We start from the raw sequence: 57,671 nt of genomic DNA on the forward strand, positions 1-57,671 counted from the left end.
ATCGTTAACGACTTCCCTAACCTTAAGGTTGTTCTTGAACATATTACGACAGCCGATGCAGCTCAGTTTGTTAAAAATGCCAACGACAACGTAGCAGCAACAATTACCGCACACCATTTGATGTATAACCGCAACCATATGCTTGTTGGCGGTATCAAGCCACACTTCTACTGCCTACCAATTCTAAAACGCAGTACGCATCAACAAGCATTAGTAGAAGCGGCAACTAGCGGAAGTAAGAAGTTCTTCTTAGGTACTGACTCTGCACCACACGCTAAAGGCAAAAAAGAAGCCGCTTGTGGCTGTGCTGGCTCATACACTGCTCACGCAGCAATAGAGTTATACGCAGAAGTATTCGAGCAAGAAGGCAAGCTAGAGAATTTAGAGGCATTCGCAAGCCACAATGGCCCAGACTTCTATGGACTACCACGTAACACAGATACTATCACGCTAGAGAAATCTGAATGGAACGTGCCAGAAACCATGCCATTCGGTAATGACATTGTTGTACCTATCCGTGGCGGTGAAACGGTCAACTGGCAAGTGAAGTAATTTTTACTGATGTACTTATCGTCAAGGCTCCCATTCTCAATGGGAGCCTTTTTTATTGATTAGGGAACATTACCGAATGGGCAGCGACGTCATCCAAAAATGAATCGCAACTGGCAAAATTAAAGCTTGAATGAACAAGATAAAACTAATATTGCGGCATTCTACTCGCACCAAAATCGGTGACAGTGCAAACAGAAGCAAACAGATTGCCGTTAGAGTGTAGTTATCCAAATAGAGCCACAACACTAAATATCCACTTAACAAAGCGAGCGCAATGTTGGAGAATGCAAGCTTGCGAGCTAAGGCGAGAATAAACATCACGCCAATGATTAAAAAGAGTGTCGTCATTTATTTTTGGAAATGATAATTATTACCATTTAATTCTAGCGCTCTAAGACAAACTGTGCAACCTATTGATTTAAATCTATGACTAAAACTATTGCTATCGCCACTCCTTGTAAAGCCGCCTGTAAAAGCGAAGGTGGCATTTGTTCTGGTTGCTTTCGTACTATGGACGAGTTGTCTGCATGGCGTTTAATGGAAGAAGAAGAACGCGATGACAAAATGGAGCAATTAGCAGGTTCTATAACCACACACATTTGCCCCAAATGTGAAGAAGCCGCCTATTGTGACATCTCGGCGGGCCACGATACCTGTTGGTGTTTTGAACTGGACAAGCGCGATACGTCTTCCATCGAACAATCCGATCTGTGTTTGTGCCGAAAATGCCTCTCAACCCTACCTATTGAATAACCCCCCAAACGGAGTACTCAACTTCGCACCGTCAATGTTGCATTATTGTTAATTCAAAAATAGAGTAAATGCAAAACTCAATAAGGGATAACAATATGGAATCGTTGCTTAAGGACTACTCTGTCGTTACGGAGATCCCTGTCGCTTGGGGCGAAATGGATGCACTTAATCACGTCAATAACGCAGTGTATTTTCGATACTTTGAAACCGCGCGACTCGACTACTTCAGTCACATTAACCTAATGGAAGACATGGCAGTCACGAATATAGGCCCAGTACTTGGGGAAACCTATTGCCGCTATAAACTGCCTGTCACCTACCCCGATACATTACTTGTCGGCTCTCGAATTACTGAGGTACAAGAAGACCGCTTTAAGATGGAATATCAAGTGGTCAGCAAGAAGATTGGCAAAGTCACCACGACGGGGACAGCCACGATCGTCATGTTTGATTTCACCACCAATCGAAAAGCTCTAATTTCCGAGAAACTCATGTCAGCGATTGAACAAGCAAACCACGATTAGACGCTATCACACAATATCTATTGGACCGCTGGAACAGCGGTCCCAAAATGATTTGTCACAATCTTCACATCCTGCTCATTGCACGTTAAACCCTGCAAAGCTATCCTTGCAGCACAAACAATATCGAGAATGGAAACCATGAAAAACCCGTTTCACTACCCTATCGGTACCCCAGGCCAAAAATGGACTGCGGAAGATGTTACCCAATGGCGCGAATCAACTTCCGTTAAGCGTCTATACCGTGAAGATGTACTGCCAAAGATTGAAGCGTTAAAAGATACGTTTAACGTTGAGCAATATGGTGCGCTTTCCTACGATGTCGAGCGATTCCCGCTATTCGTGTTAAAAACTAAATCTTGGAATTCGCAAAAGCCGACGATTCTTGTGACGGGAGGCGTTCATGGCTACGAGACGTCTGGTGTTCACGGTGCATTGCAATTCGCCAAAGAAAATGCCTCTGACTATGAATCTCTGTTTAACTTAGTGATTGCCCCCTGTGTCAGTCCTTGGGGCTATGAAACGATCAATCGTTGGAACCCGAATGCTGTTGACCCTAATCGCTCTTTTTATCAAGATTCACCAGCAGAAGAGTCGGCAAATCTAATGGCTATGGTCGCGTCGTTAGATACTAAGGTGTGGGCACATATCGATTTACATGAAACAACGGATACCGATGAAAGTGAGTTTCGTCCAGCATTAGCGGCTCGCGATGGTCTCGACTATATCGAAGACAGCATTCCTGACGGTTTCTATCTTGTTGGTAATACAGAGAACCCTGCTGAAGAGTTTCAGGCAGCGATCATCAAACACGTAGAAAAAGTCACCCATATTGCCCCACCAGACCAAAACGGCAACATCATCGGCTCTGAAGTAGTGCAACATGGTGTTATCAATTACCCGCTGAAAAAGCTCAGCCTCTGCACAGGCATGACCGATTGTGAATACTCCACCACGACTGAAGTCTATCCAGATAGTCCAAAAGTCACCTCACAAGAGTGTAACGATGCTCAGGTCGCATCGATCGTTGGCGCTCTAACTTACCTAAAAGCGCAAATGGTATTTGATGGTACTCGTTAGAACTTTTGACACCATAGTAAACGAAACGACACCCTAGAAAAATTGCTATTGTGCTGTAGCACCCTGTCACAGGCGTCAGCACAATACTTATCATTTTTTACCTTCAAAGGTACGACATTTCCTACCGGGATAAATCATAAGTCAAGGCATGCAGCAAATCTAGGTCATTCCACTTTTGGTTGTAAAATTAGCTGTTGCGTCACTTGATCGATCTTAAACTGATAGTGGCTTAAAAAGTTCATACCCAGTAACCCAGGTCCAGATCGTTTTGAACGCATTACACCGAATTCAAAGGGGCTATGTGTTTGGGAGCCGATGCGCATTGTCGGGCTGTGATAAAAATCGATAACGGCCATCCCATTGGCCGTGCTGACTTCGCGGTATTCTAGAAAAATTACCGAACCAAAGAGAATATCAAATTGAGCTTCTGTTAACGCACTAATAGTGGCCCCAGTATCAATCATAAGTTCCAAAGGTTTATCAGCGAAGAATGCTGTCACGATATAATGTTCACCACGTTTTTCTAGGGGAATTTGTTCAATAGTTGGCGACACTTGAGACGATTGTTTGAGCCTTTCACGCAGTGCTAATATTGTCGGGTGTTTGCTTTGTTCTAGCGTCAGCTGATTGAGCAAAAAGTCGGCGTCAATCGTGTTATTTAGGGCTAAGTACGCTTCAATGATGTGAATATAAATATCAATGTTATCAGATAGCTGGTTTAACCAGCGGTTTCCCAAATCAATAGTTCTTTGGTAATTTCCGCTTTTCGAGTGATAAGAAAGCTCCTCATTTATAGTCTCTAAAAGAAAGGGATACGGCTTCTCTTTGCCACTCAGATTTAACATGAGTTGGATAGCATCAGCTCGCTCATTCAGGGCAAGATAAATTTGTATCTCAAGCCGTAGCGCGTCGTTATTGGTAGGTTGAAGAGTCAAGAATTCTTGAACCGAAACTAATAGCTTTCTGAGCAGGGTTTCATCCATTTCCTCTGTCCTCTGACTCATCAGCGATAAGGTCGTTTCGTGAATGGATTGGTCCTGAAAACGATTGTTGGGGATAGACTCCTCTATAAACTCAGTCTTATATTTACTGGCGTCTAATCCGCTTACCGAGACTGTTTCTTCATTATCGAGTGTCTTTTGTCCTATCACTAAGTGTTGCAGTTCACCCTCAGAGGTGCTCAACGAAGGTGGGGTCTGAAAATCAAAGTGTTGATCAAGCCATTCGCCTACGTAGTGTAGACCAAAGGCCACATTAAGCGCCAAGGACCCAACCAATGAAAAGGTCAGAAATATCCTCATTGTGTTAGACATCTCAATTATCACTTATTATGGCTGTTTAAAGTTCTAGCTACAAAATTATGACTAATAATTCAACAAGTCAACGACTCAGTGTTCCGTAACGGTCCAAATCAGGCTAAGCTAGTCAGCGCCCATCCATTCTAATAATGAAACGTTCTCAAGGAAGTCCAATTCGTATGACATATCGCAGTATCATAAGTGTCATCGCTACTTTATCGTACTCACTCACTGCAGTGGTAGCGCAAGGAGCGACGCCAACTAACGTCAAGTCGCGTATTGACCGACAAGAAACGCCAGACAGAATTCGTGAGTCTATGGTTCTGCCTTATCTATTTAGTACCGAGACCATGGGGCTGAATGTCGGTGTTGGCGGCATGATTAAAGGTATTCACCAAGACCAAATGACGATCGGTGGCACTGTCTTTGGCGGTGAAACTAGCTATGCATTAGCCGCGGGTGTCTGGAACTATATGATTCCAGGGACCGAGCGCGTATTCTTGAGCGCCTATGGAATGTTCGGGTACTATCCGAAGCAACGCGCCTACACCTCAGGGAACACTTTCTACACCCCGCCACGCCCTGGCAGTAACGACTCTTCTAATCTGGACTACCTAGAAGCTGATGGCGCTTCCAACTGGTTTGATATCAAAATGGAGTACGTGTTACCGATTGGCGCCACAAAAGACCAAGGACTTGTCGACTATAAAATCCGCAATGGCCTACTGATTTCAGAGCCTTCTGGCGGTAAAGAATGGAATCCCTTGACTAGCGGTTCAACCATCTTTGTGGCTCGTCAGTTCAATCGTTACCAATCTTTTGAATTCCAACAAGGTGATGTCGACGGTGCCATTCATGCTATGGAGTTTGGCATTCTTTACGACAATACCGACTTTGCCCCTAACCCTTCTTATGGCAGTCGGCAATACATTGCAACTTCTCACGATTGGGGTTGGTTCGAATCTAAAAAACAATGGTCATTTAATGAGCTTGATATGAGCAAATATTTTTCGCTCGGCAAGTCAGATTGGGCATCACAACGAATCATCGCCATGAACTTCTGGACGGGTTACTCTCCAACGTGGGAAGTGACAGATAATGCTAATGGAACGCAATCTATAAATGGTAATGCGCCCTACAATGAAGGCGCCACATTAGGTGGCTTCACACGTATGCGGGGCTATGACAATAATCGCTTCCATGACAAAGCCGTGATTTATGGCTCTGCAGAATACCGCTATACCTTGGCCTACAACCCTATCAAAGATATCTCTTGGTTGAATTTCTTAAGAGTGGATTGGATTCAGCTCGTCGGCTTTGTTGAGGTCGGTCGTGTGGGCTCTGCCTACACTGCCAAAGAACTGCTCACCGATCTTAAGTACGATGGTGGAGCCTCAGTGCGAGCACTTATGGCTGGGCTTGTGGTGCGCGCCGATATCGCAAAGTCGCCAGAAAGCACTAACTTCTGGATCATGGTTGATCACCCATTCTAAATGCCTCATTGCCCCGATAGCCAACATTACAGTTGGCTATCGATCCAATGAATAAATGTCCTGAGCTTTGGTCTTTCTTCATGCCCCTTTATACACACTACATCGTAGGTTTGACTTGTACTCATTGAAGGATACGGACAAACCAACTCTCCTCTCTCGATATAGTCTTTGACGAAGTAATATCGTCCCATCGCAAGGCCTAGTGAGTTCAACGCGCCCGTTAGATCCAATCCTCGGTGACCAACGCAATAAAAATGCTTAAAAATATTCAGATCATAGTCATGATATTTGATCCAACGCTCCCAGACATTTGACCCTAGTGCATGGATAAGATTAACGTCTCTTAGTCCATCTAAGCCCCGCTCAAAAAGCTTAAATCGCTGAGCATAGTCAGGCGAGCATATAGGAACATAGCGCTCACCAAACAGAGGTTTAACAAAACAGTCCTTTGGCTTCTCATCGCCATAATAAAACGCAATATCCACTTGGTCGTTCTCGAAGTTCTGTTGCTCTTCATGGACAAGAATATTTACATTAAAGTTAGGATAGCGTTGATTAAAATCTTTGAGTCTTGGCACTAACCAGGAAGAGGCGAAATTGGGGGAACTAGCAATCGTTATCTCTCCACTCATGTCCGTCGATTTGATTTCTTCGATCTCACCAAAAATAGAGTGCAATGATTTTGAAAGCGTTTGATGAAACCGCTCTCCTTCCTCGGTAAGCCCTAGTTTCCTTGTACCTCGCGTGAATAAATTAAACCCTAACGACTTCTCAAGTACCTTAATTCGATGGCTCACAGCACCTTGAGTCAAGTGTAATTCCTTTGCTGCAAGAGTAAAACTAAGCAACTTCGCCGCCACATGAAAGGTATGTAGGTTTCTTAATAAGGTTTGCTCATTCGCCATATCACGCCTCAACTTATTAAAATTTTTAATCCATAGTACCCGAAAATTAGTTTGTTCGCACCGATAAATAAGTTTCAAATAGCACACAGAAAGCGAATAAATTCCCTGTGGTTGCGAGCACTACAGGGCAAAAGTTCAGTGGGTAATAAACACAAAGAGGTTTGAATGAACATACTCGGCTACATGCAAAAAGTAGGTAAGGCATTAATGGTTCCCGTGGCCACTCTGCCTGCCGCAGCGATTTTAATGGGGGTTGGCTATTGGTTAGATCCAACCGGGTGGGGTGCAGACAGCACCCTTGCTGCGTTTTTAATTAAGTCCGGCGGTGCAATCATTGACAATATGGCGGTGTTATTTGCCGTCGGCGTAGCATTTGGCCTAAGCAAAGACAAGAATGGCTCCGCTGCGTTATCTGGTTTTATCTGTTTTTTAGTCCTGACGACTCTCCTTTCACCAGAAACGGTTCAGCAATTAAAAGGCATTAGTGCAGACGAAGTACCTGCCGCCTTTGGCAAAATCTCTAACCAGTTTGTTGGTATTATTGTCGGTATCGTTTCTGCTGAAATCTACAATCGCTACTCAGGTGTCACGCTACCTAAAGCATTAGCATTCTTCAGTGGCAAGCGCCTCGTTCCTATTCTGACCTCTATTGCGGGTATGTTGTTAGCCTTCGTACTGCTTTATGTCTGGCCTGTAGTGTATGACGCTCTTATCGTGTTCGGCGTTAAACTTCAATCCATGGGGGCAATTGGCGCAGGTCTGTTTGGCTTCTTTAACCGATTAATGCTAACTGTTGGCATGCACCACGCGTTGTACCCTGTTTTCTGGTTTGATGTCGTTGGCATTAATGACATTCCTAATTTCTTAGGCGGTGCTCAGTCTATTGCTAACGGAACGGCTACGGTTGGTGTGACTGGCATGTATCAAGCGGGCTTCTTCCCAATCATGATGTTTGGTCTACCAGGGGCGGCGTTGGCGATTTACCACTGTGCAGATAAAAAGAACAAATCAGCCGTGTTCTCTATCATGCTTGCTGCTGCGATGGCCTCTTTCTTTACAGGAATTACTGAGCCACTAGAGTTTAGCTTTATGTTCCTAGCTCCAGGTTTGTACTTACTTCACGCCGTGCTGACTGGTATTTCACTATATATTGCTGCAAGTATGCAGTGGATCGCAGGATTTGGTTTCTCCGCTGGTTTTGTCGACCTAGTCCTGTCTAGTCAAAACCCGCTTGCTGTTCAGTGGTATATGCTTATTGTGCAGGGCTTAGTTTTCTTCGCCATTTACTACTGCGTGTTCCGTTTCGCTATTTTGAAATTCAACTTAAAAACGCCAGGTCGTGGTGAAGACATGGCTCCAGAGCAAGAAACAGCGGTAGGCGGTGATCAAGGTATCGAAGGCTTAACTCACCAGTATATTGAAGCCCTAGGTGGTAGTGACAATATTACTGAAGTAGACAATTGTATTACTCGCCTACGCCTATCAGTAAAAGACTCTGGCATTGTAGACAAAGAAAAACTCAAACAACTTGGTGCCGCAGGTGTTGTTCCAGTTGGTAAGAACGGTATTCAAGTCATCATAGGACTAGGAAAGGTCGACAAAGTCGCCGAACAGATGAAAGTCGCTTTAGCGCAATGATAACGGACTCGTGATGTAAACCCTTTCTCAATTTGTTGAATCACCCTCAACAGAGAAAAATCGGCGGTATCACCTTACCGCCTCCCCCTCGAAGTGCAGAGTCGCTTAGTCACCTACTTTGCACTTCTTTTCATTCTCATAAGTCACTAATTTATATGACAAATATCTTTTGATTGCTAAGTTTTATAAAATCCATATCATTTCTATAAAAGCCGCCACAAAGCTAAGTCCGAAACAATACATTACGCAAATTAGGCTAGAGTCCTCTAAACGAAACCTTAGCAAGCTGAGCGTTACTGACGCAGCCTACGAAGCTGGGTATGACAATATTTCCCACTACATACGACTGTTTAAAAACACTTATGGACTGACTCCTAAGCAATATCAACGCTCATTAACTCATGGCAATCATTAGACCGTGCCGCCTAGTCCCTTTGGCGTATTAGCACAAAGGGAAGATTATCTACTGATTCAATACACCAATAACTCGTCATCACTGTACGAATCATATCGCAGGTTTGTTTTTGTTTTCTTTTACTGGAAAATAGACTCGTTTGAGTTTGCCAAAAATCTTACCTATATCTTCAATAATCACATACAAGCAAGGTACAGCGATAAGTGTCACGACCGTGGCGTACATCACAGCAAAGCCTAAAGCGACTGCCATAGGCTTCACGAACGCAGCCTGAAGACTGGTCTCAAACATAATAGGTAACACCCCAAAGAATGTGGTGATAGAAGTGAGCGTAATCGCCCTAAACCTTGCACAGCCAGCTTCAACCACAGCTTGCTTGGCACAATCACACCGCGATTTTATTTGGTTGACGTAATCGGTCATGACCAAAGAGTCATTAATGACAACCCCCGCTGCGGCAATCAAACCAAATGTGGACATCATACTCATATCAAGGCCGTAGAAGTAGTGTCCCCATATCGCTCCCGTTAAGCTAAACGGAATAACAGACATAATGATAAACGGCTGAGCATAACTCTTTAATGGCAAAGCCAATAGAATGTAAACCGTTATCATCCCTGCGATAAAGAACACGATCTGCTCGGCTTTTTGTTTTTGCTGCTCCTCAATAGTGCCACCTAGCTCGGTTTTCACTTCAGGGAATTGAGTGCGCAGTTCTGGAAGCACATTGTCTTCTATATTCTTAACCGCTCTATCGGGCTCAATCACCGCTTCGTCAATAGAACCATAGATATAAACGGTTCTAAACCCGTTCTCACGTCGTATCTGATTGATGCCCGGCTTACTGGTGATGTTGACCACATCGCCTAACATCACTTTTTTGCCTGACGGGGTGTGAATCAAGGCATAGCGCAATGACGAGAATGCTTCACGCGTCAGTTTAGGGTAGCGAACCATGACTCTTACTTCTTCTGTGTTCCGAAGTACCCGCTGCGCTTCTCCACCATAAAAGCTGCCGCCAACTTGTGACGCTACATTTGCTAAATCTAGCCCGAGATCGTAAGCCACAGGTTTGAGCGAAAGTTGCACTTCGCGGCTGCCCGTATCCATCGAAGAACTGATATCAAACAGCCCCGTCTGAAGCTGAAGCTTTGAAATAAGCTCACGCCCAGCGGCATTCAGCACTTCCATATCAGGGCCATACAGCAAATAACCAAACTCATCGCCCTCTTCGCCGCCAGTCACATTGTCGTTAATGACAATAGACTTCAAACCAACGATCGTCGGCATTTTCTCACGCCAACGACGAGAGAGCTCAAACGCGTCAACCGGGCGCACCTTTTCATCAACAAGAGGAAGGATGATCATGCCCTCGGTGCGACTGGTGTTAATCGTCATCATGTCGCGAATAACAGGCTGCCCGTACTCTTGCTCTATCTCCTTGTCGACCTCACTCACCACTTTTTCAAGAGTAAGCAAAGCATCAATCGTTTGTTCATCGGATGCATTACTGTTCATCTCAATTTTGATCATTGGGAAATCAGACGGAACTTTAGGGCTAGGGATCATACGAACGTGACCTGATGTGAGCATTGCCGCACTGATAACCAAAACGGCGATAAAGCCAGCCATCACTGACCAACGCCACTCCACACACCACGACACGGTGCGCTTGTATGGCCCATGAACAAAGCGGAAAAATGAGCGATTGAAACGGGCGCGATAACTGTTCTCTTTAACTGGGGTAAATTTGGTATGAGACAAATGGGCTGGCAGGATGAGCTTTGACTCGATCAAGCTGAAAATCAAACAGAAAATAACAACAATTGAGAGGCCATAGAAAAACGCTTTCTCTGGCCCTGTCGAGAATAAGAACGGAACAAACACGGCAATAGTTGTTAGCACTCCGAAGGTAGCCGGAGTTGCGACACGCTGAGCTCCGCGCACGACATTAGTGACGCCTCCCCCTTCTTTCTCAACCTCGGTGTAGACGCTTTCTCCTATGACGATGGCATCATCCACCACAATACCGAGCACCATGATAAACGCGAACAGTGTGATGATATTGATGCTGACATCGAACAGCGGCATCAGCATCACGGCTCCCAAGAAACAGACAGGTAAACCCACCATCACCCACATCGCTAAGCGGAATCGTAAGAAGATGGTCAGCAATACCGCCACCAGTACCGCCCCCTGTAACAGGTTTTTAAGCATCATATCCAAACGCGCATTCAAGTAATACGTCATATCCATTAGAGTATGAAGTTTGATGCCGTGTGGTAGCGTCTGATTTCTTGCGTCGATAAAGCGTTTTACCGTCTCTGCAACAGGCACCATATTTTGAGTTTTGGTTGCCTTTACCGTTAAATAAATGCCATTCTCGCCCGAGAATTTAAAATAGTGTTGACCTTCGGTAAACTCGTCTTTGATTTTGGCAATATCACCTAATAATACCTTGGAGCCATTCGCGCCAACTTTGACGGGTATCTGTCGAAACTCAAAGCCGTTGTAATATTGGTTTTCGATACGAATCGACACTAAACCCGTGTTCGTTCTCACTTGCCCTGCAGAGAAGTTAGCCGAGTACTTCTGAATCGCTGCGACCACATCATCAAGAGTCAGGTCGTACGTTCTTAGCTCATCAGGGTGAACTTCAATACCGATTTCATCGGGTGGAGAACTGACTTCAACGAGAGAAACATCACTCAGCTGTAACAGCTCTTTCTCTACCTGTTTAGCAATGGTCTTTAACTCAGATAACGATGTATTGCCCGACAAAACCATGCCGATAACGTCCTGCTTAAATTCAATCTGAGTGACCTTGATCGGTTCCATCGCTTTGGGAAAACTCGCTATCGCATCGACCCGCTGTTTTACCTTATCCAGCACTTTCATGAGATTGGCCTTAGTGTCAATCTCCAAGGTCACCACACCACCACCTCGGTAAGCGTCTGTCACCGCCTTTTTTATCTCAGTCACATCTTTGAGCGACTCTTCCACTTTGATAAGAATCGTCTCTTCGATTTCTTGGGCAGAAACCCCAGGGTAAGAAGCGGTAACGCTGATATAGTTGATTTCAAAGTTTGGGAACATCTGACGCTGAATCAGAAAGTAGCTCACCGTTCCCATAATCAAAATGAAGGCCATGAGTAGGTTGGCAGCGACCGAGTTGTTGGCAAAAAGGGCGATAATGCCGCGCTGAGTGGACTTACTCACTGGCTGCTCCTTGGTTTACCAACACCTCTGAACGGTCATTTGATCGTACCACCGACATCCCAATTTGCGGAAATTCAGGTACGGTTAATACCAACTCATCGCCATCTTTTACACCCGAATCAATGTAGAAATTAGCCTGCTCTTCACGCAAAACATGGACCGTCTTAGGAACGAGCTTGTCTTCTTGATCGATAATCCACACTCGGTCGTCGGTGACCAACTCCTGCGGCACTTTAAACAGGTTAGGGATCTGTTTACCATTAAAAACCACTTCGACATATGAACCAAAAGGTAGTGGTTTAGCATCCGTTTTCAGCGCATAAGGATCGTCAATTCGAATCACCAGGTTAGCCATTCTGGTCGCGCTGTCTACCACCCCTAGATCACGCATAATCACCCCATCTCGAACCGAATTCGTTCGTCCCTTAGAGATAACATCGGCTTTGACTCCAACAATATTGTCTGGTAAGAACGGCGCGTCAAAGCCGGCAATAGGCACCATCACTTCCGCCGACTCGATATTGTTCAACTCTGCAACTTGCGCCCCCGAGGTAATATACTGACCAACACCGATACTTCTAGAGACCACCAACGCGTCATAAGGCGCTTCAACCTCGCAGTTGGCAAGATCACGATTGGCTCTACGCAACGCAGCCTGCGCCGATTTAACGCTGGCCTCGGCACTTAGCACTTGGGGAATACGCAGGTAGAGATCAGAGACTTGAGTGTCTTTAATTTTCTTTGCCTGCCTTTCGGCAACTTTCGCTTTAGCACGCTCTTCGATGAGCGTCGCTTGCGCTTGAGCAAGTTGGGCTTGGGCTTGCAGTACCGCTGCTTGATAATTATCTTTTTCGATGGTGAAGAGAATTTCACCACGCTTTACCACCCCACCAGCTACAAAGTTTGGATGCCAACTGGTGACTTCACCGGAAACTTGTGTCGATAGCGCAGTGCGCTCAAGGGGAACAACCTCACCAAAACTTGAGATTTGTACTTGATGGTTTTCGGCTTGCAGGATTTGGGTTTTAACTCTAGGAATGGTGTCGACTTGTTTTTGGTCGTCAATTTCCGGAGCGGTTTGCTCCACTAGCATGAAGCCACCCGCGGCCACACCTAATATCGCGAATGGTAGAATCCATTTAATACTGCGCTTGAACATAGCTTCCCTTGATTTCTATTCTTCTGCTTTGATTATTGTACGTAATTTCAGCTAGAGAAACTGTAAGGAAACCTCATCTTTTTCTGTGTTTGTGTGAAGAGCAGCAATAAAAACAAGAAGGTATGCATCGCCGCATACCCTCCACACTAGATTCATAGGAGGGAGTTATGAGTGCGACAGCGAATCACATTTAGCCGCGCAAATAAAATCGTTTTTATGCAGTCCTTTAATTGAGTGACTCCACCACGTCAGAGTGACTTTCCCCCACTCCAACAGAATGGCGGGGTGATGAAACTCATCTTCTGCTAACTCGGCAATCTTATTAGCAAAGGCCCAAGCCAGCTTAAAATTCTTGAAAGTAAACTGTTTTTCCAACTGAGGAATGCCATCTCTCTCTATGATGCTCCAACCACTCAACTCTGAGAGTAATTGTTGCTGCTCTTCCTTCGTTAATGCCAGTGCATCGCTACTACACGCTTCACAGCGCAGTTCATTAAGCATGGGTCTTATCCTTTGGTTCAAATAGTGGTGGCAACAATCCAGCGTTCATCGCTCGATTAACGTATTCGGTGAGATCATCCGATCGTAGTTGGTAAAGTTGATCAATATCATCCAGCACAAAGTAGGTTGGCTGCATGATATCGATACGGTACGGAGTTCTTAACACGGTATCCAAGTCGAAAGATTGGCGCAGTGGTCGTTCATCATCTAACGCATAGAGGGTTTCTCCCGGTGAGGAGAGGATTCCACCACCGTAAATTTTGGTTTGCCCGTTTTGCTCCAGCAAACCAAACTCAACCGTAAACCAGTACAGTCGAGCTAGATATACTCGCTGCTTAGCGTCAGCTTCACTGCCTAACTTGCCGTAGATTCGAGTAAATTCGGCAAACTTCGGATTGGTTAGCATGGCACAATGGCCAAATATCTCATGAAAGAAATCCGGCTCTTGCAAGTAGTCAAACTCTTCTCTCGAACGCAAAAACGTGGCAACAGGAAATTTGCGATCGGCCAATAGCGCAAAGAATCGATCAAAATCAATCAGCGCAGGCACCGGTTCTACTTGCCATCCCGTTTCTCTCTGTAATACTCGATTGATTTCGGGTAGCTGAGGTACACGATCAAGTGGCAGATCCAGCAAATCTAAACCGCGCAAATACTCCTTACACGCTCTCGCTTTGACTAAGTCGAGCTGCCGAACAACCAAGTCATGCCAAATCTGATCTTCCTCGCTACTCCACGCCACAAAACCGAGCTCATCGATAGGCTTTGATACGTACTTAGTCATCTTGTCACCATTAACAAATCCGTTACATTAAGCCTATGTGCGGAGAATTTTACTGACAATGATTGCATCGGACTCCAACTTGCACCGCCGTGTAACAATTTATTTACATTTGCGTAAATTCTTCGGACTAATCAATGTATTGTTTTCAGCTGCCATAATTTGACGTATTGAAAATTCACACCAAAACTTAATCACATTCATCGCAGTAAGCACAAAGGAAGCGCATGCCAAATCACGACACGGATCACACTCCACTCTGGTCACCTTCTATCGAACGAATCGAGATTTCTCATCTCAAAGCCTTTATGAAAGTACTAGAACAACAAGAACTCAGCTTTGGTGATTACGCTCAGTTGCATCAGTGGTCCATAAGCCAATCAGAATCCTTTTGGAGCGAAGTCTGGGATTACTGTGGTGTAGTTGGAGACAAACGTGCGCCGATTTGCCTGTTAGGCGAGCCAAAATGGAATGAAGCGCTCGCTGCGCGCGATACGCTGTGGTTTCCCAATTCAACGTTGAACTATGCGGAAAATCTTCTAGCTCATGGCATCCATCACCCGTCTGAAATTGCCATTCAGTTTCACAATGAACATCATCAGTCATCTGGCATCACTTGGCAGCAACTACTTGAACAAGTTTCTGTTGTCCAGCAATGGCTAATTGAATCAGGTATTGGCGAAGGCGATGTGGTGGCCGGCTATCTACCACATATTCCTCACACCGTTATCGCCATGCTTGCTACAACTAGCTTGGGTGCGATTTGGACGTCTACTTCGCCAGATTTTGGCGTCGACAGTGTCATCGAACGGTTTGGGCAAGTAGAACCTAAAATCCTATTCTGCTGTGACGGGTATCGTTTCAATGGCAAAGCTTTCGGAATGATTGAGAAAAACCAAAGCCTTGTTGATGCTATTCCATCGATTACTCAATGTTGCCTGATTCGTTATGCCGAGCACAACAATGGTCAAATGGAAAACGCGATAGATTGGCACGCCTTGGCACATCGCTTTTCTCCTGTGCCTCTCACTTTCCATCGCGTTAGATTTAACGCTCCATTGTTCATTCTTTACTCTTCAGGGACCACTGGTAAGCCTAAATGCATCGTGCATTCTGTCGGTGGCACCACTATTAATCACTTGAAAGAACATCAACTTCATTGTGATATCAAACCCGGAGATCGCGTATTCTATTACACCACTTGTGGCTGGATGATGTGGAACTGGCAAGTCTCGGCTCTGGCTTCTGGTGCAACCTTAGTGATCTTTGATGGCAGTCCTGTCTATCCAAAAATACACTCTCTTTGGCAGTTAGCCGTCGATGCCAAGATCACTTTGTTCGGCACCTCTGCAAAATACTTAGAGACACTACAAAAACTTCATTATCGCCCTAAAGAGCACTACGATTTAGCCAATCTAAAAACGTTATGCTCAACAGGCTCCGTACTTTACCCACAGCAGTTTGACTATGTCTACGATGCCATAAAGTCAGACCTTCATTTGGCCTCCATCTCGGGTGGCACAGACATATGCGGCTGTTTCGTTCTGGGTAACCCACTCTCCCCTGTATTTAAGGGTGAATGTCAAGCTCCGGGGCTGGGGCTTGATGTTCAGGTATTCAACGAGCAAGGAAGACCTGTGATGGAGGAGCGCGGTGAACTGGTTTGCATTAATAGCTTTCCCAATCAACCTGTCGGATTTTGGAATGATTCAGGCAAGCGCTATCATGACGCCTATTGGAGTACATTTTTCGGTGTTTGGAATCACGGTGATGATGTAAAGCAGAGCCACACAGGCGGTTTGACGTTCTTTGGGCGTAGTGACGCCACGCTTAATCCTGGTGGCGTACGAATTGGTACGGCTGAAATCTATCAGCAAGTGAATCAACTTGAGCAAATTGCCGATTCGATCGCCGTTGGAAGAAACCAAGGTGGTAGTGAAACAGTCGTGCTGTTTGTGCAGCTCAAAGAGGCCGAAATATTGGACGACAACCTGAAACAGCAGATAAAACAACGTTTAAAAACACATTGTTCCCCTCGTCACGTTCCATCTGAAATCTACGCTATTAGTGAAATACCACGCACAAAATCGGGCAAGTTGGTGGAACTAGCGGTAAAACAAACCCTACATGGTCAAACCGTGAAAAACAAAGGGGCAATCGCCAATCCTTGGGTCTTAGATGAAGTCCAATCTCACACTCAAATCTAACCTGTTGTACTCAGCCCATGGAGAATAAAAATTAACTGAATATGAATTGCCTTCTCATCAAAGGTTAAGCGCGCCCGCGTCATAATCCAATCATCAACAAACACCTAATGAACAAAGGGACTGGATTATGAAACCACTAAGCATTGTTATTATCACTCTGAACGAAGAGAAAAGAATCGCTCGTCTACTCAGTGATTTGAGCTGTCAAACCAACCAAAACTTCGAAGTGATTGTCGTTGATTCCAACAGTGCTGACCGCACTTGTGAAGTGGCCGAAAAATATCGTCCAGCCCTTCCTGAACTGACTATTCACACCATGGAAACACGTGGCGTCAGCCTTGGCCGTAATACCGGCGCTAAGTTAGCCAAGTATGAACGGCTGCTGTTTCTTGATGCCGATGTCCGTTTAGACAAAAACTTTCTAGAGAATGCGATGACCAAGCTGGAGCAAGAGAAGCTGGAAGTTGCAGGTATTTACATGGGTTCGCGTAAGCTTGCACCTGCCTACAAAGCCGGTTATGGACTCTTCAACGCTGGGTTATTTACCACACAGTTCTTTTTTCCAACCGCGGTTGGTGCGTGTATTTTCTCAACCAAACGTGCTCATGACGAAATCGGAGGGTTTGATGAAAGTATCGTGCTTTGCGAAGACTGCAACTACGTAAAAAAAGCCGCTAAGACATGGCGCTTTCGATTTTTGCCACTGAGTTTCCAGTTTGACCCACGTCGTCTTGAGCAAGATGGATTCTTTAAGATGGGATTCACGTACTTAAAAGCCAATGTTCGCCGATTCTTCTTTGGTGAAATGCGTAACAACGAAATGGAATACAAATTCGGTCACTACCAGCAGCAGTAACCAATCACTCTTATCCCATCAAAACGACAACACTAAGGACGTAAGGAATCGTTATGTTTGAGACATTGGGACTGTTTCTCGGCTCTTTCTTTGACGCGGTCATTGGCCCTAACCACGTGGTTCCGGGGGAACCGTTTATGATTGCTGCCGGATATCAACTCTATAGTGGTGGATATCTCGCAGTGCTCGCGGTTCTCTTCGGGGGATTACTCGGCGACCAATTGAGCTTTTTTATTGGCCGCCATTACGGCTTTAGCGCACAAAAGAAGCTTCTTCGCTGGCAACCTAAAATACGCAGACCGCTAGCTCGATGTCGCCTTCTTATGAATCGCCGGACCTTTTGGGTCATTGCCTTCGCAAGGCTGCTAGGCCCTATTGCGTGGGTGGTGCCGTTTATGGCCGGAGCTAACCATATTCGTTGGCGTAAGTTTTCTTTCTATGCCTTGATAGGGCTATTGTTGGGTGTAGGCCAATTCGTTATCTGGGGCTACCTGTTAGCCGCAGGAGTGGACAATGTGCCAGTACTCGGAGAGATAGCGACCTTCGTTTCTGAACATAAATACACGTTAGGACTAGGCTTACTGTCGTTGGTTTTACTCTATTTTGCACTAAAAAAACAATGGCGCTACGCATGGTTGAAAGCAAGCAGCTTTCTATTCATTGGGATGTTAGCGCTAAACTACTCACACTTTTTTTGGTTTAGTGACGATACCGTTATCACGACGACCAACACGAATAACAACATCATTGATGTCAACCAACTCAACTATAAGGTTGGAATGAGACAGTTGTTTGAACTTTTAGGAATGAGCAAAAGCGCGGTTTATCACTACTACAAAAGCAAAGATGAACTCTTCAAGGCAGCCACTGAAGCAATGGTGAACGTTGACGCAGATGCGTTGACAGGCAAACCTGTCAGCCAAGGTGCGACAAACGAGCAAAAGATAGAGAATTTCATTGCCATCTTTGAACAAATGGCGCCTCGCTTTTTCAAAGAAATGCAGCTCGTTACAGATTATATCGAAGTGATCGGCGAGACCAAGGTCGCAGGCGATCCTAGCATGATGTTAGCGAATCAAAAGTATCTGGCTCTATTAGGCCATTATGTCTCAGAGAAGAACAAACAAGCGCTTTATACCTTAATGCTAGGATTGCTAAATCATCAAATCATGATAGGTAAACCACTTGATCAGGAATACATTAGTTACATGATAAAAGGGCATCTCTCCTAAGCCGCAATCACCATGGTTTTATTCCACACTCCCAATAAAATGGTCGCGAAAAGAACCCATACCATAACAGCAGAAAGTAAAGTCCCAGTTAGAGTCAAGAAGTAACTAAAATAGTACACCGCCAATAAGTAGGCGGCATACGGGAGCAATGAATAGATCCCAAACAATGCCGTCATACGAAGCGCTTCCATATTGCGCTCAGTACCAACGATGTAATGGGCGATAAGCGCAAAGCTTGGAAACAGTGGAACCAATCCGGCGATAAAAAAACTCTTACTTTTCGAAAGGATTGCGATGAGTAAGACTGCCAGAGCGCCGATCAAGCACTTTATGAATAATGCGATCATTGGTTAGGCCAAGTTAAAGAATAGTTCGTCGTCGGTCATGTATTTATGCTTACGTCCCAAGTTGCGAACATGCATAAACATAAACTCAGGAAACGCTGGCGCTAGCAGATCGTTTGGCTCCCACACTGCTCCACCAACAAACACGTATCGACCTTGCTTGTCTTCATGGTGGTGAGGGTTATTCAGCTCAGTAGAGAGCTCCGCGCGCACGCCATCAATCACACACACGACTTGCCCACGAGCAACGCCAATTACTCGATTGACCAAATTGGCTTTCATTCCACATTTCCAAGCTTGACGAGTTGCCCACTCAAAGCCCTGTTTGCGAGCACCTTTTTGCACGTTAACGATTAAGTTCATTGCTTGCGATCCATGATGGTCTGTTTTAACAAGCATCAGGTTAGAATGGATGGTAATGACTAGCGAGCAATAGGTAGAGGTCAATTCTCATTCGATGATAAAACATACCTACTATTGGAGCGTTAACAAGCACCCTGCACGTGTTTAAACTGTAGAGTGATCAGTTTTTGGATTAGGTTAGTGCCTCATTGGTAATTTTGTCAGATTGACGAGCCACAATCTCCGCTTGGAACCAATTTTGAATCATAAAGCCTTTGTTCTCCAAACGATTAAGCATCAATTTAGCCATTTCTTCTCCCACACTATGCGTGTCATAATACAACGTTGTGATAGAAGGTTTACCGTAGCGACTGTGCTCGTAGTCACCATAACCCGCAATCGCAATATCGACACCTGGTTGATAACCAAGTTCTTCACAAGCCGCTATCGTACCTAACGCCATAGTATCATCAGCACACAAGATCGACGTTGGGCGCTTAGCTAATGATAATACCTCTTTGGCCATCTTGATCGCATCTTCTTCGTTAAGCTCACCGTTGAGTAATAAACGGTCATCTATACATAGTCCCGCTTCTTCCATGGCCTTTATATAGCCTCTCTTGCGAGCTTGTGAGAGCGTCAGTTCAATAGGTGCGTCTAAGAAAGCAATGCGAGTATGTCCATGCTCAAGCTGACGTTTAGTCATCTGATAAAAGGCATGTTCATTGTCAACGTCAACAAAGCAATCTTCTTCAAAGCCGATATCATAACCATGGCAAATATAAGGAAATTGCTTCTGTTTTAGCATGGCAATACGTTCATCATTATTGCGTGTGCGAACAATAAAAAGCCCATCAATCAGACCACTATCAATGAAATCCGAATAGACCTTATTCTCATCTTGGCAATCAGTAATGGTTGTTACGATCAATTGGTAACCATGATGAGCAAGAAATGTTGATGCGCCTGCAAGTACTTTTGAGAAGCCAGGGGAAACAAACATTCTCGAGTTGGCAGGTAAGATAATACCGACGTTTTTGGATTTACCCGACGCCAAACGCTTAGCCGTTGGGTTAGGTTTATAGTCCAACGCTTTTGCTGCCGCCAACACCTTTTGCCGAGTTGCTGGGTTGACATCATTGTATCCGTTTAACGCTCGCGAAACCGTAGATTTAGAGAGCCCTAAATGTTCTGCTAGTTTTTTTATCGACATAATACTCTTAGCTCTCACTAACTAATAACTCACTGCGACGGATGGAGGCAACGGGTTGTGGAGTCAACACGGTTTCCTTAAGTTGTGAATCGTACTTTTGCCAACCTTTTTGATTGGACATGACCTCATTATTTAGATTATTTTCACAAAAGTTCAACCAGTTAGCTGAACGGTGCGCACCATGTTCCAAGTAATCTTTGCGTCAATAGCAACCTTCTAACATAAACCTCAATAATGCAAGTGCGATTGGTGTTTTCGAAATAAATGTACCTGTAAGTGGATACGACTTTTCAATCAGTGCTTCAATACCAAATGGATGCTGTTTGGCACAGCCAGTAAATAACAGCACTCGTTCAATATCACCAAGGCCTTTCAGGCAGCAAAGACAATGAGCATCCATAAAAGTCCCCTTCATAAGTCCATGAAGGGGATGAGCAATTAGAGACGTTGCTCTGTTTTCACGTCAAACAGCAGGACGCGAGATAAATCGACGAGTAAGTCCATTTTTTGACCCCGCGTCACTTCTGAACGAAGGTCGAGGCGTGCTTTCACATTCTCTTCTCCCAACTTAAACAACACTTCTTTATCAAACCCCATCGGTTCAACTAGGTCGATGTTGATGTTATCGAAGTTAAAGGTTGTTTCACTCTCCCCAAAGAACTCCTTGTCATTGAAAAAGTCTGGACGAATGCCCACTTTTACGGCAAGTCCTTCCGCCGATACAGCCTCATCAAAATGAACTCCGGTCAGCAGCTTTCTAGGCAGTTGATATCCCCCTAGTTCCAGGTAATCGTTGTAGAGCGTACCGTCCATGATGTTCATTGATGGTGAGCCAATAAAGGTCGCCACGAAAATGTTGACAGGATTGAGAAAGATCTCCATCGGAGAGCCGACTTGCTCGATAATACCGTCACGCAGCACTACCACTTTATCCGCTAGCGTCATTGCCTCGACTTGGTCGTGAGTGACATAAACGCTGGTGCGGCCAAATCGGTTATGGATTTGCGCGATTTCAGTTCGCATATGGTTGCGTAGCTTGGCATCTAAATTCGACAAAGGTTCATCAAATAAAAAGCAATCTGCATCTCTTACGATGGCGCGACCCATGGCTACACGTTGGCGCTGGCCGCCAGAGAGGTCAGAAGGCTTCCTATTGAGGTAGTCTTCCAGCTTGAGCATTTTGGCAACGTCATCCAGACGACGCTGGATTTCTGACTCTTCCATCTTCAAACGGCGCAGAGCAAACACAATATTCTCTTCAACCGTTTTGTGTGGATACAACGCGTAGTTTTGGAACACCATCGCAATATTTCGATGTTGTGGCTCAACATCGTTGACGACTCTGTCTCCGATAGAAATTTCTCCTGATGTTGCCTGTTCCAAACCCGCGATCATGCGCAACGTGGTCGATTTACCACAACCAGAAGGACCCACTAATACAACAAACTCGCCGTCCTCGATATCAAGACTGATGTTTTTTACAACTTTGGTATCACCGTAGTTTTTAACAATATTTTTTAATGAAATAGAAGCCATAATATTTAACCTTTTACACCGCCATCAGTTTTGCCGCCATCCATATGTCGCATTGCAAATAAGAAACACACAATAATTGGAGCCAATGTCAGCATAGACGCTGCCATAATTCGGTCCCAAATCGCATTTTTTGACACAAACAACTCTTGTAATGCGAGTGGCAATGTATAGAACTCTTTAAATTGTTTAAGAAAGACTGAAGCAAATAAATATTCGTTCCAGCCAATGATAAAGCAGTACATAAATACCGTTGCGAGCATGGGAATCGACAGAGGAAGCACAACTTTGATAATCGCTTCCTTACGAGAGTAACCATCCATCATCGCCGCTTCCTCTAACGCAAAAGGAATAGTCCGGAAGTAGTTACCGAGCATATAGAGCGCTACTGGTAATGTTTGCACAATATAAATAGCAAATAGGCAAAATACGCTGCCCCACATAGAGGATGCCAACCCTACATTGACTGCCATTTGATACAGTGGAACCATTAACAACACACCACCAACCATGTAGACAAAAAGCACCGACCGCTGGACAACGACTTGTCCGGAGAATCTTAAGCGTGAGATCGAATAGGCCCCCATTACAGCAAAAATAAGTGACACCAGTGCAGCGCCAGCCGATACAGCAAAGCTGTTGAGCATGAATCGACCGAATGGAAACACGTCCGAATTGTCAGTATATTTCGCCAAAATGGCGTCTTTTTTCCCCTGAGATAATTTAGGGTTCTCAAGAATTTTCTTTATAGCTGGAGGGATTTCTACTGTCTGTCGCTCCGTCAATCCCAATAATTCTTTATAAGCATCGAGATTAACTACTTGAGGTATAAGCGATGGATTACCCCAGTCAAACTGATGCTTTAACGATGTTGAGAGTATTTGTGCAAAAGGCAGCAAACAGAAGCTAACGATGGAAAAAATTGCTAACGCGAATCCAATCCGTCCTTTAATCGTTTGTTTTCCTAACATAGTCATCTACCATTTGAGAATTTTTTTAACATAGAACCAAATCAACACACACAAAACGCTGAATTGAATTACCGATGTGGCCGCTGCTAGGCCTTGATCAATCACACCTGTGAAAGCTTGGTAGTACGTAAATACTGGAAGAGTTTCGACATTGGGTGCCAAAAGAAACACATCCTCAAAGCGATTAAGGTTCCAAATCAAACGCAATATCACAACAGTGGCCAAGACAAAGTAAATCTCCGGCAATGTCACATGGAAGAAGCGTCCGATTGGACCGTAGCCGTCAATAGCCGCTGCTTCATATTGATCTTTCGGAATAGACGTCAATTTTGACAAAATGAGTAAGTAAGCAATGGGGAAATGCTTCCAAACATCGAATATGATTACCACCCAAACGGCTGAGCCTGGTTCACCTATTAGGTTGGTGCGCTGGTCCCACAAGTTGAGTACATCAACCATTAACCAATTGAAGACACCATTCACAGGATCAAAAAGAAATTGCCAACCGAACACAACCGAGATTACCGGCGCAAAATACGGCATCAGGATAGCCGCACTGACAAGCCCTCTTCCACGAAAAGGCTCGCGCATTAAAAGAGCAACCGCTAGCCCCAAAAGGGTGGTTCCAGTAACTGTGCCGAATAGGTAAATGCCCGTCGTGACAATCGAAGAGTAATAATCTGGATTGGTAATTAACTGCAGGTAATTCGTCAAACCGACGAACGTCTTATCACCGTTTAGCTTAACGTCAAAAAAACTCAGGTAGACGTTGAAAACAATAGGGTAAAGTATCAAAATCCCAATGATACCAATGGTTGGCGCGACAAGCCTCCACCCAAACCGAGCTTCCGCTCTTTCTAATGGTGTCATAATAAGTCCTTTTCAATTTGAGCTAGCGCACCAAGCTAACCTAAAAAGCATTTCGAGTGATGGTGAGCTGCGATGTGACTCGCAACTCAACACTACGCTGGTTATTTAGAGATAACCTGTTCCATCTCCTTCTGAGCCCAATCGAGTGATTTCTGAGTGTCTTGGTCCTCAATCACCGTGCTGTAGATCATGCGTGGGATGATTTGCTTCGAGAATATCTCACCCGATTCTGGGAATGCTTTACCATCCACAATGGAGAAGTCCTTAATATTCTCAAACCCAGCGATAATTTCTTTGATCGACTCCTTGCCATAGTTGGCAAAAATTCCTTTAGGATCATTCAGGAATTCATCGGTTTGAGCGATGTCTCTAAGCATTGGAAGCTGTCCGCCCGGAGCCATGTGAGAGTAGGCCACTACCTGCTCTTTCTCGTTCATATATTCGATGAATGCCTGTGTGGCAGCGACTTCATCTTTGTCACTATTTTTCATTATTGAAAATGCGACCAGAGTCCCGTAGGTAGAAGGCGATTTGCGAGTAATCGTTGTCGCTAAACGAGTATTTTGGGCCAAATCTGGATCGAAAGCCGCTCCTTTGAGATCTTTAAAGTTCTCAGTACCCAAAGAGCTAGCCGCGGCCTCTGCTAGTGCAATATCGTCCATGATATAAGTCGAGTAGAAGAACATAGCCAATTTACCCTGCAGGTAGTAGTCCCGAGCTCGCCATGTTTGAGGCCCCGGCGGCGTATACTGCGCTAGCTCTTTATAGAAATCTAATACCTCTTTCTGCGCTTTTGAGTTAAACACTAACTTACCGTCTTTATCAAACTGAGGTGCATCATTCGACAGGGCAAACTGAGTGTATACTTGCTCCGCGTAATTGTCGGCTTTAGTACCAATAAGAATCCCATATTGGTTATCTTTGGGCTTGTTGAAGTACTTGGCCGCTTTTTGAATGTTCTCCCACGTGGTTGGCGGCTCTAAACCAGCCTCCTCAAACCAATCTGCACGATACCAAATACCCTGAACCCAACCACTGTAAGGTACCGCAACATACTTACCGTTATCAGGGTCTTGGACCATCTTTAATGCGCCCTTATAAAAGCGATCTTTACCGATGGCATTCACCGTCGCAGTAGTGGCGTTCTCGTCCACAATACCTTGCTCCGCAAAAGCGAGCGATAAGTTAGACCCAACCTCGACCATATTGGGCAATGTGTTTGATGCCGCCGCTGCTGCGATTTGTTTTGGCATATCATTTTCATCTACTGCCACTACTTTAACGTCGACACCAGGATTTAGTGCTTCAAACACGTCGACCATCACTTCGATGGTTTGAAGGCGGTCTGATTGCGTTTGTGTAGTCCAGTATTCTACCGTCGTTGCCTGCGCGAGGCTCGAGAGACCTAATCCGGCTGTCGCCATTCCGATAGTTAGTGTTTTCAGTTTCATCGTCATATCCCTTACGATTGATGTTTCGTTGTATATACAAGTAACGATTAAGTCACTCTCTTTACTTTTTCAACCACATCACCTGATATGGCTTAACGGTAACAACGCCACTGACACTGTTACCCAAAATCAAATCGTGAGTTACCCCGCTGAGTACTGCTTCGACATCTAACTCCACTACATGATTTGAAATATTGATCACCACCAATACGTCTTCATTCCGAAAAAAGGTGATGAGGTGTTTACTTAGTGCTATCACTCGCTGGCTAGCGCCAGGCGCAAAAGAACTATTTTTCCTACGTATACTCAGTATATGTTTGAAACGTACGAATACTTTAGCGCGATGAGAGTTGGGATTGTTTAGCTCCGAAACAAGCTTCTCTAGGGCTAATTTTTCACGATTGATTGCGCGGTTATGTCCTTGATTCTCTAGTCCTTTGATATCATTCCTAGAGCCCAACAAGCTATGTATATACACTCCAGGCACTCCTGCCATGGAAATAAGTAACGCTTGAGCGGCAATAAATCGATCTATATTAACGTCATCGTCCAAATCTGGGTCGCGAAGAGCATCGAAATAGTTAATATTCAGTTCGTAAGGGCTTTGAGTACCATCACCATTGTCTTTGAAAGATACTCGTCCACCATTTCTCTGGACCACAGACAGTAACTGATTGATTTGCTCTTGACTGAGAATGCCCTCAACGGGACGGACACCAATTCCGTCATGGGAAGCAAGGAAGTTAAAAAAAGTGGTCCGTTGTGTGCAAGATTCCAAGCCCGACATCCACTTCACGAATTCCTCGTTGTTACCTGTTTGTAGGGTATGAAGCGTTAAAGGCGGCAGAGGAAATTGATAGACCAAATGCGCTTCGTTGTAGCCATTGCCGAAATAACTGATGTTATCGCCATGTGGCACGTTGGTTTCAGTGATCAATTTAACGTGAGGCGCTACTGCGTTCATTAATGCTCGCAGCGCTTGGACAATGGCATGAGTTTGGGGCTGATGAATACAAGGAGTGTCCAGCTCTTTCCAGATAAAGCCAATCGCATCAAGACGTATATATGAGGCGCCTTGCTGCACGTAAAACAGCAGCAACTCGGCTATCTGCTGAAACACTGCAGGGCAACGGAAATTAAGGTCAATTTGATCATCGCTGAACGTCGTCCAGATATGCTTTTTACCGTATGCAGTATCAAACATCGTCAAAAGTGGTAACGCTCTAGGGCGTGTCACCGAGCTATAGTCACGATATGGGTTAGCTTCGGTGAAAAACTCTCGATACTGTGCTTCGCCTTTTAAATAGCCTTGAAACCAATCACTGGATTTTGAAATATGATTGATCACCCCATCGAACATTAGGTCATAATTATTCGACAGCGATTGAACATCCTGCCAATCACCCAATTCTGGGTTGATTTTCCTGTAATCAACAACAGAAAATCCGTCGTCTGATGTATAGGGATAAAACGGAAGAATATGCACAGCAGATAGCACGTCCGCCGCATTGTCGTTCAAAAACTCTCTCAGGGTCTGCAGAGGCGACTCTCCTTGTCTTTTTATCGAATCACCATACGTAATCAGTATGACGTCGCTTTGATCTACCCATTGTTTTTTGCCCACATACTCAGGCTGATTCGCAATAACATTGAGAAGGCTGGGAATGAGTTCATTAAGTTCAGTGGGTGAATACACACCTGCCAAGATTTGTTGTAGGTCTTTTTTAACTTGAGAGTTAGCCGTTTGTTCCTGAGCCATATTTATTTCCATTCTAACAAAACAAGCCACCAAAACCGGTTTTGATACTTTTCCAAAAAATAGTGGCTTTGAAATTCACCACTTGATAATTGCGACTTCCATTTAGTTTAGACAGGCTTTTTTGATTATTTATTGAGCCAAGTCTCATTTTTCCAGCCAACCAAAACCGGTTTTGAATTATCGTGAATTTGATCACTAATTTGTAAAACTATCATTAAATCCATTTACATAATCCTCTAAATTACGCCCAACAAGGTTCAGAAAACAAAAGGAAACTGAATTATGAATATCCTACTAGCACACTTCCGTGTTGGTGAAACTGATGGCGTATCTCTTGAAATGGACAAATGGAAATGGGCGCTGGAAAGCATGGGACATAAGGTTTTCTACCTGGCAGGGAGTGCAGGTAGCACAAACGCGGACCTCGTGCCAGAGTTACACTATCTAGAGCCATTCAACGACAACATCATCCACAACGCGTATGTGAGTCGCGATGACTACTCATCAGAATCGGTTTTGTTAGATGCTATTGAACATCGAGCCCATGACATTGCCGCAGGTATCATCAAGGTTATCGACCAACGAGATATTGACATTATTGTTCCAAATAACATGCTGTCACTTGGCTATCACCTACCAGCCGCACTCGGTATTATGAAAGCGGTCGAAGCCACGCAGACTCGTGTTATTTGCCATCATCATGATTTTCATTGGGAACGAGTTAAATACTCAAACCCAACGTCTCCAGGCATTCAGCAACTGCTCAACACCCTGTTTCCTCCTAAACACCCGCTGGTTGAACACTGTGTGATCAACCGTATCGCGCAAACAGAACTTCAAAAACGCCGCGACATCGATTCTACGGTGGTGCCCAATGTGTTCGATTTTCAGCGCAGCGATTGGAAAGTTGATGAATACAATCAAGATCTGCGAGCACGATTCGGTGTCGGCACAAATGATATTTTGTTCCTGCAAGCAACACGTATTGTGGCAAGAAAAGGCATCGAACTGGCAATCGACTTGATTGATGCCATGAGCAAACAGCGTGAAAGGCTTTTTGGAAAAACGCTCTATAACGGAGAAATATTTAGTGCAGACAGTCGCTTAATCCTTATGTTTGCGGGAATGTGTGAAGAAGACAGCTATCTTGACTTATTGACGAATAAAGCCAAAGCCTGCAATGTGGAATTACTGTTTATCAATGATTGGGTAGGCCACTCTCGCGGTGAGAAAGAGGGGCAAAAAGTCTATTCTTTGTGGGACGTCTACTCACACGCAGACATCATCACCTACCCTAGTTTGCTAGAAGGTTGGGGAAATCAATTTCTAGAAGGCCTTGTCGCTAAAATCCCTATGGTAGTTTATCGTTATCCTGTATTTGACTTAGATATTGCCGATTACCAATTTAACATTATCGACCTTGGCAATGACCATCAGGTGGATGAATCAGGACTCGCTCTTATCGCTCCAGAAACGTTAAACGGCGCCGTGAATTCAACGCTTGAGTATCTGTTTGATGCTGATTTGAGAACATCCCGTATGCAACAAAACTATGACATTGGCGAAAAGCACTTGTCTTATAGCGCATTAAAAGCGATGCTTTCGGACATTTTTCAAGGATAAGGTCTAGTCATGAAAGCACTCAGCTGTTTTAAAGCTTATGACATTCGCGGCAAGTTGGGAGACGAACTCAACGAGGATATTGCCTACCGCATTGGCAGAGCATATGCGCAATTTCTAAAACCTAAAACCGTAGTTGTGGGTGGCGATGTTCGTGAGACATCAGAAAGTCTTAAACTCGCCTTGGCGCGCGGCATTATGGATGCAGGTTCCGATGTTGTTGATATCGGTATGACAGGTACAGAAGAGATTTACTTTGCGACCCAATCACTGGACGTAGATGGCGGAATCGAAGTCACCGCAAGCCACAATCCTATTAACTACAATGGGATGAAACTGGTTCGAGATAACGGTAAGCCTATCAGTGGTGATACTGGTTTGAACGACATCAAACAACTTGCTGAACAAAATGACTTTGAGTCAATTGCTCAAGTTGGACAATACAAGAAGCTGTCTAACCTTGATGAATACACCGAGCATTTGCTTAGTTACATTACGCCGAGCAACATCAAGCCACTTAAGCTGGTAGTAAATTCAGGCAATGGCGCTGCAGGTCATGTTATTGACGATCTGGAAGCAAAATTCGCCAAGTTGGGCATTGCCATCGAATTTATCAAAGTCCATCACCAACCTGACTCTAGTTTCCCAAACGGCATTCCTAATCCACTGCTTCCTGAAAACCGTGCGGCCACTTCTGAAGCGGTTGTAAAGCACGGTGCTGATATGGGTATTGCATGGGATGGTGATTTTGACCGTTGCTTCCTGTTTGACGAGCAAGGTGAGTTCATCAAAGGCTACTACATCGTGGGTCTATTAGCAGAAGCGTTCTTACAGAAGAATCCAAATGCTCGAATCATCCACGATCCTCGCTTAACTTGGAATACCATCGACATCGTCACAGAGAATCGCGGTACTCCGATAATGTCTAAAACGGGACATGCTTTCATCAAAGAGCGTATGCGTTTGGAGGATGCAGTGTATGGCGGCGAAATGAGTGCGCACCATTACTTCAAAGACTTTGCCTACTGTGACAGTGGAATGATTCCTTGGCTGCTTGTCAGTGAGCTTCTTTGTGTGAAGCAGCAGCCGCTCTCTAAGTTGGTTGCCGATCGTATTGTCGCGTTCCCATCTTCGGGCGAAATCAACGCCAAACTGCAAGATCCACAAGCTGCCATCAAGCGCGTTCAACAAACTTTTGAACACGATGCCCTTGTTGTCGATTATACCGATGGTCTCAGCATGGAGTTTAATGACTGGCGATTCAACTTACGTACCTCTAATACTGAACCAGTGGTGCGACTGAACGTAGAGTCACGACACAATACCGAATTAATGTCCTCAAAAACTCAGCAGATTCTCGATCTGTTTAGCTAGCAATCGTCAGCGACCTAAATACTCTTGTACTTCTCTGACAAGCCAAGACTTTATATCTGCTCGATCAACTATTGAAGTACAAACACACTCGACGACCATCTACGTCACGGATATCAAATGGGATCTCGTAGATGGATTCCATAATCTCTTGCTGCACTACTTCTTCGACTTTACCCGATTTAACCACCTGCCCTTTTTTCATCGCCACAATGTTGTCCGAGTAACAGGATGCAAAGTTGATATCATGTATCACAATTACTACAGCTTTGTTGAATTCATGAGCCAGTCTACGCAGCGTATGCATGATCTCTACAGAGTGTTTAATATCCAAATTGTTTAACGGTTCATCAAGGAACACGTAGTCTGTGTCCTGAGCGACAACCATAGCGATAAACGCCATTTGACGCTGACCGCCACTGAGTTGGTCGAGGTATTTATTTTGGATCTCTTCAATACCTAAATGCCCTAGTGCTTTATCGATAATTTTATTATCTTCATCGGTTAGTCGACCTTGAGAATGTGGAAAGCGACCAAAAGAGACCAACTCTCGGATCGTGAAGCGCATGTTGATGTTGTTTGATTGGCGCAGTACCGCTAAGTGTTTAGCCAGTTCTTTGGTGTCCCACTGAGCGAGCAACTTGTTTCCAATCACAACTTCACCCGCATCACTCTCCGTGAGGCGACTTGCCATAGACAATAGAGTACTTTTACCGGCACCATTTGGGCCAATAATTGACGTCACTTCACCTTTAGGAAATAGTGCATCAGCATCCTTAACAACAAATGTCTTCCCGTACTTTTTACTTAGACCTGTTAACTTAATCACTTCATTACCCTTAATTAATTCTGTTTCTTAGTAGTAAGAACAGGAAGTAAGAACCACCTACGAGGTTAATAATCACGCTGATCGTGGTGTCGAATGCGAGAACTTTTTCTACGCACCATTGACCGCCAACTAACAGTAATACCGCGAGTAGACTGCTCGCGATAATAAGAAAGCGATGCTGGTAGTGATTGAACATTTCTCGAGTCAGACTCACTGTAATAAGTCCGAAGAACAGTACAGGACCCACCAGCGCCGTTGAAATCGCGATCATGATAGTAATCAAGATCATAATCCGCTGAGTAAGCTGTTTGGTGTTAACACCCAAACTGGTTGCATTATCAATGCCTAACCACAACACATCCAATTTCGGAGCATAGTAGAACAGAATCGCCAGACAGAGAGACAGTGGAATCAAACTCCAGTACACCAGCTTAGCGTTGACGTTATTAAAGCTCGCGAACATAGAACTCTGGATGGAAGCAAACTCATTTGGATCAACCAACATCGTCAAGAAACCTGTGACACTGCTGAACAAACTTCCACAGACAATACCAATGAGCAATAAGGTAAACACATTGCTATCCTGGCGTTTGAAATAGAAATGGAACAACAACAGTGAAAAACCAATCATCACCGCGGTGGACAACATAAAGTTGCTCATCGCATGGACAACCCAAAAGCTTGTACTGCCTAGAATCACCACCATTAGCACCTGTACCATAAGATACAAGCTATCAAACCCGAGTATGGATGGCGTTAAAATGCGGTTATTGGTAATGGTTTGGAATACCAAAGACGATGCTGAAATCGCAACGGCCGCCAGAATAATGGCCAATACTTTAGGAATACGACGAGACAAGAAAAACTGGTAGTTATCCGCAGTCAGTCCCTGTCCAATAAACCACGCAATGATCGCCAAACAACCTGCGATAAGTAGAGTTACTCTCAACGAATCACGCATTGGCTTTGTCTCTCAACACCAGATAAATAAACACAGCACCACCGAAAATACTGATGATCATTGAGATAGGCATTTCGTAAGGGAAAATAATTAAGCGACCTAAGATGTCACAGGCGAGAACCAGAATAACGCCCCAATACGCCGTCCAAGGTAGAATGCGCTTCATATTGTCCCCCATAAATAGAGAGACAACGTTCGGTACGATCAGCCCTAAGAATGGAAGCACACCAACAATCATTACCACTGTTGATGAGCTCACCGCCACCAAAATAACGCCAATGAAAACGATTTTTTGGTAATCGAGACCTATATTCTTAGCGAAGCTCTCACCGACACTAGCCGCGCTAAACTGACGTGCATATAAATACGCAAGTACGCATGCTGGAACCGCAAGATACAGGATTTCGTAATTCCCTTGCAGCACACTCGCAAAGTTAGCCACCGTCCAAGAAGACATGGTCTGCACTAGGTCGTGCTTATAGGCAATAAAGGTTGTCAGTGCGGATATCACATTGCCATACATAATACCGATAAGAGGTACAAGAACCGCATTCTTGAATTGCAATCGTTGCAAGAATTTCACAAAGATCAATGTGCCTGCAACGGCAAAAAAGAAGATAACACCAAGATGCATCCACTGACTGGCACCACCCAAAAAGATAAGCCCAGCAACGTAGCCTAAAAGAGCGCAATCGATAGTGCCTGTCGTTGATGGAGAAGCGAAGCGGTTTTGCACGATCTGTTGCATGATAAGACCCGCAACGCTAAGACCAGCACCAGCCAGAATTATTGCTAGTAGTCGCGGAACTCGACTAACAACATAGATGGAATAAGCATGTTCATCGCCACGGAACAAGTCCGCAATGGACACGTGAGCAGCACCGAGTACGAGGGAACTAACCGCTAATGCGACCAGTAATGTGCATGCAAGAATGTATTTATGGATGGTCATTGAGAATGTGATGGCCAGTAATTAACAACAAGAATTAGAAAAGTCTCTCCTAGAGAACTAAGAGAGACTTTTTGAATACTTTAATTAGTTCAGAGCTTTATCGATATCAGCAATCATGGTCTGTGTAGCGGTTACACCACCACCTGAGATATACCAAGCATTTGGATTGATATAGACGATTTTTTTATTTTGCGCCGCAGGCGTTGAGTTTACGAGAGGGTTGTTAAATAACTCTTTCGCCTTACCCACGCTGCGACCAATGGCTTGTTCACGGTCTAAAATGAAAATAACTTCAGGCTTTGCATCAGCCACATATTCAAATGAGATCAAGCTACCGTGAGACCCTTGGATCGGCGCAACATTTTGACTAGTCGATTCACCAAAACCAAAATCATCGAATACGATAGAAAAACGGCTACCTTTGTTGAACATCGCCACGTTGTTGCCATTGTTCATCAACATAAGTGCGTCCAAATCTTGCTTGGAAACCGCCTCAGCTGCTTTATCAAATTGAGCTTGAGTCTCTGCGATTAGCTTTTCTGCTTCCGCTTCTTTATTAAACAGTTTGCCAAGCATACGCCAGTTTGCTTGCGTATCTTGCCAATACTCACCGTTATCAACATAAAACATCACTGTTGGCGCAATTTTATTTAAGTCATCGTAAACGCGAAGCATGCGGTTTTCAGCGATAATCACATCAGGTTTCAACGTGAAGATAGCTTCAAAATCAGGCTCGCTTACTGAACCTGTATTCCCCGTCGACGCTTTGTACTGCGCTAAATAGTCTGGAAGCAATGAATGTGGAGCACCAACTGGTTGTACACCTAAACGGTCTAGAACATCTAAGCTACCATTACCTAACACCACTACTCGCTTAGGGGTTTCATCAAACTCTGCTGTGCCTTTGAAGTGCTGAATAGTTACTGCACTTGCGTTCGCAACCATGGCGAAGCTGGCCGTTAGTGTCAGCGCGACACGCATGATGAAACTCATAGACTGACTCATTCCATTTTCCTTATATATTTTATGGTTATATTAAACAGGATCATTATCACTTACGATCAAATGGGAATCAATATCATTTTCATAGCTAATTGCATTTTTATTGTTATAACGCAAAGAAATACGGATTTTTAGCTCAATGGTGTAACCAGTGATAATCATTGGCGGAAAGACAAACAAATAAGAGACAAGAAGAAAACTCGATCAATAACAATATAATTTAATAAAAATAACCATATTGTTTTAACTGGTGGTTTTTTTGGCTTAGTATGAAGAATGTTTATCATGTTGCGAGAATCTATTCACTATGTCCACCACCAAAGCTAAGTATTCTGATATCTATCAGGCGATCAAGGAGAGGATTCTCTCTGGACAGTACACAACTAACCAAAAATTACCTGGTGGTAGTGAGTTAGCAGTAGAATTCGGATGCAGCGAGCTCACCATAAAGAAAGCACTCGATATTCTTGTCACCGACGGTTTAGTGGTGAGAAAACGAGGGTCTGGCTCGTATGTGAAACGTCCTCTTGGTAACTCCGGTTATAAGCATCTTTACGGCACCAAAGCCAATGTGCAAGACAGTGGTCAAACCCTAACCACAAAAGTACTGGAGTTCTCCGTCGTCCCTGCAGCCACCTTCTTAGCAGAGAGATTGAACTGCGACATTGAAGATATGTTGTACAAAACAACGCGGGTACGCATCATTGATGACATACCGGGTGCGGTTGAGGAGACTTATATGCCTATTAATGTCATTCAAGGTTTAAAGCGTGAACATGCCCAAGATTCTATTTATAGCTACATCACCGACACACTAGGTCTCAAGATCCACAGTTCGACGATGGAAATCACCGTCGTTAAAGCGAATGCATTCTATGCCGCTGAGTTGGAAATAAACTTAGGCGAACCTTTGGTTAATGTAGAACAAATTGTTTACCTCGATAATGGCGAAATTTTCGAGTACTCCAATGTGAAACATCGATGGGAAGGTTACAAATTCGCCACTAACTTCGTAAAGCTGTAAGACTTATCTGGTTGAATACCTACATTGCTCCCCTAGCTTGTTAAAGTCTTAATTAGTGTTACATTTGCTTACAGGCATGACGATTTTTCGGAAAACAGGTAACGCTTATGGCTGGCTTGAGTTTATTGACTCTTCTCGATGATATTACTGCGGTATTGGACGATGTCGCGCTGCTATCAAAAGTAGCAGCAAAAAAAACCGCAGGGGTATTGGGTGATGATCTCGCCCTCAACGCTCATCAAGTCTCTGGCGTGTCTGCGGAGCGTGAAATCCCTGTTGTATGGTCGGTTGCTAAAGGCTCATTTAGAAATAAATGTATTCTTGTCCCCGCCGCGCTCATTATCAGCTTTATAGCACCTTGGCTGATTAATCCACTATTGCTGCTTGGGGGACTGTTTCTCTGTTACGAAGGTGCAGAGAAGATTCTAGACAAACTCTTTCACAACAAACAACAAGTCGATGATCAGGCCACTTTGGATCTTGGCGGTGATTCTGTTGAGGAATATGAGAAAAAGAAAATTGCTGGCGCGATTCGCACCGATTTTATTTTATCGGCAGAGATCATTGTTATTGCGCTAGGCACCGTTCAAGGTCAGTCCACCAGCATACAAATTATGGTAGTTAGCCTAATCGCAGTATTAATGACCATCGGTGTATACGGGTTGGTTGCCGGGATTGTTAAGCTCGACGACTTAGGTTTTTACTTAGAAAGAAAGTCTAATGGGAAAGGTGTGCTTTCCAGTATTGGCAGAGGATTAATCGCCTTTGCCCCTAAACTGATGCGTGGACTGACTATTGTTGGTACTGCGGCGATGTTCTTAGTGGGCGGCGGTATTGTTGTCCATAACGTCCCCGCCATTCACCATCTTATTGAACCTATCATTATGGACATTCCCAACTTGTCGGTTGCTCAAGCTACCATTCCAGCTTTGCTCAATGGCGTTATTGGTATCATCGCAGGTCTGATTGTTGTGGCTGTATTTAGCGTCATCGGCAAGCTTAAAGCAGCCGCTTCTTAATGAGTTATTAAGCTTGTAGCTGACTAACAGCTACAACCGCATGACGACGTCTCACTCGATTTTACTTGCTGCTTAAAATTTTGCAGTGACGCTTTGCGGATTTGCTCAAGATCTGGGCGTTTGACGACCACTTCAGACTTCGATTTAGGCTGACTAGAACACGCGTAGGTTTGTTTGCCATCGACCTCAACCAAACACGCTTTGCAACAACCATGTTTGCGCTTGTTTTTCAAACATGGTGCAGGAATCCTTATCCCTACTCTGCTTGCCAATTCAACTAAGTTCTTTTCTAGTGCTCCGATGACTGTCGTTTGACCATCGATAATTAAGGTGGCAGGTTTAATCTGAAACATATTTCTCAACCGTTGTGTTTTGATTCTCACTATAAGACGAAGCAAAACCAAAAAAGACGACCAATTTTAAAATTTTATTCCATTTAGTGTTGAAAACAACGTCAGACCCTATCTTTCGAGAATCTGGCCTTAGTCGATGACACACTGCGCTTTCTCCCTATCCCCAATAATCAATGGGATATTGGCGTTATATGGAGCCCCTAGCATTAACAATCCAACAAAAGACCGTTTTCTCGATATGTGACAAGGAAACGGCCTTCATCTAGATTAGTCTGAGCAATCACCTTTGAAGCATAGTGTAACGACCATCAGCATCGATACCACAGTGAGCGACAACCCTAAGTTGGCCAAAGCACTTGATGCCGATAAACCAAGGGCAATCAATGTGTAGTACAGAAGACCAAGAATAGCACTCGCACTACCCACCGCTTGTTTGTAGTTCGCTAACGCTTGACTTAGCACGTTTGGAATACCGATACCAAACGCCATAACCACGATCATCATTGGCAATAAGAACCACAGACTGTGTTGAGTCACATAGACGCCAAGGGAGCCAAGCATAGATAAACCAACCGCGAATTTGATTAACAACGCCGACGTTATACCTTTGCTGAGCAATCGTTTGTTGATTGAGCTGCCGATCAACGTTCCAACTGCCAACACCACACCCGAGTAGCCAAACTGTTGAGCATTAAGCCCCAGTTCACGAAATATAAATGGACCGATCTGGTAGTAGTTAAACACCACGACGTTAAAACCGGCAACTAGCAGGGCTGACACCCAAATGTGTCTATCCATTAGCATCTTTTTCGCTGTCTGAGCCAACGGCGCTTTACGCGCTTCTTGGCTGCGAGTTTCTGGCAATAGCAACGCACTTTTGCTAAGCAATACCACTGCAAGGATACAAAGCGCCAAGAATACGTAAGTGTGTCCTCCTAAGTGAGTAAGCTGTCCGCCTGCGAACATACCGATAACCGGACTGATAGCGATGCCCATTCCCACTAATGAAAAGGCTTTCCCTAACTCCCCACCAACGAACTTGTCGCGCAGCATTGTTTGTGTCACTACCGACCCTGCAGCTGCGCCAAAAGCGCTAACAGCACGAGCGACCAGCAGCATGTCGAACGACGTCACAAATACAGCGGCAAATACACCTAGTGCATAAGTCATCAAGCCTAATAGCATACTGACTCGACGTCCTAAACTATCAGACAAAATACCCCATGCTACAACACCAATAGCAAAGGCATAGAAATACGTTGCAATGGTTGCTGCCGCGAGATTGTCGCTCACCCCAAAATACTGCCCAATCTCTCCCAGTGCTGGGCTGTAGATAGTTTCAACAATCTGAGGAAACATAATAAGCAGCACTAATAGCCACATTGGAGGTTTTGACATCTCTCCATATTTTGTGTGTTGAATCATTGTGATTCCTCCTCTTTATTTGATGGTGATAAGTTTATCGTTAAAGAAATTTGTACTAATATCATCATAAGAACAAAAAATATCGAATTTAGGACAAATGGCACTTATTGATCATCAAACAACGTTCGATGCTGATACATTGGATGTGCCCGTTATTGGCGTAGCCGCAAGAGTGGGTAGACATGACTCCGGTATGCACGAGCATCAAAAAGGACAACTGCTTTACGCGCCTCAAGGTTGCATGACTATCGAGCTGCAAGGGTGTCGCTCCGTTTTACCGCCAACTCAAGCCGCTTGGATACCACCAAACACCATACACAGAGCAAGCATGAACAATGTCGTTGAATATCGCTCTCTGTACTTCGATACCAACTGCTTTACCAAAGCCCCCAGCACCATACAGTTTCTTACCGTGAACGATCTGTTTAAAGCATTGATAGATAGAATGAGCTACTGGTCTTGGGACATAAATAGCGAACAGACGCACAACACCACCACTTTGTTTTGGGAAGAGTTTGAATCAGCGTTGGCAGAGTCGCACATATTGCCTATCCCTAGCGACCCAAGAGTGAAAGGAGCGTTAAAACGGTTTTTGACTGGAGAGCTTTGTTTGCCTTCGTTAGAGAAGTTTTCTCATGATGTGGGTGCCAGCGGTAAAACCATTAGTCGGATCTTCTCTAAAGAGACCGGTATGAGTTTCCAAGCTTGGCGTCAGCAATGGCGGTTACAACGCGCGACAGAATTGTTGGCTCTAGGACAAAGTGTTTTGGATGTGTCTTACGCGTTGGAATTTTCAAGTGATAGCGCTTTTATCGCTTTTTTTAAACAGCATATGGGCATCACGCCCAAACAAATGTTTTAGTATCGAAAAATAATATTCAAGATTTGCATAGTGAGAAAATCAGCCGTCTTTCAGACCTATATTAACTGCATTATCAGCCCAGCTCCATCTAATAAAAACAATACGTTAAGACGCATTTTATTAGCTAAATTAATACATCAAACCAACGATAACTAATGCTAATCAAACCATAAGCATTGGTTGTCGTTATGGTCATTTTTTTTAGTTTTACTCCTCTACGCTCAAGCCTCATAGTCGCGGCGAAAATCTAATCAATTTATTCACTCTCTCTATTTTCCAACGACTATTTAGGAGGTTCCGCTAGTGGAAAACACACCTGATTTCGCAGTAAAAACTGGCTTTAAAGTACCTGTTATTGCGCTATCACTTTATGCCGTCGCATCGGGTTATTTGATGAGCTTGATCCCGCTTATGTTGGGCGAGTACGGTATTGATGCAAGCAACGCAAGTTGGCTGGCAAGTGTGTTCTATGCGGGTCTTTTAGTAGGTGCGGTTATTATTGAGCCTGCGGTTAAACATATCGGTCACCGCGTGGCATTTATCGCCTGTTTAGCACTTTTTATCGCGACTATCGTTGCGTTACCGTTAGCGCCTGTCGCATGGGCTTGGCTTATTACACGTTTTGTAGCTGGCATCGCGGTAGCGGGCGTATTTGTTATCGTTGAATCATGGCTACTGGTTGGTGACGAATCTAGCCGCGCAAAACGCCTTGGCCTTTATATGGGTTCACTATACGGTGGCTCGGCGTTAGGTCAGCTTGGCATTGGCTTTATCGGTGTTCAGGGCAGCCTACCATTTGTGGCTATTCTTTCTATGCTAAGTGCCGCTATCTTGGTGTTGATGTTTGTTCCAACTCAGCAACCACAAAGCTCTCACTCAGCGACACTATCGTTCAAACAAATTGCCAAACTGAACCATGCTGCCATCATCGGCTGTATTGTTTCTGGCTTAACCCTTGGTTCCATCTACGGTCTAATGCCTGTAGAGCTGACGCACCGTAATGTGTCACAAAGCAGTTTAAGTGCATTAATGGCACTAGTCATCCTAGGTGGTATGGCAGTACAAACTCTAGTGCCACCACTACTTAAAGTCGCAGGCCGTACTCCATTGATGGGCATGTTCTGTTTATTGGGTGTATTTGGCGTTGGTCTGGTAATACTTAGCGATGAACTGAGTGTATTAGCGATTAGCTTATTCTTGATAGGTATGGCGACATTCGCACTATATCCAATTGCGATTAACTTGGGCTGCGATAAATTAGATGAGAGTTTTATTGTCTCTGCGACTCAAGTTATGCTGTTTTGCTACAGTGTTGGCTCTGTTGCTGGCCCTGTGCTTGCTGACTGGTTTATGGATGGAACACAAGGTTTGATGGCTTACTTGCTTGCCACAATGATGGCAACCGCTATCTACATGTTCATCGCGAGCATCCGTACTAAGAAACACTTGGTGGCTGGCGAATAATATCCACACATTGAAGACACACCCTGTGCACTTAACAGAGCGGCTCTAAAGGCCGCTTTGTTGTTTGGAGACCGTCAGTTTTACCTCTGCTTTTTTTGTTTTAAGTACTATAGTTAAATCAAGTCATTACAAGGGAACGGTTATGCTATCCGAACAAGACCAACAAACCAAAACCAATGCTATTATCGCTTATGTCTGTCTTCTTCTAGGCAGTTTTACTGGCCTTTTCTATCTCGTTGGCGGTATTTGGGCCATGCTCAAGCGCAGTTCTTCAGCGGGTAGTCCGATGGCGGATCACCTTGAAAACGCAGTACAGACCTTTTGGGTATCCATTATATTGACGATCGTCGGGATCTTCTCCATGCCGCTGTTCGGGATTGGCTATTTAATCCTTGTCGGTACCTCCGTATGGGTTATCTACCGCTGTGTAAAAGGACTCGTCAGGGTGCTCGACAATCAAAGTTATTATTAACAAGAAGAGGCTCAAATGAGCCTCTTCTCAATTAATCCGTCAGCCTTTTAGGGCAATGACTTTGTCTATCCTTAATTGTTCGATGAATCCCATATCATGACTGACCAGTAACGCTGTTCCTGCGTAGCCATTAATCGCAGCAATCAATTGTTGTTTGGCTTCGAGATCCAAGTGATTATCTGGTTCATCCAGTAACAGTGTCGCCACCTGTTTTTGGTGCGAAGCAATCAACATGGCTAGCTTCATTTTCTCTCCACCACTGAGTTGCTCGACTTTGTCATAGACTTTGTCTCGCCTAAAACCGATGCCAGCTAATAGAGTACGGGCAACAGGATTGGTCATGTCCTCACACCCTTCACACACAGCATCAATCAGCACCAAAGCATCGTTAAGCATCGAAAAGTGCTGATCTAAGTAAAAGCACTTCGTATTGACTCGAAGCCCATCCGTAGCAACCGTTGAGTTTTTGCTCATAGCAAGCACTCGCTTTAAAATGGTCGATTTACCCGAGCCGTTACCACCTTTTAGCCACGCATGCTCGCTGGTAAGTACCGTTGCACGAATCGGTGCACCAAGCACATTAGCATGCTGAAATGCGTCAAACGCGATGGCTGTCTTACCCTGCGTTTGAACCACTCCGGTGTACCATTTCTGCGGTTTATTCTGTTCTATTTGCTCCTTCACTTGCTGAAGTTTTTGGTCCAAAACGGCGAACTGCCGTTCACTTTGAGCGGCAATCGCGGCATTCGCATTCTGTGCGCCTTGCTTTTTACCATCCATCAGTATTTTTGGTTGACTACCACTCATCCTTTGCGCTTTACCCCTTGTCGCGAGCTTTTGAGCTGTGATTACCCGTTGGTGCGCTTTCTCTGCTTTTACCTTTCTCTCCTTAATCAGTGATTTTGCTTTGTCCTGCAACGCTTGCAGATGCTCATTTTTGTGAGCAACGAAGGTTTGGTAGTTGCCTCCATAACCGGTAATACCTAATGAGTTCAGCTCGAGTATTTTGTCAACCTGATTGAGGAACGCAATATTGTGGCTTACCACCAGTACTGGTCTGTCTATTGTTTTCAATTGATTCACTAACCAATCAACATGCTCAGAATCTAAATGGTTAGTAGGCTCATCAAGAACGAATGCGTCATAATTTTGCTGCAGTAGTACATAAAGCCTTAATAAAGCACGTTGCCCACCACTTAATTGCGCCAGTTTAATATTGAGATCGGTAGGCAAGCGCAGTTGCGTGAGTAGCCTTGATAATTGTTCAGCAAGATCCCATTCATCATCGGCAATCATGTCAAACCAATGACAAGAGCTATCACCTTGCTGAATGTGCTCAAGGGCGAGCAACTTATTTTCCACACCTAATAGTTGAGCAATACTTTGAGACAAGTCTGATTCACTTTCTAATTGGCTATAAAAGCCAACAGATTTGATCTGATTTCCCCACTCCACTCGCCCTTCAGACGGTGGGGTTAATTTAGCGAGGATCTGCGCTAAATGACTCTTACCACTGCCATTTTTCCCTACTAACGCTGTGATGCCTTCTTCGATTGCGAAGTTAAGCGATGAAAATAGTCGGTTTCCATCAGGAAACTGCTTTGAGATTGAAATTGCATGAAATGCAGTCATACATCCTCCTTTACAGAGCATGTGAAGCTTGGCAGATAGTACTATTTTAAGTCAGCTTTATGCTGATGATAGAGGTGTGTAAATAGAACGAGCCAACGCCCACTAACTCTGCGATTTCAAAAGTTACTTGTATAAAACGATCGAAATTGAGTTAGTTGTTCATGTAGGCGTGTACTCCTAGGAAAGTGATAGTGAATTTATAACTCAAGCGGCATGAGAAAACTACTGTTCTGCTCAAAAAAGCAAAATTCTCTGCGTCTTTTTTGAATTAGCACCGTCTAATTTAATGACCACTTATTTATAATCAGAGAAACCTATGTTTAAAGTAACCTCATCAACGTCCGCTACGCAAAACAACTTTATCAAACATGATTCTGCCATGTTAAACCAGTTTTACGGAACAAACGATGTCGTACCCTATTGGGTCGCTGATATGGATTTTCCCATTGCAAATCCAATTACGCAGGAATTACAACGTCTTGTTGATCGCGAAGTTTACGCTTACGAGTTCGACTCTTCTCGAGTTTTTGCAGCTATTGCGCGCTGGAATGAAACCGCACATAACCTGTCATTAGACCCAAATCACTTCGTGCAAGTACCGGGTGTCTTGAGTGCTATTGCCCTGTTGATTCGCGAATTTACCCAGCAAGGCGACGGCGTATTGATTCAAACACCGGTTTATCATCAGTTTCGCAGATTGATTGAATCGGCAGGCAGAGTGGTTGCAGGTAATTCTCTCAAGATCGAAGATGGACACTACACCATCGACTTTGACGATTTTGAGCAGCAACTCAAACGGGGCAATGCCAAAATGGTTCTTTTGTGTAACCCTCATAACCCTGTTGGTCGTGTTTGGACTCGCTCTGAACTTCAAACGATGGTCGATATTGCCCGCCGTTACGATGTGATTATCGTTAGTGACGAAATCCATGCCGATATCGTTTTCGACGATCATACATTCACATCAATTGTCTCTTTGAGATACGAGAAAGCGGTTTCTATTATCGGCTCACCCGCGAAAAACTTTGGACTAAACAGCATCGCGAACGGATATATATACACCGATAACGACGCTTTGTATCAACAAATCAAATCCACCGTGAGTTCATTGGCTATCGACCATGGGAATGCGCTAACCACTTATGCCACCATCGCTGCTTACGAGAAAGGTAGAGAATGGTTTGAAGGCTACTTGCAATACACTCAAACCACTGTTCATTGGATCGCCGAGTTTGTTGCTTCATCTTTGCCAGACATCACCATGTATAAACCTGAGGGTACCAACCAAATCTGGTTCGATTTTTCCAAGTTACAACTCGCGCCGGATACGCTGAAATCTTTGCTGGTTAACGAGGCAAAAATGGGGCTGACTCCGGGTGCATGGTTTGGCGAAACCAACCCTAATTACTATCGCATGAACATCGCAGTAGACAGAGAGCAGATCCAAGCGTCATTTGCTAGGTTGCACACCGCAATTAACTCTCTCTAAATCCCACTCCCCTTACTAGCTAAGGGGAGAGTCACTGCCGATTTAGCCACACTTCCTTTGGCGCATAATCGGTCACACCGCCGTGACCGATTTCGATATCGCAACATCGCATGATATGTTCTCTCAGCTTGATTCGGCTTCGTTGAATTCGGCTTTTAGCACCAGATAACGATATTCCCATTCGCTCCGCTATCTCTTTTTGGGATATTCCCTCAAGCTCTGCCAGAATTAAAGGTGTGCGATACTGCTCTGGTAATTCATCTATGAGCGGTCTTAAACATTGCGCTACCTCTTGATGAGCCTGCTCTGCCGTATCCGGCTCTTCATGAACAAGATCTTGCGGTAACGGGTCGAAATCACGACGCTGACGGTAGTGATCCATAATCGTGTTATGGGCAATGCGAAATAGCCAACTGCTCAAACTTCCTTGGGACTTGAGCTGATGTAAATTATCACTCGCTTTGATGTAAACATCCTGCAAAATGTCATCAACAAGATGCTCATCATCCACTTGTTTTGCGATGTAATGTCTTAACTTTTTTTTGTGATTTTGCCATTCTGCAAGCATAAACCCAGACTCCTAACCCCATATTGCCTTAGTTAATCTCTTTAAGACGAAGCAACCCCATAAAAGACGCAACTTTTCTACCAATGTATTATGGTCATGATAAAACACGAATAGGCTGAATATCTTGCGTCTCTGGGAAAGTGTTGTTGAGCGTCGTTTGATCCGCCCCCATATGCTGCTCTAATACACCTTTGATAACTGCACGAACATCCAACGTTGGTTGTAAGTCACGCCCCTGATAGAGCTGATTGCTAGCTAATCCTGGCCAATCGGATAAAACCCTAGAGCGTTGTACTGCTCCTCCCATTACCAACATCGCATTGCCTGTGCCGTGATCGGTCCCTTTGGTCCCATTCTCGGCGGCAGTTCGTCCAAACTCACTCGCTGCAATAACCACAGTCGACTGCCATTTTTCGCCTAATGCGGATTTTAACGCTGCCATACCTTGATCAAACTTATTGAGCTGATTGGCAAGTCTGCCTTTTTCTGCCCCTTGCGACGAGTGTGTATCCCATCCACCCAGCTCTAGCACTACAATATTAGGCCCATTGGGCGAGCTCACAAACTTGCCAGCCTGCTTGGCTAAGTTGGTAAATTGTTTATTTTGATTGCCGCCCATGGACATTGACTCTAACTTCATTGCTTCTTTAAAGTTTGCAGAGAGTTTGGCATCAGATTGGAACATTTCAGCAAGTAAATTGGCCTGCTCTTCTTTAGCATTTAGCTTATGCGGAAACCAACTGCTGACTTTGACATCACCTTGAGCAATCAATGGTAGCCCGGCATCAATCGCAATCGCTTGGTTGCTTTGTTGTGTCTTCAAAAAGCGATTCAACCACCCTACAGGCTCAAAGGGATCCGTGGAGCCATTTTCTAGGATCTTCTGACCATCAAAGTGGGAACGACTTCGATAGCCAGTGGCGCAAGCATGAACAAACATGGCTTGCTTGTCCTGATACATCTGATGAACCGTTTTTAATGCTGGATGTAAGCCGAACCCTTTCTCTAACGGGTTAAGCTGATCTTTGGTGAGTGCTATTGTTGGCCGCAACTTTTGGTAATGCTCATCAAAACTTGGTACTACCACGTTGAGGCCATCCATCGCGCCGCGAAGTGTTATCCAAATTAGTACATTTGGGCTTTGCGTTGACGCAAAGGAGAAATTGGGTAGCAAGGTAACCAGAGACGCCGCTCCTACGCCTTTCAAAAAATGTCGTCGTGTCGTCATAACCGTTTACCTATATTGAAACTGTGGGCTCATCCAAAGGACAACAAACTTGGAACTGGCATCTTGCGCTTTTTCTAAAGCAGTCTGTAGGTGCTCATCGACTTCATTGCCATGTAGACGTTGTACAATCTGCGCTACCCTATCATTGGGATTCTGTTTACTGCGCTCAATTCGGGTTATTAAAAGTTTCGCCACTTGGTTGGCGACTTGCCAACGCTGAGTCAATGCAGCCGAACTGTTGTAATCTGCATCGTTATCAGACCACCCTGCGGGCGAGCCAGACATAAACGGCTCTTGCCCTAATTGTCTCAACATTGAGTGCATCTGCTTTTGGTTGGGCTCAAAGTCGGCGCTTCGAAGCACGGCAAAATACCATTCCTGAGGGGTACGAAAACGCCATCGTGCATGCTGATTTTTGAGATCGCTATTAAGCAATGTGAGGTACACCGGAATTAACATACCATCGTTTTCAATCCAGACTTTAGTAAGCTTATCGACTAAGGAAGGATGCTCCACACCATAGAAGTGCTCCACCAATTTACCGCAGAGGTGTCTCGCGGTATTTTCATGACTCGCCAAATCTCGAAGGCAGCTCAGGCCCTGCTGCTCTCCCTGCTGGTCGTATACTTTGCCTAATACGTTGATAGCTCCGGGCTCGTGCATGGTCGACGAAAAGCGATAACCAGGGCTATCCGCTTTAAAGCTCACAGTCCAACCTGTAATACCCTCGGCAAGTTCCACAACATCGTTTTGTGTATAGCCACCATCTACACCCAAAGTGTGCAGCTCTAAAATTTCACGTGCTAAGTTTTCATTGAGTCCTTTATTGCGCCTTTGTCCTGCTTTGGAGTTAGGCCCCACTGACTGGTGGTTATCAAGGAAGATCAACATGCTAGGGTGTTGAATCACCCCTATCAGCATACTTGGGAAATCGATGGACCAAAGCTCTCTGATCACTTCATTTTCAACCCCTGAAGCGATTGGGCGGACTCGACGTGTATCGGCTGAAATAGCAAAGTGGTTGCTCCAAAACTGGATGAGACGTTCTTGAAAGCTGAGTGGTGTATGGAGAGTCTGTAAGTTTCGTGCATAAACCTGAGTTCGGAAATTTTCTTGAAAAAACGCGTTATTCGCCTTAGTGACTTGCTTTTTCTCTTCCGTGCTTTTGGCGGCTTTTCGTCTTCGATTTAGGTCTCCAAAATGCGCCAACATTTCATCGGTAGATGGAAGTGATGAAATCACTTTGTGAGTATAAGGCTGAACCTTGAGTTGATCATTCAGGCTAGGTTCAGGCTTTGCATCACCGACTCTCGGTCCAAAGCCAAATCGCTGCGAAACAATGTATTGGGCAGTGCCCTCGTTCTCCATAGCAACCTCTATAAGTATGCGATATCTAAATGATTACACACTAAATAACAATTGCACACCTACCCTGACGATAAAATAACAAACGGCGCTCTTTTGAACGCCGTTTTAACGTTATCCAGATAGGATTAAGAACGTTTAGGTTGCTTGTAAGTCTTACCTGCCGCCTTGTATGTATCGCTTTGCTTCATTTCGAACATAGCATCAAAGAACCAGGCAACAAACTTAATGATGTCGTCACCTTCGTTCATGATGTGTTCGACATACTCTTGCTCGTCACCATTCTCATCGATATCGGTGAACACATGATAAATACGCTGTTCGCCATCAACATCCGCCAGTGCGAATTGGCCGCTCAAGCTATTTGCTGCTTCGACAATCTCTTGATTCTCGACACTCTTAAGCTTATTTAATGCATCTGGGAGTGTTTTAAACTCACAAAGTTGCATGACAAGTAGTTGAAATTCTAATTGTTGCATTATCAATACCGTTATTAAGCTAGCAAACTACAAGCTTGCCAGTTTCGTTTCTTGTTTCTCAAGCATAGAATCTAGCTCATCGCGACGAGCGATAAACTGCTTGAGTTCGTTCTTGGGCACAGAGTCTGCCATAGGGATGTTCGCTCGCATAGCGTTAACTGGTCGCCCACGAGAAATCAATTCGTAATGCAAGTGCGGTCCAGTCACTCGTCCTGTTGCTCCAGATAATCCAATACGAGTACCACGAGTCACTTTTTGTCCTTTTTTAACCAGTATCTTGCTTAAATGAAGATAACGAGTCTTGTAAGGGCCACCATGGTCGATAACGATGTACTTGCCCGCGTATGGGTGATTGCGCACCATAGCAACGACACCATCGCCAGTGGTATAGACGTTGGTTCCCGTAGGAACGCCAAAGTCAGTGCCATTGTGCGGTGCAATACGACCGGTCACAGGATGACGACGATTGGGGTTAAAGCTCGACGTGATACGGTGGTTCTTCACCGGATAGCGCATAAATGCGCGCTGCAAGCTGTCCCCTTTGGCGTCGTAATATTGCCCGTTAGAATGAAGGTAAGCGGAGTACATGGCGCCACGATTAAAAATCTTTATCGCTTGGATTTCTGATTTCCCTGTCGCCGTACCATCAACAAACTGATTGTTTTTGACCACTTCAAAACGATCACCGGCACGCAGATCTCTCGTAAAGCTCAATTTATCTTTCAGTAAAGCTACCACTTGCTCTATTTCACGGGGACTTAACCCCAATTTATTGGCGGAAGAGGAGAAACTTCCGTGAATTTCGCCGACTAAAGCCACGCTCTCCCATACACCAGGGATGGAAACGTCCTTAAACTCGAAGCTGCCGTCATCTAAACGGGTATAAATGGCTTTCTCAGCGGCCGTACGACTCACTTCAAGTTGTCCTAACGCCCCTGTTGCTTCATCTTGCCAAAAACGCAGCTTATCGCCTGGACGCAGCGTATCTAGTACTAGGAAATCCAAATCGGTTTCCATTACCGACATCATGTCTGAATATGGGAAATTAAGTTGGTCAAAAATCTGACTTAAACTGTCGCCAGCTTTTACAGTGTAAGCAAATTTGGGCGGCAATTCTGGAGCGACAGGCTCTGGAGTATTGACGTTAGCAGCAGGCTCTGGAGTGATGGTCTTAGCAACAGGTGAATCATTAAGATCAAGTTCTACTGTTCCGTTTAGGTTTGAACTAGGCAGACTATGAAGAAACAGAAACGCCGCAATGAGAGGCACAGTAAAGGCAAGGCCGCGTTTTAGTCTTCGTGACGACGTTCTTGCCGTGCATACTTCGTCAGTGGGTTGATTCGATTGCACAATGGTTCCAATGCATTCCTTTAAAACAAACCTAAAGAGTAGCCCTTTCTTCGGTGAATTGCACCCGATTGTGAGGAAAATTAAGGTAAAAGCTGTGATAAGAATGTAAAAAAGCGAAGCTTGTCGCTTCGCTTTCTACAAAATCAATAACTCAGGGAACTAAGCTTCACAAAGCGGTTCTGTTTTGACAATGCAGTTGTCTGCACCAAAACCATTTGGGACATAGTTATCCGCGTCAGCATCGTTTACCCAATCATTGTCATTCACAAGATAGCGGAATTGAAACTCCGCATTTTTTGGAAGGCGAGTTTTATATTTGAACGACTTGGTTTTCGCCACTTTCTTCATGGGCATAGGCTGCCAATCATGAAATTCCGCAACCAGTACCGCACTCTCTACATTAGTCGCATCGAGTTCGAATGTGACTTCGACTTCATCTTTAGTTTTAAAAAAACGCTTATTAATCATTTGCAAGCTCCGTTTGTCTAAAAAATAACAACATCTAAGCGTCATATTATGTAATCAAGCTCACATTCTCAACACAATAAGTAATAAAGATGCATATCATTTACTGCTAGAAACAAATTCCAACTAACATCCTGCCAATTTTCCTTTTTTCAGTGTACAAACGAGGGCGTTTTCCTTGGCTGGTGCTTCTGCCATGGATTGCTCAGGCCCATGACTTTTGAATGTCAGTGTTATTTTTTGTCCAGTTACGTTTAACGACTCGATGTTTATCCGGTCTCCAGCTAACTTAGCATCGGTTAAAATCACCCGCTGCCTTGCCTCATCCCAGTTAAAAAGTCCGAGATAATAGAACACACCGGATCCTTGGTTACTGACAGCAAAAGGGACGATAGCAAAACGTAGCTTATCGTTTTCAAGCATAATCTGTTTAAATCGATAGAGGAGATAGACGTTACCACGATCCACACCATCATCGTAGCCTCCTGCTGCCACCTGCTTATTTATGTCGATGTCTGTCAGCAAAGAGAAAGCGCTGGTTTCAGGTACTTGAACTGTCCATGGATTGGACGCTTTGATACCCAAAATAGTCTCTACAACGACATCGGCCTTTTCCGCTTGGTGAGAGGGAAACTTTGCCAATATTTCCTCATCGGACATCGAGAATCGATAAATTCCTGCCACGATAACAACAACAAGAAGGCAAAGTGGGATAAGCAAAATCAAAGGCACAGGAAGTTTCTTGCGAGACATTGTGATAATTCTCAATAAGTTAAGTTCTGTGTTTAGTGTAGCGCTTTAGAGCATTAAGCTCAAAAAGTAACAACCCTCTATACTTAACGACAGTTACATTGCCTAACTAGCACACATTGTTTTGCATATCATCGGTAAATTTAGCGCTTAATAATGAATATTTAGGCTTTATCGATGAATAGTATTGCCTTGACTAATAAAAAACAGTAATCTTGCGCGCAATGAGCAAATATGGATGTTTAGTGAATAAATAGGCAAAGGGATTGTCCATTATTAACTAATTGTAACACGAGAGAAAAATGCAAAATAACGCTCAATCTGTTCCTGAATCTGGGAAGAAAGGCAATTTCTGGATGTTCTTCATCCCGTCTTTAATTGGCCTGTTCCTATTTATGGCTCCAATCACGTTTGATGGCGGTTTGACCATACCTGTTGCCGTTTTAGCGAAGTCGCTACAAGCAGCGGTTGGCGATTTCATCGTACCTCTTGTTACTGCTATTATCGCGTTTATGGCTGTCGCGTCGGTCGTCACTCGTATTGCAAAACCAGCCTTCATTAACGACAATGAATTTTTAAACGGTCTATTCAACCCAAGTCCAATGTGGCTAGCGGTTCGTTTGATCGGTGGCTTAGCGGTAGTAATGACTTACTTCCAAGTAGGTCCTCACGCGATTTGGGAAGAAAACACCGGTGGTCTCGTACTTGAAGGACTACTGCCGACTCTGTTTGCGGTGTTTATCTTTGCCGGCCTATTGCTCCCTTTATTGCTAAACTTTGGTTTGTTAGAACTCTTTGGTGCGCTGCTAAGTAAAATAATGCGTCCAGTATTTAACTTACCAGGTCGCGGCGCTATCGACTGTATGGCATCTTGGTTAGGAGATGGCAGTGTTGGGATTTTGCTAACCAGTAAGCAATACGAAAACAAATTCTATACGATGCGTGAAGCGGCCGTCATTGGTACCACTTTCTCAGCAGTCTCCATTACGTTCAGCTTGGTGGTGATTGCTCAGGTTGAGCTTGAGCATCTGTTCTTACCCTTTTACGGTGCGATCTGTTTAGCGGGTGTTGTTGCAGCGATCATCATTCCTCGTTTGCCACCGCTACGTAACAAAAAAGACGTGTTCATTGATGGCACTAAGCCTGCTAAAGATGCAGAAGTGATTCCTGAGGGCTATTCTACTTTCTCTTGGGGTCTTGACTTAGCGCTGAAAAGAGCGGGCACCGTGACTTCAGCAAAATCGGTATTTGGTGAAGGTATTAAGAATGCCGTCGATATGGTGTTTGGTGTCCTTCCTGTCGTTATGGGACTCGGGACCATGGCGCTGGTTATCGCTGAATATACGTCTATATTTGAAACCTTAGGTACGCCATTTATCCCTTATCTAGAGTTGTTAGGGGTTCCTGAAGCGGTTGCGGCATCAAAAACGATGGTTGTGGGCTTTGCGGACATGTTCATTCCGTCAATCCTAGCGGCATCTATCAACAGTGAAATGACACGTTTTGTTATCGCTGCGATGTCAGTGACACAGCTTATCTATATGTCTGAAGTGGGTGCTCTACTTCTTGGTAGCCGTATCCCAGTGAACATCTTTGAACTGTTTGCAATCTTTATTCTGCGTACTTTGATTACGCTTCCAGTCATCGCTGGTATCGCACATTTGATATTCTAATCCAACGATTCTCTCTGTTTAAAAGCTCACTTCGGTGAGCTTTTTGCGTTTGGGCTTTATCTACGCAGCATAACCAACTTCGCATCAATGCCTTGGGGCATATGGGCCTGTGTTTCGTGCTGTTTTCCCTTACCAACCGTCTCGCCATTACAACAAAAAGCCATGTTCTCAACATCACCGTGCGGTATTTATCTCGCCGGATAATTCTGCTGTTTAAAACGGCCTAGCAGCGGCGTAGACTCCTCGTTTAGATAATTAGAACCGTAATGCTATTCGCTACTTAATTACAAGCGACACAAGCTTTCCTAGAACGCAGGAAATACTCCTAGTAGAACAACCTTCACAATTGGTGATTGGTGATTGGTGATTGGTGATTGGTGATTGGTGATTGGTGATTGGTGATTGGTGATTGGTGATTGGTGATTGGTGATTGGTGATTCTGAACCTATTAGTCGCGACCAGCAAGAAAATTCTCGAGCAATAGACGTAACCTAGATAGACACTTCTATCAAACATCGAAGGAAAACAGACAAAATATGGAACAGAGTAAAAACAAAAAAACGGAGCTGGTTGGCTCCGTTTATTTTAATGCAGTGTCCCTTCTATACGGCTAAGCGTTTAGAAGAAGTACTTGAAGCGTACACGTGCGCCTAAGTCACCGTCTTCATCGTAAGTATCGATGTCAGACGTTTGTTTTGAGTAGTATGTACCTAGGTAGATAGAGAAATCATCAACTTCTAGCACATCAGCAAACTCGTAAGATGCGTATACAGTATCCACTTTCGCGTTACCGTTTACTGTCGTAGCGATCTTGTCTTTTTCGTAATCGTTGTTCGCGTGAATGTAGCCTAGACCGAAGCCTTTGAACAATGCGTTCACACCTACTGTCATGTTTGTTTCGTCAACAGCGTCCATGTAAGCAAAGTTGGCAATCAAGTTCCAGTCATTTGCTTGGTACTTAGTTGTGAAACCAAAGCCTAGACGGTTAGAAATATCAACCAACCCGTTGCCAGAGTCAACTACCACTGCATCTTTAACTAGGTTACCTTCCATCGACGCTGCGATGCTGAAGTTATTTACTGTGTAAGACACGACTGGACGTAGTAGTACAGAGTCTTTAGTTAAATCGCGTTCGATTGTTGCACCGTGGTACTTATCTCCAGAGAACAACACATCACGTGGACCAATCATAGAAGCAAGTTCAAGGTAAAGGTTACCAAAAGATTGGCTGTACATTAGCTGACCGCTTGAACCACGACCACGACCTTCTTTCATTTGGTATACGTACGCTGCGCCATCAATATATAGATCGTTTGCGGTGTCGCCAGTGTAGTCTAGGAAGGTATCTTGACCAACAGGGAACATATCGAACGCTTCGAAACGGCCCATACGTAGGTTCCAACCATCTTTCGCGCCAAAGCCAAACCACGCATCATCTAGACCAACATTACCGTCACTTTTCATTAGTGGCTGTGCGTTGAACTGGAATACGTGACCCGTGTCGGTGTAACGTTCACCGTAGAAAGCAACAAGAATGCGACCAGTTTGGTCAAACTCACTGTTGGTTTCGCCTAGAACGTTTTCATTACTGTCACGATTTTGGAAGTTGAAGTCAAATTCAACGTCACCACCGATAGAGAAGTTGCCTTGCTCGTTGTCTACGATGCTGATACCAGCGTTTGCCGCCATTGCAGAAGAGATAAGTACTGCAGCTAGCGATAGTTTGAACGTATTTTTCATTATTAACCCCAAGGATTGTAATTAACTATTTTTGTTATTTTTTAAAAGCTATCGAGTTGTCGCGAATAAGCCTCGTTAAAAACTTTGATAACTCATTCACTCATGACATCACTCAATAGTTTGAAAATCATGCACCGAATGAACGAGAGAAATTTTCACTAATATCCCGACACGCAGCAATCCTAAGAATTTGAAAATGCCTATCTAAATCACATTTTTATAAAAACACAAAAAACCATTATTTTCAATAACTTAAATATAAATAAATATACATTTAGCTTTAAAAACATTTATTGAGGTAATTTAGGGGAACTTTTTAGCAGATAAATTACTTTAAGTGATCTTTCTCACATAAAGAATAAATCTTCACTACTATTGAAGTTATTGATTATCAGTTTCCAATTTGTAATCACTATGTGAATATATTTTCTAATTATTATCTAAATGAGCACTTTATTTTTTCCACACAATTTGTATTGTTTTTCTATGTCGTTAACCCTTCATTCTCTATAAAGTGACTTTGCTACCAAGTGTAACAACATGCATAAAAGCCCTTGCTATTAGGCTCAAATGGTCTAAGTTAAAGTAAGAAGTTAAAGAGGAGTGATGCAGCTATGAATCAAGCGCTAGAGAAAGACATTGTCGACGCTATGCATCATCTGAATACAGAGCAGCTTCGCGACGTAAAGCGCTTTGTTGAACATCTGTCAACAGCAAAACAGTTGGAAGACTTGGTGACTGATGAAGAGCTAACCATGATTATGGAGCTTAGTGCATCTAAGCTACCATAAACAATAAGCGATACTCCGGGACGAATAAGAAAGACCAGCTCGAAAGCTGGTCTTTCTTATTTCAGCGTTTAGTCGTACCTGATGCCTCTGAGATAATGAACCTTCCCTGAGACATTGCAGCTGTTAAGGCGATTTAAGTCGCGAACAAAAATACGCGATGTAAACACGGTCTCCCCTCGGTCACAAAATATTTCAATACGGAATGGTCCACAAACACACGCACTCTAGGGTCATCACTGTGACGTAATGAGTAACGAATTGAGCCGAACTTCTCTGCATACGTGTCGGTCACGTGCGTTCTATCTAATCACCACTCTTGTTCAGTCCCTGAAAAAGTCATTGTGTCGCCGCGTTCATTGGCAAACTCAAACGAAAATGATGAACCTACTTCCAACTCCAGTTCAAAAGCCGGACTTTTCAATTGATGTTGAGCCGTTAGCTCCTCGTTACTGCTTCTAAGCTTTGCAAGCTCAGCAATGGGTATCTGAAGTAACTTATTGCCCTCGATTTTAAGCTCTCTTGGTAACGTCAGCATATGTGCCCAATAGTTACTATCCGTGGGATATTCGCTTTTGGAGTTACCCAACCACCCCACCAAAATGCGTCGCCCCTCATTATCACAATAGGTTTGAGGTGCATAGAAATCAAAGCCTTTATCAAGTTCAAAATAGCCATGATGTTCAAACTTGTTATTCTCGGTATCTATTGGCTTGCCAACCATATAGACCACAGAAAATACATTGTTAAAGTCATATTTGCTTTCAGAAGAAACGCCTTGAGGAGAGAATATGAGCACGCCGTTCTGTGCATCTTCATAGTAATTCGGGCACTCCCACATATACCCAAACTCACTCAAACCAATGTCCACCTCTCCCCTGTATTGAAAATCGTCGATCCGTTTACCGTGATAGAGCGCCAACTTACCTTGGTGCTCATGACTTTCGGCACCGATTAGCATGAAATAATCATCGCCCCGACAAAATGTGACAGGGTCACGCATATTGTGCGTATAGTGCTTAGGATTATAGTCAACGACAACACCTTTTTTCTCTACTTTGCCTTCTTTATCCATCACAGCAAGAACTTTTGTTGGGTATCCACTATCGGGTTCACAGACTAAATGTCCAGTATAAAGAAGGTTAAGCTTCTCACCCTCTACAACCGCGACACCAGTATGGCAGCCGTGTTGGTCGTAACTTTGGTCGGGATACAGTGCGACTCCCCTATCTCTAAAGTGCACAAAATCCTTAGTAGACACATGATACCAATGCTTAAGTCCATGTACTGGCCCTAATGGAAACCATTGATAGAAGATATGATGTTCGCCATTAAAGCAACTGAGCCCATTAGGGTCATTAACCAGCCCATGTTTGGGCGCTATATGGTAGCTCGGATAATAAAGGTCATTTTTCGCCAATGACCCAATATGTTCCAAAGCTCATTGATGCCACGACTGACACCCAAACTCTCTACCAATTGGCTTTCGGAAGGCAATTTCGAGCCTTGCGGGTATAGCCCTTCGTCGATACGTTGTTTTAGCGTATCGGCCACTTGAATATATAAAGGCTGTAGAGATTTTGATTCCATATCCAGTTAGTGACTCCGCTGATGAAGGGACGCTTTGACGCTAATCTTGCTTTGATATTGAGAATTAGACAAGGTCTTTTGTAAGCAGTCAAAGATCTCTGACGCTAATTCGACGCAATTTTGCTCTATTGAGTCTATCTGCAATGGCAAGCAATCTAATATGGCATAATTGTCAAACGTCGCAATTCGCATCCGTTCGTTGATTGCGGTAGCAAATAGGTCGTGTTCATTAAGATAGCGCAGTACCCCTTCTAATAATGAATAAGAGGCCGTAAATAAGCAGTGAGGCAATCGACCAAGTTCATCAACACACACAGCCATCATGTCGTAACCACTTGAAGGCTGATAATCACCATTGAACACTAAGTCCTGATTCAACGGAATTTGGTTTGTAGCTAACGCATCTACATAACCTTGATAGCGTTCTTTACTTGGTGAAAGTTCTAATTGTCCACCAATAAAAACACACTCTGCCACGTTTTTCGTATGTTTCGTCAATAACAGTCTCGTTGCATCGTAAGCGTCAGTGGTCACCATATTAAAATCTGAAGATTCGAACGAACGGTCAAAGAAAACAAGCGGAAGATCGTCAGGTAGTCCGCGATAGAAAGCATCACTGGTAAGACAAGAAGCAATCATAATGCCATCGACTTGACGTGAGATCAGATTGTCGACTGCGCGCATTTCTGTTTCTGGATCATCATCGGTTGAAGCCAGCAATAACTGATAGCCTGATGCTAAGCAAAGGCGCTCTAATTCTTTAGCAATAGACGCAAAACCAAGGTTGAGTAGGTCGGGAATCACCAGTCCAAACGTAGAACTCTTTTTCGATTTTAGCGCTCGTGCATAAACGCTGGGCGAATAGTTATTCTCTTGCACAACATGCAATACTCTCTCCACGGTCTCTTTCGTGATTCGATGCTTTTCTGCATGTCCATTCAAGACAAAGCTCACTGTGGATTTCGACACACCAGCAAGTTGTGCGATATCTGCAAGTTTTAGTTTTTTGCTCATTCCTTTCTACTCATCCGCTCAATCAATTTGATCTTATTGGTCTAAAAGATCGTGTTTGAGATCACAAATCTATTTTCAATCTATTCGTGGATTATTAAAACACATTTTCTTTGCTAAATCGATTTAGTAAACTAAAAACAACTTAATTAATACAGGATTTTTCTAATGAGCAAAGTGTGGGTAACCGGAGACGCTGTTGTAGACTTAATACCAGATACAGCAACAACCTATTTGAAATGCCCAGGAGGCGCACCCGCAAACGTCGCAGTAGCCATCGCACGCCTCGGAGGCAACACCGGATTCTTTGGCCGCGTCGGACAAGACCCGCTAGGTCGCTTTATGAAACAAACCTTGAGCAACGAAAACGTCAATACCGACTATATGCTGCTTGATGAAGAACAACGTACATCTACCGTTATTGTCGACTTAGATGACAGCGGTGAGCGCAGCTTTACTTTTATGGTTAAGCCTAGTGCCGACCAGTTTATGCAGAAAAGTGATATTCCGGCTTTCGATAAAGGTGAGTGGCTACATGTGTGCTCTATCGCGCTTGCCAACGAACCGAGTCGCAGTTCAACCATTGAAGCCATGAAGCAAATTAAGGCTGCTGGGGGTTTTGTTAGCTTCGACCCTAATCTTCGTGATGAAGTCTGGGGCGATCAAAGCTTGATCAAACCAGTATGTCGCGAAGCCATTATGTTAGCCGACGTAGTGAAATTTTCAGACGATGAACTGATGTTCCTCACCGATACCAAAACGTTAGAGTCTGGTATTGAAGCACTGGAGCCTTTTAACAATACGTTAGTGTTGATCACGCAAGGAGCGAAAGGTGCGCTGGTCATTCGCGGTGCACAGCAAGAACTGATCGCAGGCACTCCTGTGCAACCTGTTGATACAACGGGCGCCGGGGATGCCTTTGTGGGTGGTCTGCTTACACGCTTATCGAAAACAGAAAGTTGGGTAAATGACGAAACCATTCGCGACGCAGTTCGTTGGGCTAATGGTTGTGGAGCATTGGCGACCACCCAAAAAGGCGCTATGACTGCATTACCTAATGAGAGTGTGCTCTTGGAGTACATTAAGTAATTCCTCA

General features: G+C 44.3%; 55 protein-coding genes (1 of these 55 running past the window's edge). 21 read left to right on the forward strand and 34 right to left on the reverse strand.

Annotation, left to right across the window (positions count from 1 at the left end):
• A protein-coding gene (gene pyrC, locus VTH8203_RS09605) for a dihydroorotase (protein WP_096993475.1) crosses the window boundary here: on the forward strand, window positions 1-552 show its 3' portion. It extends 474 nt beyond the left edge of the window; the window shows 552 of its 1,026 coding nt (coding positions 475-1,026); its start codon lies beyond the left edge, outside the window; the stop codon is at window positions 550-552.
• A 69-nt stretch (window positions 553-621) separates the two neighbouring features.
• On the opposite strand, the gene VTH8203_RS09610 is transcribed toward pyrC, so the two are convergent.
• Complete coding sequence (locus tag VTH8203_RS09610; protein WP_096993476.1) at window positions 622-900, reverse strand: hypothetical protein; 279 nt, start codon at window positions 898-900, stop codon at window positions 622-624.
• A 96-nt stretch (window positions 901-996) separates the two neighbouring features.
• On the opposite strand from VTH8203_RS09610, the gene VTH8203_RS09615 reads away from it, so the two are divergent.
• The 3 genes from VTH8203_RS09615 to VTH8203_RS09625 all read left to right on the forward strand — a co-directional run bounded on the left by VTH8203_RS09615 (window position 997) and on the right by VTH8203_RS09625 (window position 2,906).
• Window positions 997-1,305, forward strand: coding sequence for a DUF1289 domain-containing protein (locus VTH8203_RS09615; RefSeq protein ID WP_096993544.1), 309 nt, complete (start codon window positions 997-999; stop codon window positions 1,303-1,305).
• A 95-nt stretch (window positions 1,306-1,400) separates the two neighbouring features.
• Window positions 1,401-1,829: an acyl-CoA thioesterase gene (locus VTH8203_RS09620; protein ID WP_096993477.1), complete on the forward strand. Its 429-nt coding sequence runs from the start codon at window positions 1,401-1,403 to the stop codon at window positions 1,827-1,829.
• 138 nt (window positions 1,830-1,967) lie between these two features.
• Window positions 1,968-2,906, forward strand: coding sequence for a M14 family metallopeptidase (locus VTH8203_RS09625; protein WP_096993478.1), 939 nt, complete (start codon window positions 1,968-1,970; stop codon window positions 2,904-2,906).
• A 164-nt stretch (window positions 2,907-3,070) separates the two neighbouring features.
• On the opposite strand, the gene VTH8203_RS09630 is transcribed toward VTH8203_RS09625, so the two are convergent.
• Window positions 3,071-3,889 carry a retropepsin-like aspartic protease gene (locus VTH8203_RS09630; protein WP_208617732.1) on the reverse strand — a complete coding sequence of 273 codons (819 nt, stop codon included), beginning with the start codon at window positions 3,887-3,889 and terminating at the stop codon, window positions 3,071-3,073.
• Window positions 3,890-4,383: 494 nt separating this feature from the next.
• Here VTH8203_RS09630 and VTH8203_RS09635 point away from each other — a divergent pair, with 494 nt between their 5' ends.
• On the forward strand, window positions 4,384-5,697 hold the full coding sequence (locus VTH8203_RS09635; protein WP_208617733.1) for a BamA/TamA family outer membrane protein: 1,314 nt from the start codon (window positions 4,384-4,386) through the stop codon (window positions 5,695-5,697).
• Between the two features lie 26 nt (window positions 5,698-5,723).
• Here VTH8203_RS09635 and VTH8203_RS09640 read toward each other — a convergent pair whose 3' ends face one another.
• Complete coding sequence (locus VTH8203_RS09640; protein WP_096993480.1) at window positions 5,724-6,602, reverse strand: LysR substrate-binding domain-containing protein; 879 nt, start codon at window positions 6,600-6,602, stop codon at window positions 5,724-5,726.
• Between the two features lie 165 nt (window positions 6,603-6,767).
• Here VTH8203_RS09640 and nagE point away from each other — a divergent pair, with 165 nt between their 5' ends.
• Together nagE and VTH8203_RS09650 are read left to right on the forward strand one after the other, a co-directional pair.
• Window positions 6,768-8,240 carry an N-acetylglucosamine-specific PTS transporter subunit IIBC gene (nagE, locus tag VTH8203_RS09645; RefSeq protein ID WP_096993481.1) on the forward strand — a complete coding sequence of 491 codons (1,473 nt, stop codon included), beginning with the start codon at window positions 6,768-6,770 and terminating at the stop codon, window positions 8,238-8,240.
• A gap of 169 nt (window positions 8,241-8,409) precedes the next feature.
• Entirely contained in the window at window positions 8,410-8,655 is a 246-nt protein-coding gene (locus VTH8203_RS09650; protein WP_244181182.1) for a helix-turn-helix domain-containing protein, read from the forward strand.
• Between the two features lie 90 nt (window positions 8,656-8,745).
• Here the strand turns inward: VTH8203_RS09650 and VTH8203_RS09655 are convergent, their stop codons facing one another.
• The 4 genes from VTH8203_RS09655 to phhA form a co-directional block, all read right to left on the reverse strand.
• Entirely contained in the window at window positions 8,746-11,874 is a 3,129-nt protein-coding gene (locus tag VTH8203_RS09655) for an efflux RND transporter permease subunit (protein ID WP_096993482.1), read from the reverse strand.
• Window positions 11,867-13,033: an efflux RND transporter periplasmic adaptor subunit gene (locus VTH8203_RS09660; RefSeq protein ID WP_096993483.1), complete on the reverse strand. Its 1,167-nt coding sequence runs from the start codon at window positions 13,031-13,033 to the stop codon at window positions 11,867-11,869. The genes VTH8203_RS09655 and VTH8203_RS09660 overlap by 8 nt, the downstream gene beginning before the upstream one ends.
• A 165-nt stretch (window positions 13,034-13,198) precedes the next feature.
• Window positions 13,199-13,534 (reverse strand): 4a-hydroxytetrahydrobiopterin dehydratase, encoded by a 336-nt coding sequence (locus VTH8203_RS09665; RefSeq protein ID WP_096993484.1) that lies wholly within the window; start codon window positions 13,532-13,534, stop codon window positions 13,199-13,201.
• A complete protein-coding gene (gene phhA / locus VTH8203_RS09670) occupies window positions 13,527-14,318 on the reverse strand; it encodes a phenylalanine 4-monooxygenase (RefSeq protein ID WP_096993485.1) in 792 nt (263 codons plus the stop codon). The genes VTH8203_RS09665 and phhA overlap by 8 nt, the downstream gene beginning before the upstream one ends.
• Window positions 14,319-14,542: 224 nt before the next feature.
• Between phhA and VTH8203_RS09675 the strand changes: the two genes are divergently transcribed.
• The 3 genes from VTH8203_RS09675 to VTH8203_RS25010 all read left to right on the forward strand — a co-directional run bounded on the left by VTH8203_RS09675 (window position 14,543) and on the right by VTH8203_RS25010 (window position 18,610).
• Window positions 14,543-16,522, forward strand: a complete 1,980-nt coding sequence (locus VTH8203_RS09675) for an acetoacetate--CoA ligase (protein WP_096993486.1) — start codon at window positions 14,543-14,545, stop codon at window positions 16,520-16,522.
• A gap of 127 nt (window positions 16,523-16,649) precedes the next feature.
• Window positions 16,650-17,378 (forward strand): glycosyltransferase family 2 protein, encoded by a 729-nt coding sequence (locus VTH8203_RS09680; RefSeq protein WP_096993487.1) that lies wholly within the window; start codon window positions 16,650-16,652, stop codon window positions 17,376-17,378.
• Window positions 17,379-17,431: 53 nt separating this feature from the next.
• Window positions 17,432-18,610: a VTT domain-containing protein gene (locus VTH8203_RS25010; RefSeq protein WP_096993488.1), complete on the forward strand. Its 1,179-nt coding sequence runs from the start codon at window positions 17,432-17,434 to the stop codon at window positions 18,608-18,610.
• On the opposite strand, the gene VTH8203_RS09690 is transcribed toward VTH8203_RS25010, so the two are convergent.
• From VTH8203_RS09690 to VTH8203_RS09730, 9 genes are all read right to left on the reverse strand, one after another.
• Window positions 18,607-18,957: a GlpM family protein gene (locus tag VTH8203_RS09690; protein ID WP_096993489.1), complete on the reverse strand. Its 351-nt coding sequence runs from the start codon at window positions 18,955-18,957 to the stop codon at window positions 18,607-18,609. The two genes, VTH8203_RS25010 and VTH8203_RS09690, sit on opposite strands and share 4 nt — an antisense overlap.
• A 3-nt stretch (window positions 18,958-18,960) precedes the next feature.
• Window positions 18,961-19,317 (reverse strand): acyl-CoA synthetase, encoded by a 357-nt coding sequence (locus VTH8203_RS09695; RefSeq protein WP_096993490.1) that lies wholly within the window; start codon window positions 19,315-19,317, stop codon window positions 18,961-18,963.
• Window positions 19,318-19,489: 172 nt separating this feature from the next.
• Window positions 19,490-20,527, reverse strand: a complete 1,038-nt coding sequence (locus VTH8203_RS09700; protein ID WP_279627171.1) for a LacI family DNA-binding transcriptional regulator — start codon at window positions 20,525-20,527, stop codon at window positions 19,490-19,492.
• 184 nt (window positions 20,528-20,711) lie between these two features.
• On the reverse strand, window positions 20,712-20,909 hold the full coding sequence (locus VTH8203_RS09705; RefSeq protein ID WP_096993492.1) for a hypothetical protein: 198 nt from the start codon (window positions 20,907-20,909) through the stop codon (window positions 20,712-20,714).
• A gap of 38 nt (window positions 20,910-20,947) precedes the next feature.
• The gene (locus tag VTH8203_RS09710; protein WP_096993493.1) at window positions 20,948-22,045 is read right to left on the reverse strand and encodes an ABC transporter ATP-binding protein; all 1,098 of its coding nucleotides are present in this window, start codon (window positions 22,043-22,045) and stop codon (window positions 20,948-20,950) included.
• 5 nt (window positions 22,046-22,050) lie between these two features.
• On the reverse strand, window positions 22,051-23,013 hold the full coding sequence (locus tag VTH8203_RS09715; protein ID WP_096993494.1) for a carbohydrate ABC transporter permease: 963 nt from the start codon (window positions 23,011-23,013) through the stop codon (window positions 22,051-22,053).
• A gap of 6 nt (window positions 23,014-23,019) precedes the next feature.
• Window positions 23,020-23,883, reverse strand: coding sequence for a carbohydrate ABC transporter permease (locus tag VTH8203_RS09720; protein WP_096993495.1), 864 nt, complete (start codon window positions 23,881-23,883; stop codon window positions 23,020-23,022).
• A gap of 101 nt (window positions 23,884-23,984) precedes the next feature.
• On the reverse strand, window positions 23,985-25,334 hold the full coding sequence (locus VTH8203_RS09725) for an ABC transporter substrate-binding protein (protein WP_096993496.1): 1,350 nt from the start codon (window positions 25,332-25,334) through the stop codon (window positions 23,985-23,987).
• A gap of 61 nt (window positions 25,335-25,395) precedes the next feature.
• Window positions 25,396-27,093, reverse strand: coding sequence for an alpha-amylase family glycosyl hydrolase (locus VTH8203_RS09730; protein WP_096993497.1), 1,698 nt, complete (start codon window positions 27,091-27,093; stop codon window positions 25,396-25,398).
• Window positions 27,094-27,375: 282 nt separating this feature from the next.
• Here VTH8203_RS09730 and VTH8203_RS09735 point away from each other — a divergent pair, with 282 nt between their 5' ends.
• Window positions 27,376-28,716: a glycosyltransferase family 4 protein gene (locus VTH8203_RS09735; protein ID WP_096993498.1), complete on the forward strand. Its 1,341-nt coding sequence runs from the start codon at window positions 27,376-27,378 to the stop codon at window positions 28,714-28,716.
• A gap of 9 nt (window positions 28,717-28,725) precedes the next feature.
• Entirely contained in the window at window positions 28,726-30,087 is a 1,362-nt protein-coding gene (locus tag VTH8203_RS09740; RefSeq protein WP_096993499.1) for a phosphohexomutase domain-containing protein, read from the forward strand.
• A 64-nt stretch (window positions 30,088-30,151) separates the two neighbouring features.
• Here the strand turns inward: VTH8203_RS09740 and VTH8203_RS09745 are convergent, their stop codons facing one another.
• The 4 genes from VTH8203_RS09745 to VTH8203_RS09760 form a co-directional block, all read right to left on the reverse strand.
• Window positions 30,152-30,913, reverse strand: coding sequence for an iron ABC transporter ATP-binding protein (locus VTH8203_RS09745; RefSeq protein ID WP_006070432.1), 762 nt, complete (start codon window positions 30,911-30,913; stop codon window positions 30,152-30,154).
• 10 nt (window positions 30,914-30,923) lie between these two features.
• Window positions 30,924-31,874, reverse strand: coding sequence for an iron chelate uptake ABC transporter family permease subunit (locus tag VTH8203_RS09750; RefSeq protein WP_096993500.1), 951 nt, complete (start codon window positions 31,872-31,874; stop codon window positions 30,924-30,926).
• Window positions 31,867-32,826 (reverse strand): ABC transporter permease, encoded by a 960-nt coding sequence (locus VTH8203_RS09755; protein ID WP_096993501.1) that lies wholly within the window; start codon window positions 32,824-32,826, stop codon window positions 31,867-31,869. The genes VTH8203_RS09750 and VTH8203_RS09755 overlap by 8 nt, the downstream gene beginning before the upstream one ends.
• A gap of 84 nt (window positions 32,827-32,910) precedes the next feature.
• Entirely contained in the window at window positions 32,911-33,831 is a 921-nt protein-coding gene (locus VTH8203_RS09760; RefSeq protein WP_096993502.1) for a siderophore ABC transporter substrate-binding protein, read from the reverse strand.
• A 304-nt stretch (window positions 33,832-34,135) separates the two neighbouring features.
• Between VTH8203_RS09760 and VTH8203_RS09765 the strand changes: the two genes are divergently transcribed.
• Entirely contained in the window at window positions 34,136-34,852 is a 717-nt protein-coding gene (locus VTH8203_RS09765) for a GntR family transcriptional regulator (RefSeq protein WP_096993503.1), read from the forward strand.
• Window positions 34,853-34,959: 107 nt separating this feature from the next.
• Window positions 34,960-35,871: a DUF808 domain-containing protein gene (locus VTH8203_RS09770; protein ID WP_096993504.1), complete on the forward strand. Its 912-nt coding sequence runs from the start codon at window positions 34,960-34,962 to the stop codon at window positions 35,869-35,871.
• A gap of 23 nt (window positions 35,872-35,894) precedes the next feature.
• Here the strand turns inward: VTH8203_RS09770 and VTH8203_RS09775 are convergent, their stop codons facing one another.
• Window positions 35,895-36,224: a 2Fe-2S iron-sulfur cluster-binding protein gene (locus VTH8203_RS09775; RefSeq protein WP_096993505.1), complete on the reverse strand. Its 330-nt coding sequence runs from the start codon at window positions 36,222-36,224 to the stop codon at window positions 35,895-35,897.
• Between the two features lie 267 nt (window positions 36,225-36,491).
• Entirely contained in the window at window positions 36,492-37,649 is a 1,158-nt protein-coding gene (locus VTH8203_RS09780; RefSeq protein WP_096993506.1) for a multidrug effflux MFS transporter, read from the reverse strand.
• Window positions 37,650-37,746: 97 nt separating this feature from the next.
• On the opposite strand from VTH8203_RS09780, the gene VTH8203_RS09785 reads away from it, so the two are divergent.
• The 3 genes from VTH8203_RS09785 to VTH8203_RS09795 all read left to right on the forward strand — a co-directional run bounded on the left by VTH8203_RS09785 (window position 37,747) and on the right by VTH8203_RS09795 (window position 40,447).
• Complete coding sequence (locus tag VTH8203_RS09785) at window positions 37,747-38,511, forward strand: AraC family transcriptional regulator (protein WP_096993507.1); 765 nt, start codon at window positions 37,747-37,749, stop codon at window positions 38,509-38,511.
• Between the two features lie 303 nt (window positions 38,512-38,814).
• Window positions 38,815-39,975 carry an MFS transporter gene (locus VTH8203_RS09790; protein WP_096993508.1) on the forward strand — a complete coding sequence of 387 codons (1,161 nt, stop codon included), beginning with the start codon at window positions 38,815-38,817 and terminating at the stop codon, window positions 39,973-39,975.
• Between the two features lie 142 nt (window positions 39,976-40,117).
• Window positions 40,118-40,447 (forward strand): DUF4870 family protein, encoded by a 330-nt coding sequence (locus VTH8203_RS09795; protein ID WP_096993509.1) that lies wholly within the window; start codon window positions 40,118-40,120, stop codon window positions 40,445-40,447.
• A gap of 39 nt (window positions 40,448-40,486) precedes the next feature.
• Here VTH8203_RS09795 and VTH8203_RS09800 read toward each other — a convergent pair whose 3' ends face one another.
• Window positions 40,487-42,079: an ATP-binding cassette domain-containing protein gene (locus tag VTH8203_RS09800; RefSeq protein WP_158296108.1), complete on the reverse strand. Its 1,593-nt coding sequence runs from the start codon at window positions 42,077-42,079 to the stop codon at window positions 40,487-40,489.
• 316 nt (window positions 42,080-42,395) lie between these two features.
• On the opposite strand from VTH8203_RS09800, the gene VTH8203_RS09805 reads away from it, so the two are divergent.
• Window positions 42,396-43,568, forward strand: coding sequence for a MalY/PatB family protein (locus VTH8203_RS09805; RefSeq protein WP_096993511.1), 1,173 nt, complete (start codon window positions 42,396-42,398; stop codon window positions 43,566-43,568).
• Between the two features lie 31 nt (window positions 43,569-43,599).
• On the opposite strand, the gene sigZ is transcribed toward VTH8203_RS09805, so the two are convergent.
• From sigZ to VTH8203_RS09840, 7 genes are all read right to left on the reverse strand, one after another.
• Entirely contained in the window at window positions 43,600-44,136 is a 537-nt protein-coding gene (gene sigZ / locus VTH8203_RS09810) for an RNA polymerase sigma factor SigZ (protein WP_096993512.1), read from the reverse strand.
• 94 nt (window positions 44,137-44,230) lie between these two features.
• Entirely contained in the window at window positions 44,231-45,364 is a 1,134-nt protein-coding gene (locus VTH8203_RS09815) for a DUF1501 domain-containing protein (protein ID WP_096993513.1), read from the reverse strand.
• A gap of 6 nt (window positions 45,365-45,370) precedes the next feature.
• Window positions 45,371-46,732 (reverse strand): DUF1800 domain-containing protein, encoded by a 1,362-nt coding sequence (locus VTH8203_RS09820; protein ID WP_096993514.1) that lies wholly within the window; start codon window positions 46,730-46,732, stop codon window positions 45,371-45,373.
• A gap of 125 nt (window positions 46,733-46,857) precedes the next feature.
• The gene (locus VTH8203_RS09825; protein WP_096993515.1) at window positions 46,858-47,208 is read right to left on the reverse strand and encodes a hypothetical protein; all 351 of its coding nucleotides are present in this window, start codon (window positions 47,206-47,208) and stop codon (window positions 46,858-46,860) included.
• A 27-nt stretch (window positions 47,209-47,235) separates the two neighbouring features.
• Window positions 47,236-48,558 carry a peptidoglycan DD-metalloendopeptidase family protein gene (locus tag VTH8203_RS09830; RefSeq protein WP_096993516.1) on the reverse strand — a complete coding sequence of 441 codons (1,323 nt, stop codon included), beginning with the start codon at window positions 48,556-48,558 and terminating at the stop codon, window positions 47,236-47,238.
• A 159-nt stretch (window positions 48,559-48,717) separates the two neighbouring features.
• Entirely contained in the window at window positions 48,718-49,026 is a 309-nt protein-coding gene (locus VTH8203_RS09835) for an isoamylase early set domain-containing protein (RefSeq protein ID WP_096993517.1), read from the reverse strand.
• 123 nt (window positions 49,027-49,149) lie between these two features.
• On the reverse strand, window positions 49,150-49,776 hold the full coding sequence (locus tag VTH8203_RS09840; RefSeq protein WP_096993518.1) for a hypothetical protein: 627 nt from the start codon (window positions 49,774-49,776) through the stop codon (window positions 49,150-49,152).
• A gap of 299 nt (window positions 49,777-50,075) precedes the next feature.
• On the opposite strand from VTH8203_RS09840, the gene VTH8203_RS09845 reads away from it, so the two are divergent.
• On the forward strand, window positions 50,076-51,446 hold the full coding sequence (locus VTH8203_RS09845) for a YjiH family protein (protein WP_096993519.1): 1,371 nt from the start codon (window positions 50,076-50,078) through the stop codon (window positions 51,444-51,446).
• A 618-nt stretch (window positions 51,447-52,064) separates the two neighbouring features.
• Here VTH8203_RS09845 and VTH8203_RS09850 read toward each other — a convergent pair.
• Window positions 52,065-53,186 (reverse strand): carbohydrate porin, encoded by a 1,122-nt coding sequence (locus VTH8203_RS09850; RefSeq protein ID WP_096993520.1) that lies wholly within the window; start codon window positions 53,184-53,186, stop codon window positions 52,065-52,067.
• A 614-nt stretch (window positions 53,187-53,800) separates the two neighbouring features.
• Between VTH8203_RS09850 and VTH8203_RS24495 the strand changes: the two genes are divergently transcribed.
• Window positions 53,801-53,977 (forward strand): hypothetical protein, encoded by a 177-nt coding sequence (locus tag VTH8203_RS24495; RefSeq protein WP_158296109.1) that lies wholly within the window; start codon window positions 53,801-53,803, stop codon window positions 53,975-53,977.
• Window positions 53,978-54,284: 307 nt separating this feature from the next.
• Here the strand turns inward: VTH8203_RS24495 and VTH8203_RS09855 are convergent, their stop codons facing one another.
• From VTH8203_RS09855 to VTH8203_RS09865, 3 genes are read right to left on the reverse strand one after another with little or no spacing between them, the layout of a single operon-like run.
• Window positions 54,285-55,412, reverse strand: coding sequence for a sucrose-6-phosphate hydrolase (locus VTH8203_RS09855; RefSeq protein ID WP_306346037.1), 1,128 nt, complete (start codon window positions 55,410-55,412; stop codon window positions 54,285-54,287).
• Window positions 55,355-55,564, reverse strand: a complete 210-nt coding sequence (locus VTH8203_RS09860; RefSeq protein WP_244181184.1) for a GntR family transcriptional regulator — start codon at window positions 55,562-55,564, stop codon at window positions 55,355-55,357. Before VTH8203_RS09860 ends, VTH8203_RS09855 begins: the two co-directional genes overlap by 58 nt.
• A 6-nt stretch (window positions 55,565-55,570) precedes the next feature.
• Window positions 55,571-56,578, reverse strand: coding sequence for a LacI family DNA-binding transcriptional regulator (locus VTH8203_RS09865; RefSeq protein WP_096993521.1), 1,008 nt, complete (start codon window positions 56,576-56,578; stop codon window positions 55,571-55,573).
• A gap of 165 nt (window positions 56,579-56,743) precedes the next feature.
• On the opposite strand from VTH8203_RS09865, the gene cscK reads away from it, so the two are divergent.
• Window positions 56,744-57,664, forward strand: a complete 921-nt coding sequence (gene cscK, locus VTH8203_RS09870; RefSeq protein WP_096993522.1) for a fructokinase — start codon at window positions 56,744-56,746, stop codon at window positions 57,662-57,664.
• Window positions 57,665-57,671 lie beyond the last annotated feature (7 nt).

Origin of the sequence: Vibrio thalassae (assembly GCF_900089835.1) — a bacterium.
GTDB lineage: Bacteria > Pseudomonadota > Gammaproteobacteria > Enterobacterales > Vibrionaceae > Vibrio > Vibrio thalassae.

Bases quoted from the DNA above. Each gene is read 5' to 3' on its own strand.
- VTH8203_RS09610 (WP_096993476.1), bottom strand. From the start codon at position 900: ATGACGACACTCTTTTTAATCATTGGCGTGATGTTTATTCTCGCCTTA.
- VTH8203_RS09620 (WP_096993477.1), top strand. From the start codon at position 1,401: ATGGAATCGTTGCTTAAGGACTACTCTGTCGTTACGGAGATCCCTGTC.
- VTH8203_RS09625 (WP_096993478.1), top strand. From the start codon at position 1,968: ATGAAAAACCCGTTTCACTACCCTATCGGTACCCCAGGCCAAAAATGG.
- VTH8203_RS09630 (WP_208617732.1), bottom strand. From the start codon at position 3,889: ATGGATGAAACCCTGCTCAGAAAGCTATTAGTTTCGGTTCAAGAATTC.
- VTH8203_RS09635 (WP_208617733.1), top strand. From the start codon at position 4,384: ATGACATATCGCAGTATCATAAGTGTCATCGCTACTTTATCGTACTCA.
- VTH8203_RS09640 (WP_096993480.1), bottom strand. From the start codon at position 6,602: ATGGCGAATGAGCAAACCTTATTAAGAAACCTACATACCTTTCATGTG.
- nagE (WP_096993481.1), top strand. From the start codon at position 6,768: ATGAACATACTCGGCTACATGCAAAAAGTAGGTAAGGCATTAATGGTT.
- VTH8203_RS09660 (WP_096993483.1), bottom strand. From the start codon at position 13,033: ATGTTCAAGCGCAGTATTAAATGGATTCTACCATTCGCGATATTAGGT.
- VTH8203_RS09665 (WP_096993484.1), bottom strand. From the start codon at position 13,534: ATGCTTAATGAACTGCGCTGTGAAGCGTGTAGTAGCGATGCACTGGCA.
- phhA (WP_096993485.1), bottom strand. From the start codon at position 14,318: ATGACTAAGTACGTATCAAAGCCTATCGATGAGCTCGGTTTTGTGGCG.
- VTH8203_RS09675 (WP_096993486.1), top strand. From the start codon at position 14,543: ATGCCAAATCACGACACGGATCACACTCCACTCTGGTCACCTTCTATC.
- VTH8203_RS09680 (WP_096993487.1), top strand. From the start codon at position 16,650: ATGAAACCACTAAGCATTGTTATTATCACTCTGAACGAAGAGAAAAGA.
- VTH8203_RS25010 (WP_096993488.1), top strand. From the start codon at position 17,432: ATGTTTGAGACATTGGGACTGTTTCTCGGCTCTTTCTTTGACGCGGTC.
- VTH8203_RS09690 (WP_096993489.1), bottom strand. From the start codon at position 18,957: ATGATCGCATTATTCATAAAGTGCTTGATCGGCGCTCTGGCAGTCTTA.
- VTH8203_RS09695 (WP_096993490.1), bottom strand. From the start codon at position 19,317: ATGAACTTAATCGTTAACGTGCAAAAAGGTGCTCGCAAACAGGGCTTT.
- VTH8203_RS09705 (WP_096993492.1), bottom strand. From the start codon at position 20,909: ATGGATGCTCATTGTCTTTGCTGCCTGAAAGGCCTTGGTGATATTGAA.
- VTH8203_RS09710 (WP_096993493.1), bottom strand. From the start codon at position 22,045: ATGGCTTCTATTTCATTAAAAAATATTGTTAAAAACTACGGTGATACC.
- VTH8203_RS09715 (WP_096993494.1), bottom strand. From the start codon at position 23,013: ATGTTAGGAAAACAAACGATTAAAGGACGGATTGGATTCGCGTTAGCA.
- VTH8203_RS09720 (WP_096993495.1), bottom strand. From the start codon at position 23,883: ATGACACCATTAGAAAGAGCGGAAGCTCGGTTTGGGTGGAGGCTTGTC.
- VTH8203_RS09725 (WP_096993496.1), bottom strand. From the start codon at position 25,334: ATGAAACTGAAAACACTAACTATCGGAATGGCGACAGCCGGATTAGGT.
- VTH8203_RS09730 (WP_096993497.1), bottom strand. From the start codon at position 27,093: ATGGCTCAGGAACAAACGGCTAACTCTCAAGTTAAAAAAGACCTACAA.
- VTH8203_RS09735 (WP_096993498.1), top strand. From the start codon at position 27,376: ATGAATATCCTACTAGCACACTTCCGTGTTGGTGAAACTGATGGCGTA.
- VTH8203_RS09740 (WP_096993499.1), top strand. From the start codon at position 28,726: ATGAAAGCACTCAGCTGTTTTAAAGCTTATGACATTCGCGGCAAGTTG.
- VTH8203_RS09750 (WP_096993500.1), bottom strand. From the start codon at position 31,874: ATGCGTGATTCGTTGAGAGTAACTCTACTTATCGCAGGTTGTTTGGCG.
- VTH8203_RS09755 (WP_096993501.1), bottom strand. From the start codon at position 32,826: ATGACCATCCATAAATACATTCTTGCATGCACATTACTGGTCGCATTA.
- VTH8203_RS09760 (WP_096993502.1), bottom strand. From the start codon at position 33,831: ATGAGTCAGTCTATGAGTTTCATCATGCGTGTCGCGCTGACACTAACG.
- VTH8203_RS09765 (WP_096993503.1), top strand. From the start codon at position 34,136: ATGTCCACCACCAAAGCTAAGTATTCTGATATCTATCAGGCGATCAAG.
- VTH8203_RS09770 (WP_096993504.1), top strand. From the start codon at position 34,960: ATGGCTGGCTTGAGTTTATTGACTCTTCTCGATGATATTACTGCGGTA.
- VTH8203_RS09775 (WP_096993505.1), bottom strand. From the start codon at position 36,224: ATGTTTCAGATTAAACCTGCCACCTTAATTATCGATGGTCAAACGACA.
- VTH8203_RS09780 (WP_096993506.1), bottom strand. From the start codon at position 37,649: ATGATTCAACACACAAAATATGGAGAGATGTCAAAACCTCCAATGTGG.
- VTH8203_RS09785 (WP_096993507.1), top strand. From the start codon at position 37,747: ATGGCACTTATTGATCATCAAACAACGTTCGATGCTGATACATTGGAT.
- VTH8203_RS09795 (WP_096993509.1), top strand. From the start codon at position 40,118: ATGCTATCCGAACAAGACCAACAAACCAAAACCAATGCTATTATCGCT.
- VTH8203_RS09800 (WP_158296108.1), bottom strand. From the start codon at position 42,079: ATGACTGCATTTCATGCAATTTCAATCTCAAAGCAGTTTCCTGATGGA.
- VTH8203_RS09805 (WP_096993511.1), top strand. From the start codon at position 42,396: ATGTTTAAAGTAACCTCATCAACGTCCGCTACGCAAAACAACTTTATC.
- sigZ (WP_096993512.1), bottom strand. From the start codon at position 44,136: ATGCTTGCAGAATGGCAAAATCACAAAAAAAAGTTAAGACATTACATC.
- VTH8203_RS09815 (WP_096993513.1), bottom strand. From the start codon at position 45,364: ATGACGACACGACGACATTTTTTGAAAGGCGTAGGAGCGGCGTCTCTG.
- VTH8203_RS09820 (WP_096993514.1), bottom strand. From the start codon at position 46,732: ATGGAGAACGAGGGCACTGCCCAATACATTGTTTCGCAGCGATTTGGC.
- VTH8203_RS09825 (WP_096993515.1), bottom strand. From the start codon at position 47,208: ATGCAACAATTAGAATTTCAACTACTTGTCATGCAACTTTGTGAGTTT.
- VTH8203_RS09835 (WP_096993517.1), bottom strand. From the start codon at position 49,026: ATGATTAATAAGCGTTTTTTTAAAACTAAAGATGAAGTCGAAGTCACA.
- VTH8203_RS09840 (WP_096993518.1), bottom strand. From the start codon at position 49,776: ATGTCTCGCAAGAAACTTCCTGTGCCTTTGATTTTGCTTATCCCACTT.
- VTH8203_RS09845 (WP_096993519.1), top strand. From the start codon at position 50,076: ATGCAAAATAACGCTCAATCTGTTCCTGAATCTGGGAAGAAAGGCAAT.
- VTH8203_RS09850 (WP_096993520.1), bottom strand. From the start codon at position 53,186: ATGAAAAATACGTTCAAACTATCGCTAGCTGCAGTACTTATCTCTTCT.
- VTH8203_RS24495 (WP_158296109.1), top strand. From the start codon at position 53,801: ATGAATCAAGCGCTAGAGAAAGACATTGTCGACGCTATGCATCATCTG.
- VTH8203_RS09860 (WP_244181184.1), bottom strand. From the start codon at position 55,564: ATGGAATCAAAATCTCTACAGCCTTTATATATTCAAGTGGCCGATACG.
- VTH8203_RS09865 (WP_096993521.1), bottom strand. From the start codon at position 56,578: ATGAGCAAAAAACTAAAACTTGCAGATATCGCACAACTTGCTGGTGTG.
- cscK (WP_096993522.1), top strand. From the start codon at position 56,744: ATGAGCAAAGTGTGGGTAACCGGAGACGCTGTTGTAGACTTAATACCA.